The 57671-nt window shown below is 38.7% G+C and carries 53 protein-coding genes (2 of these 53 only partly in view); 36 read left to right on the forward strand and 17 right to left on the reverse strand.

Translation table 11 applies throughout. From position 1 onward, the window contains the following. Positions 1-806, forward strand: the 3' portion of a protein-coding gene (gene glyA, locus R2R35_RS17820) for a serine hydroxymethyltransferase (RefSeq protein ID WP_317731183.1). The gene continues 436 nt to the left of window position 1, outside the view; 806 of the gene's 1242 nt are visible here — the last part of the coding sequence; the start codon falls outside the window, past its left edge; it ends in the stop codon at positions 804-806. A 330-nt stretch (positions 807-1136) separates the two neighbouring features. On the opposite strand, the gene catA is transcribed toward glyA, so the two are convergent. The 4 genes from catA to R2R35_RS17840 form a co-directional block, all read right to left on the reverse strand. Next, entirely contained in the window at positions 1137-1784 is a 648-nt protein-coding gene (gene catA, locus R2R35_RS17825) for a type A chloramphenicol O-acetyltransferase (protein ID WP_317731184.1), read from the reverse strand. 135 nt (positions 1785-1919) lie between these two features. Further along, positions 1920-2348 (reverse strand): GNAT family N-acetyltransferase, encoded by a 429-nt coding sequence (locus R2R35_RS17830; protein WP_317731185.1) that lies wholly within the window; start codon positions 2346-2348, stop codon positions 1920-1922. Between the two features lie 190 nt (positions 2349-2538). Beyond that, complete coding sequence (locus R2R35_RS17835; protein ID WP_317731186.1) at positions 2539-2673, reverse strand: hypothetical protein; 135 nt, start codon at positions 2671-2673, stop codon at positions 2539-2541. Positions 2674-2949: 276 nt separating this feature from the next. Next, positions 2950-3834, reverse strand: a complete 885-nt coding sequence (locus R2R35_RS17840; RefSeq protein WP_317731187.1) for a DegV family protein — start codon at positions 3832-3834, stop codon at positions 2950-2952. A gap of 395 nt (positions 3835-4229) precedes the next feature. Here R2R35_RS17840 and R2R35_RS17845 point away from each other — a divergent pair, with 395 nt between their 5' ends. The 3 genes from R2R35_RS17845 to R2R35_RS17855 all read left to right on the forward strand — a co-directional run bounded on the left by R2R35_RS17845 (position 4230) and on the right by R2R35_RS17855 (position 9351). Further along, entirely contained in the window at positions 4230-5258 is a 1029-nt protein-coding gene (locus R2R35_RS17845; RefSeq protein WP_317731188.1) for a D-alanyl-D-alanine carboxypeptidase family protein, read from the forward strand. Positions 5259-6481: 1223 nt separating this feature from the next. Continuing rightward, complete coding sequence (locus R2R35_RS17850) at positions 6482-8584, forward strand: DNA topoisomerase (RefSeq protein WP_317731189.1); 2103 nt, start codon at positions 6482-6484, stop codon at positions 8582-8584. Positions 8585-8679: 95 nt separating this feature from the next. Beyond that, entirely contained in the window at positions 8680-9351 is a 672-nt protein-coding gene (locus tag R2R35_RS17855; protein ID WP_317731190.1) for an acyltransferase, read from the forward strand. A gap of 208 nt (positions 9352-9559) precedes the next feature. Here the strand turns inward: R2R35_RS17855 and R2R35_RS17860 are convergent, their stop codons facing one another. The 4 genes from R2R35_RS17860 to R2R35_RS17875 all read right to left on the reverse strand — a co-directional run bounded on the left by R2R35_RS17860 (position 9560) and on the right by R2R35_RS17875 (position 12163). Next, complete coding sequence (locus tag R2R35_RS17860; RefSeq protein ID WP_317731191.1) at positions 9560-10057, reverse strand: GAF domain-containing protein; 498 nt, start codon at positions 10055-10057, stop codon at positions 9560-9562. A gap of 453 nt (positions 10058-10510) precedes the next feature. Further along, positions 10511-10855 (reverse strand): hypothetical protein, encoded by a 345-nt coding sequence (locus R2R35_RS17865; RefSeq protein ID WP_317731192.1) that lies wholly within the window; start codon positions 10853-10855, stop codon positions 10511-10513. Beyond that, entirely contained in the window at positions 10813-11520 is a 708-nt protein-coding gene (locus tag R2R35_RS17870) for a YjbE family putative metal transport protein (protein WP_317731193.1), read from the reverse strand. The genes R2R35_RS17865 and R2R35_RS17870 overlap by 43 nt, the downstream gene beginning before the upstream one ends. Positions 11521-11746: 226 nt before the next feature. Then, on the reverse strand, positions 11747-12163 hold the full coding sequence (locus R2R35_RS17875) for a Fur family transcriptional regulator (protein WP_317731194.1): 417 nt from the start codon (positions 12161-12163) through the stop codon (positions 11747-11749). 582 nt (positions 12164-12745) lie between these two features. Here R2R35_RS17875 and R2R35_RS17880 point away from each other — a divergent pair. The 9 genes from R2R35_RS17880 (at position 12746) to R2R35_RS17925 (ending at position 22325) form a co-directional block, all read left to right on the forward strand. Then, the gene (locus tag R2R35_RS17880; protein WP_317731195.1) at positions 12746-13729 is read left to right on the forward strand and encodes a GTP-binding protein; all 984 of its coding nucleotides are present in this window, start codon (positions 12746-12748) and stop codon (positions 13727-13729) included. Positions 13730-13798: 69 nt separating this feature from the next. Beyond that, a complete protein-coding gene (locus tag R2R35_RS17885) occupies positions 13799-15367 on the forward strand; it encodes a permease (RefSeq protein ID WP_317731196.1) in 1569 nt (522 codons plus the stop codon). Positions 15368-15426: 59 nt separating this feature from the next. Next, positions 15427-16299 (forward strand): TIGR03943 family putative permease subunit, encoded by an 873-nt coding sequence (locus R2R35_RS17890; RefSeq protein ID WP_317731197.1) that lies wholly within the window; start codon positions 15427-15429, stop codon positions 16297-16299. Between the two features lie 766 nt (positions 16300-17065). Beyond that, positions 17066-17365, forward strand: a complete 300-nt coding sequence (locus R2R35_RS17900; RefSeq protein WP_317731198.1) for a WXG100 family type VII secretion target — start codon at positions 17066-17068, stop codon at positions 17363-17365. 151 nt (positions 17366-17516) lie between these two features. Beyond that, the gene (locus R2R35_RS17905) at positions 17517-17843 is read left to right on the forward strand and encodes a hypothetical protein (RefSeq protein ID WP_317731199.1); all 327 of its coding nucleotides are present in this window, start codon (positions 17517-17519) and stop codon (positions 17841-17843) included. After that, complete coding sequence (locus tag R2R35_RS17910; protein ID WP_317731200.1) at positions 17837-19444, forward strand: pre-toxin TG domain-containing protein; 1608 nt, start codon at positions 17837-17839, stop codon at positions 19442-19444. The genes R2R35_RS17905 and R2R35_RS17910 overlap by 7 nt, the downstream gene beginning before the upstream one ends. A 13-nt stretch (positions 19445-19457) precedes the next feature. Then, positions 19458-19952 (forward strand): hypothetical protein, encoded by a 495-nt coding sequence (locus R2R35_RS17915; RefSeq protein WP_317731201.1) that lies wholly within the window; start codon positions 19458-19460, stop codon positions 19950-19952. A gap of 220 nt (positions 19953-20172) precedes the next feature. Then, positions 20173-21078 carry a rolling circle replication-associated protein gene (locus R2R35_RS17920; protein WP_317731202.1) on the forward strand — a complete coding sequence of 302 codons (906 nt, stop codon included), beginning with the start codon at positions 20173-20175 and terminating at the stop codon, positions 21076-21078. Between the two features lie 878 nt (positions 21079-21956). Then, the gene (locus R2R35_RS17925; RefSeq protein ID WP_317731203.1) at positions 21957-22325 is read left to right on the forward strand and encodes a hypothetical protein; all 369 of its coding nucleotides are present in this window, start codon (positions 21957-21959) and stop codon (positions 22323-22325) included. A gap of 384 nt (positions 22326-22709) precedes the next feature. On the opposite strand, the gene R2R35_RS17930 is transcribed toward R2R35_RS17925, so the two are convergent. Beyond that, complete coding sequence (locus tag R2R35_RS17930) at positions 22710-23033, reverse strand: internalin N-terminal domain-containing protein (RefSeq protein WP_317731204.1); 324 nt, start codon at positions 23031-23033, stop codon at positions 22710-22712. 100 nt (positions 23034-23133) lie between these two features. On the opposite strand from R2R35_RS17930, the gene R2R35_RS17935 reads away from it, so the two are divergent. The 5 genes from R2R35_RS17935 to R2R35_RS17955 all read left to right on the forward strand — a co-directional run bounded on the left by R2R35_RS17935 (position 23134) and on the right by R2R35_RS17955 (position 27180). Continuing rightward, complete coding sequence (locus R2R35_RS17935) at positions 23134-24378, forward strand: IS110 family transposase (protein WP_317731205.1); 1245 nt, start codon at positions 23134-23136, stop codon at positions 24376-24378. A gap of 348 nt (positions 24379-24726) precedes the next feature. Continuing rightward, a complete protein-coding gene (locus R2R35_RS17940) occupies positions 24727-24909 on the forward strand; it encodes a hypothetical protein (RefSeq protein WP_317731206.1) in 183 nt (60 codons plus the stop codon). Between the two features lie 3 nt (positions 24910-24912). Then, positions 24913-25452: a hypothetical protein gene (locus R2R35_RS17945; RefSeq protein WP_317731207.1), complete on the forward strand. Its 540-nt coding sequence runs from the start codon at positions 24913-24915 to the stop codon at positions 25450-25452. Next, positions 25415-25621 carry a hypothetical protein gene (locus R2R35_RS17950; RefSeq protein ID WP_317731208.1) on the forward strand — a complete coding sequence of 69 codons (207 nt, stop codon included), beginning with the start codon at positions 25415-25417 and terminating at the stop codon, positions 25619-25621. Before R2R35_RS17945 ends, R2R35_RS17950 begins: the two co-directional genes overlap by 38 nt. Before the next feature lie 1010 nt (positions 25622-26631). Beyond that, positions 26632-27180, forward strand: a complete 549-nt coding sequence (locus R2R35_RS17955; RefSeq protein ID WP_317731209.1) for an IS110 family transposase — start codon at positions 26632-26634, stop codon at positions 27178-27180. On the opposite strand, the gene R2R35_RS17960 is transcribed toward R2R35_RS17955, so the two are convergent. Further along, positions 27172-27456, reverse strand: coding sequence for a hypothetical protein (locus R2R35_RS17960; protein WP_317731210.1), 285 nt, complete (start codon positions 27454-27456; stop codon positions 27172-27174). The two genes, R2R35_RS17955 and R2R35_RS17960, sit on opposite strands and share 9 nt — an antisense overlap. A gap of 149 nt (positions 27457-27605) precedes the next feature. Between R2R35_RS17960 and R2R35_RS17965 the strand changes: the two genes are divergently transcribed. The 8 genes from R2R35_RS17965 to R2R35_RS18000 all read left to right on the forward strand — a co-directional run bounded on the left by R2R35_RS17965 (position 27606) and on the right by R2R35_RS18000 (position 34164). Then, positions 27606-28754: a S41 family peptidase gene (locus R2R35_RS17965; RefSeq protein ID WP_317731211.1), complete on the forward strand. Its 1149-nt coding sequence runs from the start codon at positions 27606-27608 to the stop codon at positions 28752-28754. A 299-nt stretch (positions 28755-29053) separates the two neighbouring features. After that, positions 29054-29203: a 50S ribosomal protein L33 gene (rpmG, locus tag R2R35_RS17970; RefSeq protein WP_317731212.1), complete on the forward strand. Its 150-nt coding sequence runs from the start codon at positions 29054-29056 to the stop codon at positions 29201-29203. 62 nt (positions 29204-29265) lie between these two features. Next, positions 29266-30204: a metal ABC transporter substrate-binding protein gene (locus R2R35_RS17975; protein WP_442872299.1), complete on the forward strand. Its 939-nt coding sequence runs from the start codon at positions 29266-29268 to the stop codon at positions 30202-30204. Between the two features lie 240 nt (positions 30205-30444). Beyond that, positions 30445-31128, forward strand: coding sequence for a metal ABC transporter ATP-binding protein (locus tag R2R35_RS17980; protein WP_317731214.1), 684 nt, complete (start codon positions 30445-30447; stop codon positions 31126-31128). Continuing rightward, the gene (locus tag R2R35_RS17985) at positions 31125-31940 is read left to right on the forward strand and encodes a metal ABC transporter permease (protein ID WP_317731215.1); all 816 of its coding nucleotides are present in this window, start codon (positions 31125-31127) and stop codon (positions 31938-31940) included. The genes R2R35_RS17980 and R2R35_RS17985 overlap by 4 nt, the downstream gene beginning before the upstream one ends. A 502-nt stretch (positions 31941-32442) precedes the next feature. After that, the gene (locus R2R35_RS17990; protein WP_317731216.1) at positions 32443-33237 is read left to right on the forward strand and encodes a GNAT family N-acetyltransferase; all 795 of its coding nucleotides are present in this window, start codon (positions 32443-32445) and stop codon (positions 33235-33237) included. A 71-nt stretch (positions 33238-33308) separates the two neighbouring features. Next, positions 33309-33635, forward strand: coding sequence for a glutaredoxin (locus R2R35_RS17995; protein WP_317731217.1), 327 nt, complete (start codon positions 33309-33311; stop codon positions 33633-33635). 262 nt (positions 33636-33897) lie between these two features. Next, positions 33898-34164, forward strand: coding sequence for a CD3324 family protein (locus tag R2R35_RS18000; RefSeq protein ID WP_317731218.1), 267 nt, complete (start codon positions 33898-33900; stop codon positions 34162-34164). Between the two features lie 94 nt (positions 34165-34258). On the opposite strand, the gene R2R35_RS18005 is transcribed toward R2R35_RS18000, so the two are convergent. The 3 genes from R2R35_RS18005 to R2R35_RS18015 all read right to left on the reverse strand — a co-directional run bounded on the left by R2R35_RS18005 (position 34259) and on the right by R2R35_RS18015 (position 36771). Beyond that, complete coding sequence (locus tag R2R35_RS18005; RefSeq protein ID WP_317731219.1) at positions 34259-35101, reverse strand: GyrI-like domain-containing protein; 843 nt, start codon at positions 35099-35101, stop codon at positions 34259-34261. Positions 35102-35116: 15 nt separating this feature from the next. Next, complete coding sequence (locus R2R35_RS18010; RefSeq protein WP_317731220.1) at positions 35117-35629, reverse strand: GyrI-like domain-containing protein; 513 nt, start codon at positions 35627-35629, stop codon at positions 35117-35119. Between the two features lie 596 nt (positions 35630-36225). Next, the gene (locus R2R35_RS18015; protein WP_317731221.1) at positions 36226-36771 is read right to left on the reverse strand and encodes a GNAT family N-acetyltransferase; all 546 of its coding nucleotides are present in this window, start codon (positions 36769-36771) and stop codon (positions 36226-36228) included. Between the two features lie 385 nt (positions 36772-37156). On the opposite strand from R2R35_RS18015, the gene R2R35_RS18020 reads away from it, so the two are divergent. The 6 genes from R2R35_RS18020 (at position 37157) to R2R35_RS18045 (ending at position 42879) form a co-directional block, all read left to right on the forward strand. After that, positions 37157-38005: a transglutaminase-like domain-containing protein gene (locus tag R2R35_RS18020; RefSeq protein ID WP_317731222.1), complete on the forward strand. Its 849-nt coding sequence runs from the start codon at positions 37157-37159 to the stop codon at positions 38003-38005. A gap of 140 nt (positions 38006-38145) precedes the next feature. Next, positions 38146-38817: a flavin reductase family protein gene (locus tag R2R35_RS18025; protein ID WP_317731223.1), complete on the forward strand. Its 672-nt coding sequence runs from the start codon at positions 38146-38148 to the stop codon at positions 38815-38817. 291 nt (positions 38818-39108) lie between these two features. After that, positions 39109-39936 (forward strand): choloylglycine hydrolase, encoded by an 828-nt coding sequence (locus R2R35_RS18030; RefSeq protein WP_317731224.1) that lies wholly within the window; start codon positions 39109-39111, stop codon positions 39934-39936. A 137-nt stretch (positions 39937-40073) separates the two neighbouring features. Next, positions 40074-40538, forward strand: coding sequence for a GNAT family N-acetyltransferase (locus R2R35_RS18035; RefSeq protein ID WP_317731225.1), 465 nt, complete (start codon positions 40074-40076; stop codon positions 40536-40538). 281 nt (positions 40539-40819) lie between these two features. After that, positions 40820-40987 (forward strand): DUF255 domain-containing protein, encoded by a 168-nt coding sequence (locus R2R35_RS24595; RefSeq protein WP_317731226.1) that lies wholly within the window; start codon positions 40820-40822, stop codon positions 40985-40987. A gap of 38 nt (positions 40988-41025) precedes the next feature. Next, positions 41026-42879 carry a thioredoxin domain-containing protein gene (locus R2R35_RS18045; RefSeq protein WP_317731227.1) on the forward strand — a complete coding sequence of 618 codons (1854 nt, stop codon included), beginning with the start codon at positions 41026-41028 and terminating at the stop codon, positions 42877-42879. 232 nt (positions 42880-43111) lie between these two features. On the opposite strand, the gene R2R35_RS18050 is transcribed toward R2R35_RS18045, so the two are convergent. From R2R35_RS18050 to R2R35_RS18055, 3 genes are all read right to left on the reverse strand, one after another. Further along, positions 43112-43885 (reverse strand): hypothetical protein, encoded by a 774-nt coding sequence (locus tag R2R35_RS18050; RefSeq protein ID WP_317731228.1) that lies wholly within the window; start codon positions 43883-43885, stop codon positions 43112-43114. Positions 43886-44006: 121 nt separating this feature from the next. Continuing rightward, complete coding sequence (locus R2R35_RS24750; protein ID WP_442872252.1) at positions 44007-44210, reverse strand: DUF6783 domain-containing protein; 204 nt, start codon at positions 44208-44210, stop codon at positions 44007-44009. A gap of 1 nt (position 44211) precedes the next feature. Continuing rightward, positions 44212-45951: a methyl-accepting chemotaxis protein gene (locus R2R35_RS18055; RefSeq protein ID WP_317731229.1), complete on the reverse strand. Its 1740-nt coding sequence runs from the start codon at positions 45949-45951 to the stop codon at positions 44212-44214. A gap of 585 nt (positions 45952-46536) precedes the next feature. Here R2R35_RS18055 and R2R35_RS18060 point away from each other — a divergent pair. From R2R35_RS18060 to R2R35_RS18070, 3 genes are all read left to right on the forward strand, one after another. Beyond that, a complete protein-coding gene (locus tag R2R35_RS18060) occupies positions 46537-52494 on the forward strand; it encodes a rhamnogalacturonan lyase family protein (RefSeq protein ID WP_317731230.1) in 5958 nt (1985 codons plus the stop codon). A 6-nt stretch (positions 52495-52500) separates the two neighbouring features. After that, positions 52501-54258: an Ig-like domain-containing protein gene (locus R2R35_RS18065; RefSeq protein ID WP_331670296.1), complete on the forward strand. Its 1758-nt coding sequence runs from the start codon at positions 52501-52503 to the stop codon at positions 54256-54258. Positions 54259-54429: 171 nt separating this feature from the next. Next, positions 54430-55224 carry a class I SAM-dependent methyltransferase gene (locus R2R35_RS18070; protein ID WP_317731232.1) on the forward strand — a complete coding sequence of 265 codons (795 nt, stop codon included), beginning with the start codon at positions 54430-54432 and terminating at the stop codon, positions 55222-55224. Between the two features lie 37 nt (positions 55225-55261). Here the strand turns inward: R2R35_RS18070 and R2R35_RS18075 are convergent, their stop codons facing one another. Next, positions 55262-56116 (reverse strand): helix-turn-helix domain-containing protein, encoded by an 855-nt coding sequence (locus R2R35_RS18075; protein WP_317731233.1) that lies wholly within the window; start codon positions 56114-56116, stop codon positions 55262-55264. A gap of 504 nt (positions 56117-56620) precedes the next feature. Here R2R35_RS18075 and R2R35_RS18080 point away from each other — a divergent pair. Beyond that, a protein-coding gene (locus R2R35_RS18080) for an ABC transporter substrate-binding protein (protein ID WP_317731234.1) crosses the window boundary here: on the forward strand, positions 56621-57671 show its 5' portion. 284 nt of this gene lie beyond the right edge of the window; the window shows 1051 of its 1335 coding nt (coding positions 1-1051); the start codon lies at positions 56621-56623; its stop codon lies off the right edge, out of view.

Raw genomic sequence — 57671 nt, forward strand, 5'->3', positions numbered from 1 at the left:
TAAATGATGAAGGCTTCATAGATTACGAAGAGTTGGAGAAAATCGCTCTTTCCGTTAAGCCGAAACTAATCGTGGCCGGAGCCAGTGCTTATGCCAGAAAGATTGATTTCAGGCGTTTCAGGGAAATTGCAGATGCTGCAGGAGCTCTCCTGATGGTAGATATGGCCCACATTGCAGGTCTGGTAGCAGCAGGACTTCATGAATCCCCCATTCCTTATGCTCATGTTACAACCACTACCACCCACAAGACTCTCAGAGGTCCCAGAGGCGGTATGATTCTCTCAAGTATTGAATTTGCAGAGGAATATAAACTTAATAAATCAGTATTTCCCGGAATTCAGGGAGGTCCTTTGATGCATGTAATTGCAGCGAAAGCAGTTTGCTTTAAAGAAGCTCTTGACCCTGCCTTTAAATCCTATGCTGCAAATATCATTGAAAATGCACAAGCTCTCTCAAAAGGTCTGACAGACAGAGGTTTTCAAATTGTATCCGGCGGAACGGACAACCATCTCATGTTAGTGGATCTTCAGAATAAGGGAGTTACCGGTAAGGAAGCTGAAAAGCTTTTAGATGCTGCGAATATTACCTGCAATAAAAATACCATTCCCAATGATCCTGCCTCACCTTTTGTAACCAGCGGTATCCGTCTTGGAACACCGGCTGTTACTACAAGAGGTATGATTGCGGCAGATATGGAGGTTATTGCAGAAGCCATCAGCTTATTGATTGCAGATGTAGATAAGAATAAAGTGCAGGCTATGGAACTTGTAAAGACGCTGACTGACAGATATCCGCTGTATAAATAGGATTATTTTATAGGGCAGTATGTCGGGGAATTGGTGGGAATTGGCTGCTTTATATTAGTTGAAGGTCGGGTTTTGGCAAGAGGGACGGCAAATTGTACAAGCCAGAAAAAACTCATGTTTCGATTACAAGGTATAAGAAGTCCTAATTCTCTGGATATTTTATGCTTGACATATTAGAAAACAGATAACTCGCTGCGCTCAAACAATCTGCTTTCTAATATAGCATAAAACATCCAGAGAAAAGGACTTCTAATACCTTTCCATAGGCACATTCGTTCTTTCTGGCTTGTACAATTAGCCTGAAATCTTTTACTTAAGCTGAAGGAGCTTTTATAACCATTCTTCCGAATTTGCTGCCATATAGCGAAGGGCCTCTACAAACTTGCCAACATGAAAACCATCACAAACTGCATGGTGACATTGTATTGCAAGGGGCATGAGGGTTTTCCCGTGCTCGTTTCTATATCTGCCAATAGTGAAAATGGGCAGGAGATAGGCTTCACCCGAAAAGACATTCAGATTGAAGGCAGTAAAATCCAGCCAAGGGACACTGGAAATGTTAAAAACAGCCGGGGGAATATTTTTCTGAGGAAAAAGTACACCAGTCGTATACTGAGCCATGTCATCCAGGCATGCTTCATAAAACTTATGAAAGCTCTTATTATATTGGGTCCACACAGCAGAAAATGTCTCTGTTTTCGTATTTAGAACCGTATACATTGGATTAACTATGTCCCAATACCCTAAATGATTTTGCTCATTTATTGTCATTCTGAACTCAGAAAATTGATTAGCTACTGTTGACAGCATATATATTTGTGCCGGATAACTTTTTAATTCCCTTGCTTTTAATCTGGTTAGCAAGTCAGAAACATCAATATCAATTGTGAGACTATAGGAACAACGAACGTTGTTGATGTAATGCTCATAATGTTCCTTTCTTACCCATTGTTTCATATCTATTTCAATAAATTTCATCTTATTTGCCTCCTAAAATTATAATATAAGTTTAGAAGGCAGCATTGCTTGTTTTCACCATATTGATTCACCACCTTATGTTATTCTAATTTCCAGTTGTAAAAATACGGCAGTATAAAACTGCCAAAATAAATTTTAACGTTCCCATATCATGAAGTATTCTTTTTCACCAGTGTTTTCGTCAATCTTCTCACTCTGAATTTTAAAATTACCGCTCTGGTAGAATTTCAATGCTCGTATATTCTTTTGATATACGCTCAGGGATAATTGGTTTTTAATCGTTTTAACAAAGTCTAGCAATTGTTTGCCGATACCACAAGATTGTGCATCCCTGCAAACAAATATTCCTGCGATATAACTATCGCTCATTCCAATAAAACCTTGTATTTTACCAGTGTTTTCATCTTCATAAACATATACTTCCGATTGTGGAAACATTTCTTTCACTGTTTCTAAATTATCTTCCCAGTATTTTTTTTCAATGAAGTTGTGAGCACTAATATTGGTATTCAACCAAATTTCTGCAATTCTATCTGTATCTGTTTCCTGTAATAATCGAATCAAAACGAATCTCCTTGTATATATTCTTAATTTATTTATTATAGCAGATAGCAGACAATAAAGAAACACCAGTATATTTATTATATTCCGAACAGGCTGGAATCTAGCCGCACCGAAATGCATCGTTGGACAGGGTATCCCAGAGAACGATAAAAGAACAGGCGAAGCTTATCTTTATTATAAAAATATTTCGTTAAAATTCCTCAAATGATGGATTTAAAACATAATCTGGGAATGTTGTTTCAATGGTAAATTCAGTTACTGGAACATTGTAATCAACTTCTTCAATACTAACATTATCAACCCAGGCTTGTCCTCCTCCCTGCAATAGCATACTTTTGGGATTATTATTAACAGGTATCGAGCCAGGTAATGAATTAATAAAGGATATAGATTGAATTTATATGAATACCAATCACTTGTTTATACCTGTAGAATGAAATTAACCTGGTAAATAGATTGAATCTATGTGCCAGGTTAAAGCATAATACCCCAAAATGTCAGCGTTTTATCTAACATTTTGGGGTATCCTTTAAAACGATAATGTTTGTATTTGGTTCTGAGCTTGCGACGGAAAATGATAACCTCTTTATTTGCGGTGTATCTATCTGTCAAATTTTCTTACAAAACAGACACCCACTGCTCCGGGACCGGTATAGGTTCCAATGGTAACACCTATCTGAAACATAGGGTATGTAATCTTTCTGCCTATGAGATTCTCCAGTTGAGATTGTACAGCTTTGGTATCTTCCGCAGTTGTGGCATTGGCCAGGCAGAAATCGTAATCTTCATAGTGAGCATTATTCTCGTTAAAATATTCCTCTGTCATATTAAGTATTCGGTCCAGAGATTTCTTGCGGCCTCTTACATTGGAATAAGGAATCAGTTCCGCATCCCTTAATTGAATCATAGGTTTGATGTTTAACATAGTACCTGCCAGCGAAGCTGCTTTTCCAATTCGTCCGCCTTTCGCAAGATATTCAAGGGTATCCACAGTAAACATGATCCTTGCGGAGGATTTAATCTCTTCCAGACGTTTCACTGTATCAGTTAATGAATAGCCCGCTTCTTTCAGATATGCTGCCTGCATTAAAAGGATTCCCTGACCGCCGGTAGCCTGAATGGAATCCACCACCTGTATATCAGCCTCCGGATACTTCTCAAGGGTAAGCTCTCTGGCATTAACGGCTGACTGATAAGAACCGCTGAACTTCTGAGTCAGGCAAAGACAGAGTATATCATTTCCGTTTAAAATTTCTTTTTCAAAGGCATGGCAGTAATCCATAACAGAAGGAAGAGAAGTTTTAGGAAAGATTTTATCACGGGACAGCCTTTGGTAGAATTCTTCGTTGCTGATTTCCACATTTTCTTTAAAATAACGTTCTAAATCAAAAGTCACATAAAATGGAATTAATGTTATATGATGCAGATTCAGCAGTTCTATGGGAGTATCACAGGAAGAATCGCTGAATATATGATAGCTGGCCATATATTTCTCCTTAAAAGTAATTAATAGAATTATTATAACGAAAGTCAGGTGAAAAGTACAGTGTAAGAATATTAATAATTTTACCGCATTTGGAGAATATAAGAGTAGTGTATTGTTTGACACTTATTTTCATCAATAAATCAAGCTTTACACAAATGCATTAATAGAGTTGTTTGTTACATGCAGTGGTTACTAAATAAGCAGAAGATTATAATTAAAATTTTTCATTAAGTATAATATATGACTGGATAAGGAAAATGAACTTCAGCTTATAGGAACAAAACAAGAGCAATAACAGGATTAAATGCGAATAAATGAAAATCGAATTCGTTCGCATCCTGGATTATGGAAAAACCACATCTTATAACAGGTGCGGTATGCAATGGGAGTTTGTGATGAAAAAAACAACAAACATTATTATAACTTTAGTATGCCTTACTCTTATGGTTCATAATCTCAGTAATGCTATACCATTTATTAGCAACAGCTACTTCGGGGTGCAGGCAGCATATGCAAAAGCAGAGGACGGACTTCCGTTAATATATGACAGCACTTCCGTAGATTACATGTCATATATTCCGGAATTGGAATGCAGCAGTGAGGTACAGGAAGCACTGGCTATCAGTAATCCAGATATCACAATAGATGCTGAGGCAGCTATATTAATTGATGCAAACAGCGGAGCTATCCTATATCATAAAAATGCTACAACCCCAATCTTTCCGGCTAGTACGGCAAAGGTTCTGACAGCGCTGGTTGCTCTTGAATGGTGTAAGCAAAGTGAAATGGTCAAGGTAGGAAAAGAAGTCAGCATGATACCCTATGATTCTTCCAGAGCAGGATTAAGATCTGGTGACAAGTTAAAGGTCTACAATCTGTTGGAAGCCATGCTGATCCCTTCCGGTAATGATGCTGCTTATGCCATTGCAGTATATGTAGGAAGGAAAGCACTGAAAGATAAAACCGCAGGTGAAATGAAAGCAATCAAGAAATTTACGGAACTTATGAATGAAAAAGCAGAGAAGCTCGGAGCTTACAACTCCTGTTTCATTTCGCCGGATGGATATGATGCCATCGGACAGTATTCAACCGCATATGACATGGCGCTAATCGGACTACAGGCACTAAAAAGTAAGACGATAATGAAGATTACAAAAGAAAGAACCTCAACGATTACCATGCAAAACGGAAGAACCTTGTCCTTATGGAATACCAATGCACTCATTAATAAAGACAGCATGTGGTATGATTCTCATGTTATCGGGCTTAAGACAGGTACCACCAGTATAGCAGGACGGTGTCTTATTTCAGCTGCCGGAGAAGGTAACGCAAAGGTATTATCAGTAGTCATGCATTCCTCCAGTGCCGGAAGGTGGCAGGATTCCCTGAAGCTTCTGGAATACGGAAGAAAGAAAATCAGTTAAACGGCCGGATGGTGGTGTATAATAAGGGACTGCAGCAATGGAGTATTGCGGCTGGTCCCTTATTATATATAGTGGTAAAAGGGAGTTGGTTTCAGTGGGACGGCAATTTACACACAAAACAGAAAGTCCATTGCTTCAATTCCAAGGTATAAGAAGTCCTAATTCTCTGAAGCTTTTGTGCTTGGCATAAGGTAAAACAGATAACTCGCTGCGCTCAGACAATCTGTTTTACCTTATAGCACAAAAGCTTCAGAGAAAAGGACTTCTTATACCTTTCCATAGGCGCATTGGTCTTTCTTTTTGTGTAAATTGCCTGCTAATTGAAAGAAGAGTGATTTTTCTATATGCTGAGAGCTATAGCACTGATGATTCTGCTATCGTGCTTCCGTATTTGATAAAACTATAATATAATAAAAATAGTAACTTTTTTGGGATTTATGCTCTTATAAAAAAGAGATTATGGGAACCATAGACCAAATTAATTTTATGTTGTCTGATGATGGAGAATATTTCTTTCATTATAATATATTACCCATGTCAGAATTGCTTATGGCACAAGTTTTCTCAGTTACCCTGTTTTGAAGCAGCTTAATCTTTAGCGCACTAAAATACTATTACCTAATAAATTTTTACAGGTATATTCACTTATATATATCAATATTTATTTATTGATATTGGGGTCAAAAGTCATTTTATATATAACCGAGAGTGAACTGGACTAATAAAGTATTTCAAGAAGCTCTACCACAACCTCTTTTGATTAAATTCAAATTTATCTGTTCGGATACGTGGCCTAAATGATGTCTTTCCCTATACCCAGATGGGTTTGCCTTCCCTTTAGCAATTTTCTGTTGAAGAGTACCTAATAACACTTAAATAGCAGCAGCTGTGACTAGGTAAAATAATACCACTGTCTTAGTTCTCAGTTGTACATAACGATACCTGTCCAGCGAGTTTGGAATTATTTTACCTGCCAGGAACAGGTGCTGCTATTTTAGTGGAATTTGGTACTCTGAACAAGAAAAGGGCTAAAGGGAAGGCAAACTCCTCGTCCGCTCCCAAAGACCAACCAGCTCGCCATATGCACCCCTTCTCCCCATTTTTCCTTTCCATCAAGTTGCAAATATGTTATGATAAAGGGACGGAATTTCATTTCCAAAACCAATTGCCGCATTTCAAAGGTATAGCGGCAGTTACTGATACCGATAGAAAGTTGGAGCAATATGTCTAAGAATTTATATATTTCAGAGAAACCCAGTGTAGCCCAGGAATTCGCCAAAGCCCTGAAGGAAGACTTTAAAAAGAGAGACGGCTATATGGAATCGGATAAATCGCTGGTAACCTGGTGTGTGGGTCACCTGGTTACAATGAGTTATCCCGAAAGCTATGACGCTTCACTGAAACGCTGGAGTCTGGAGACACTGCCCTTTATGCCAAAAGCTTACCGCTATGAGGTCATACCGGCTGTGGCAAAACAGTTCGCCGTAGTAAAAGGGCTGTTAAACCGTCAGGATGTTGACTGTATCTATGTCTGTACTGACTCCGGACGTGAAGGAGAATACATATACCGATTGGTAGACCAGCTGGCAGAAGTTCCGGTAAATAAAGAAAAACGAAGAGTGTGGATTGATTCTCAGACAGAGGATGAGATCTTAAGGGGAATCCGAGAAGCGAAGCCTCTTAGTGCTTATAATAACCTGTCAGCTTCTGCTTATTTAAGGGCCAAAGAGGATTATCTGATGGGGATTAATTTCTCCAGAGTCCTGACTTTAAAATATGGGCAGAGTGTATCTAATTATTTGCAGGGGGAAAAACGTGCGGCTATTTCGGTGGGCAGGGTTATGACCTGTGTTCTCGGCATGGTCGTAAGAAGAGAAAGAGAGATCAGGGAATTTGTTAAAACACCTTTTTACAGGGTTTTGATTACTCTTGAAACCTCAGGAAAGACCTTTGACGGTGAATTTCGTGCAGTAGAAGGTTCTAAATATTTTAACTCCTCCTTATTATATAAAGAGAACGGTTTCAGAGAAAAAGAAAGTGCCGTTAAGCTGATTGAAGAACTGCTTGATAGAACACCTGCCTTAGAGGAACGTCAGGAGAATAATAAATCGATTTTTACAGATACCATATCGGAAGAAGAAACAGTAAATGCGGAAATAACCTCCATTGAGAAAAAGAAAGAGAATAAAAATGCACCGCTGCTCTATAATCTGGCAGAGCTTCAGAATGATTGCGCCAGGATGTTTAAGATCAGTCCGGATGAAACCCTTAAGATTACCCAGGAGCTGTATGAAAAGAAGCTGGTTACTTATCCAAGAACCGATGCCAGAGTTCTGTCTACAGCAGTTGCAAAGGAAATCCATAAGAATATTGGTGGCCTTAGAAATTATGCTATGGTAAGGGAATATGCAGCCGAGATTCTTGAAAAAGGAAGCTTTAAAAATATTGCAAAAACCAGATATGTAAATGATAAACAGATTACGGACCATTATGCCATCATCCCCACAGGCCAGGGCTATCAGGCACTGAATTCCCTGAACCCTACTGCCGGAAAGGTCTATGAGATAATTGCCAGAAGATTCTTAAGTATCTTTTTTCCGCCTGCGGTTTATCAGAAGATAAGCCTTACCACCAAACAGAAACAGGAAAGCTTCTTTTCAAGCTTTAAGGTCTTACTGGAGGAAGGGTATCTTAAGGTGGCGGCCAATTCCTTTGATAAGAGAAAAGAGCAGCAGGCCGACGCTAGTCAAGGGAAGAATGAGAAAGAGGACAGTGAAGATTCGGATTATGGTGCTGACTTCATGGAGGCAGTAAAAAATCTTAAGAAAGGTATGCTTCTGCCGGTAAAAGCCATGACCATAAGAGAGGGTGAAACCGCACCGCCCAAAAGATATAATTCCGGTTCTATGATTCTTGCAATGGAAAATGCAGGTCAGTTAATAGAAGATGAAGAATTAAGAGCCCAGATCAAAGGCAGTGGCATCGGTACCAGTGCAACCAGAGCGGAAATCCTTAATAAGCTTGTTAAAATTGATTATCTTGCATTGAATAAAAAGACGCAGATCATAACACCCAGTCTTTTAGGAGAAATGATTTATGATGTTGTAAATTCCTCCATAAAATCTCTCCTTAATGCAGAGCTTACTGCCAGCTGGGAGAAGGGTCTAACGATGGTTTCCGGGGGAGAGATTTCCGAAGAAGAATATATGGGTAAATTAGAAGGATTTGTAGCCCGAATGACCAATGGAGTAAAAGGGTTATCGAACCAGTATGGCCTGAAACAATACTTTGATGAGGTATCCGTTTTTTATAAAAGCAAAAAATAAAAATAAGATAACCAGGTCTTTGAAATCCGAGTGTATTTTATAAAATGTGACTGAGCGTCTAAGTCCCCAAGCGATGAGAAAGGAATGGAATTAATATGTGGGAAGAACTTACCATTGAAAAGAACTATGATTTAACACAGACAATTGCAGCTGATATCTTTGCAGGAGCTACCTATCCCTGGGAAGTACTGTCTGCTATCGGCAGTTTTATCAAGAAGCTGGGAGAACAGCTGGATAGTGATGTATATAAAAGAATCGGTGAAGATGTGTGGATTGCAAAATCTGCTTCAGTAGCACCTACAGCCTATATCGGAGGACCAGCTATTATCGGAAAAGAGGCTGAAATCAGACATGGTGCTTATATCAGAGGTAATGCAATCGTAGGTGAAGGTGCGGTGGTCGGGAATTCCACTGAACTTAAGAATGTAATCCTTTTTAACAAGGTACAGGTGCCGCATTATAATTATGTGGGAGATTCTGTTCTGGGATATAAAGCTCATATGGGGGCAGGAGCAATTACCTCTAATGTTAAATCTGATAAGACACTGGTTACCATCAGCAAGCAGGGCGAAAAACTTGAGACAGGTCTTAAGAAAATGGGAGCGATGCTTGGTGACAATGTTGAGATTGGCTGCAACAGTGTTCTTAACCCAGGTACGGTAATCGGCAAGGGGTCCCATGTGTATCCTTTGTCCATGGTCAGAGGTTTTGTTCCGGCAGGAGCTATTTATAAAAAGCAAGGTGAAGTGGCTAAGCTAAATGAATAAATTAGATGTGTCAAGACATTGTCCTTTCTGATTGCACCACACTGAAGCATACTACGGTAAGATTTTGGATATTCAGCACCAGAAAACCGCAAAATTAAGTTTTGCGGTTTCTTGCTGTCTGCCTCCAAAACGCAACCTCCAGCCTGGAAAATATAGTTATAAACCTCATACTAAGAATGATAATGAATGAGTTTTGAATGCTCTATAGTTAATTATTTTTCCAGTCAAGGAGAGTTTCCAGTGTGTTTACAAAAACTGAAAGCCCCTCTTTGTCCTGTTCATCAAAACGTCCCAGCGATGGACTGTCAATATCAAGTACACCTACTATGCTGCCTTTATAATGAAGCGGTATTACGATTTCTGAACGGGAAGCACTGTCACAGGCAATATGTCCGGGAAATTCATGAACGTCGTAAATCAGCTGAGTTTCATCCTTTAGAACGGCTGTTCCGCATACACCTCGGCCAATTGCTATATGTACGCAGGCCGTCTTTCCCTGAAAAGGACCAAGAAGTAGTTCGCCCCTTTTCATCAGGTAGAACCCTGACCAGTTAATGTCTGTTAACGCAGCCATTAAAAGGGCTGATGCATTGGCAAGACCAGGTATTACATCCGGTTCATTATCAAGCAGAGCTTTTAACTGTGCGTTCACAAGCTCATATAATTCTTTTTTATCCTTTGGATAGTCGTTGGTTAATTCAACCATAAAACCCTCATTTCTGAATAAACACAGACGGTTTATTCTGCTATTTTTATAAGTTATCTTTTGATGTGCAAGCTTTTTGATGTGTAAGCTTTTTGGTGCGCAAGCTTTTTGATGTGTAAGCTTTTTGATGTGTAAGCTTTTTGGTGCGCAAGCTTTTTGATGTGTAAGCTTTTGATGTACAAGCTTTATAAGCTTAATAAGAAACAAGCTTATAAGCATGAGCTTTTGTTGTGTTAGTTTCTGCTGTGTTCAGTAGCTTTAAGGTGCATTTGCTGCTTGCATTTTCTGTAATAAAGAAGATTTGATACAGTCAATAGTTTTCAATACACCTTAATGAATAATATTTGCAGTACTTTGTTTGGTTATAAATAAAGTTTTATATGTATTAAAATAATAAATTGGGATAACTTAATAAAGTATATCCCAATTTACTACATGTTTCAACTGGTTGATTTAACGAAAACTATTACCTTCTGTAAGGTTGGATACATACTGTTTCATTTCTGATTTGGAACGGACACTGTGGGTTCCGTCAATAACCTGTTGTTTGCCTGTATTATCAAGTGAAGCAAAATAATTCATGGCATTCAGATTCTGTGCCAGAGCCATTCCAAGACCTAGAGGTATTTCGGGTCCATCTGTATAGTTTAGTTCCATAGTAATTACCATGCCTTTCTGACAGCCTGCAATTATCGGCAGTTTTCCAAACTTGATTTGCATAGGTACTTTATTAGTATCTCGAGAATCAGAAAGATTTATGCCGTATGTTTCATTCCGGTAGCTTTCATTTTCTTCCATTTATAAAATCCATAAATTACAATAGTTAATGAGGCTAACATGGACAGAATATTTGTTAATAGGCCGGGAATCAGAGTAAGGAGCAGAGGATATGAGAAAATCATTTCCAGAGACGTATGAATTAAGACAGCACCGCACAGGTACAGGATTATCAGGTAGCGTTTCATCAGATTCATAAATAGCCGGCAGCTTAGCAATAATATTGGAAGACTAAGCAGTAAACCCAATGAAATAATTCGTATATTTCCGTCTGCAGCTCCTGCGATGGCTAGTATGTTGTCAAAGCTTAAAGAAAGGCTTATAAAAGTAATTTTAAGAATTGCTTTTGAAAGTTTCAGATCCTGATTCAGCGTATATTCGCCTTCCTCTTTCTTTAGGTCTTCTTTTTCAGGTTTAAGCATGTCATAGGTGATCTTCATAAGCAGAAAACCTCCAAAAGGCTGAATGGGCAGCCATTTGACTTCCATTATAACACTGATCAAAGAGGTAAAGAGGATTGAGAATAGCAAGGATAATGTAAAGCCGGATAAATAAGCCTTCTTACGGTTATCACTGTTTAATTTCTCAGAGACAAAGGCTATAACACTAATATTATCAAAGCTTAAAATAATATTAAGCAGTGCTATGTGCAGAATATCTAACATCGTGACGATGAAAGCAGACATAAATAGAGCCTCCCTTTCGCTAATTTTTTCAAGTCCTTTTATAGTATTCAGGAAAGAGGAGTAGGTTACAAAAGATATTTTATTGCTTGTTAGAAGACATAAATTAAGACTGTACCGCGGCTTTGTTGTATCATACAAACACAGAGACAACAAAAGTTCTCGTTACAGTCTTTTATTTCATAAATCAAATTTTATTGTAATGAAATGCCGCATGGCATTATAAATTCTAAAGTACAGGTTTCTCCTGGCAATCAGGACATATACCGTATATTTCAAGGTTGTGTCCGGTTATGGTGTAACCTGTATTAACGGAAAGGTTATTTTCAATAGGCTCAAGAGGGCAGATATCGATATTAACCTTTTTATTGCATTTGGTACAGATAAGGGAATGCCTGTGGGTATGGTTGTTAATTTCAAAATAGGTCTTGCCGTCTTGATACAGAGTCTTGATTACGATGTCTTTTTCGGCTAGTGTATTCAAAGCTCTGTAAATGGTGGAGATATTTATCTTCAGATCCTTTGAGGCTAATTCTGCAATTTCCTCCACAGTCAGAGCAGTTTGCGCAGATTCCAGCACAGAAAGGATAAGGTTTCTTTTCTTTGTCTGCTTTAAATCGGCGGATTTTAGTATATTGCTGTTCACAATGCACCTCTCCTTTTATCTTTGTTTAATTTGTTTCATTAATAGGTTGTGTAAATTCGTACTTTTAGTAAAATCATAGTTTACTACGTTGAAAATGTCAAGCATTATCAGGAAATAGGGGGAATAGTAGTGAGGTAATGGAGAGGCTGTGGCTACATTGTTTCAGTTTTATTTGATAATTCAATTAATTTTGATAACGCTGCTTCATTCTTTTGATTAGCAATACACTGATTATAGCATTGTTTACCTTTAATTTCTCCATCTGAAATGTTTGTATTTTATCAATTAAGTGGTTTATTGTCCTTATTTTATTGACAAGGGAATATAATGATTGTATAGTTAAAGCGAATGTGTTGCATTTGCGTTTGTGACTGGAACTAGATTTACTTTTTCTTTGTATATGCTTCTCTTGTGTATATTAGCAATCCTATAACAATGTATATGTATTACAAAGGAATAATGATTATTGAATTCTATGTTTTTTATATGTCTGGAAAAATTTATATACATAATAAAAGTGAAATAACTTGATAGTACAAAAAAGTGGTACAGGATGATTAAGTTCAGAGTAAAGGAGTTTGTATGCCGGTTAAAATTGATATTTTCTCAGGGTTTTTAGGAGCAGGTAAGACTACCTTGATTAAGAAGCTTTTGGAGGAAGCCTTAACAGGGGAGAAGATTGCTCTGATAGAGAATGAGTTTGGAGCTGTTGGTATTGATGGAAGAATCATGCGAGATTATGATCTGCAGATTACGGAGTTAAATGCAGGCTGTATTTGCTGCAGTATTGCCGGTGATTTTACCGGAGGGCTTAAGGAAGTACTAACCCGTTATAAACCTGACAGGATCCTTATTGAGCCCTCCGGTGTCAGTAAGCTGTCAGATGTGATCAAAGGCTGTTCACCGTTTTTTAAGGAGGGAACAGCGGTGCTTAATATTTGTCTGACGGTTATTGATGTTACGAAATATAAAATGTATGTTAAGAACTTTTCGGAATTCTATAAAGATCAGCTTACCAGTGCAGGAACGATTATTTTCAGCAGAACAGCAAAGGCTGACAGGGAGAAGATTGATGCTATTACTGCTGAGATCAGGAAGGCAAATAAATTAGCCGGTATTATTACAACGGACTGGGAACGCCTTGAGGGTAAGGCAATCCTAATGCTTGCAGAAGAGGGCAGCAGTGCTATTTTTGAAAGAGAACCTCAGAAGTCCAGAGCCGTAAAAGGTTTAAGTTCTCCCAGAATCTCTAGTGCCAATGCCGGATATATTATATCCGGCCATAATGCAGAGGATGTTTTTTCTGTCTGGGGCCATGAGACTTCACAAATCTTTAAAAAGAATAAGCTCTCGGAGATGTTATATAGACTTGACCGTCTGGGTATGGAGATTGTACGTGCCAAAGGAATTGTTGAGACGGAGGATGAAAAGTGGGTGCAATTTGACTATGTTCCAGGTGAAGTAACTATCAATGACAGTGATCCCGATTATATAGGAAGATTCAATGTAATTGGTAGTAAATTGGATCAAGAGAAACTAAGCCGATTATTTAATGTAACTAATTAAGAGAATTATCCCGCGGGAGGTTTATCAGTATATCTCCTGAAGGGAAATTGGGAAAGAGGATTTTAGTTTATGGCAATTGATATTGATGTGGTTTCCGGCTTCCTGGAAAGCGGTAAGACCACCTTCATTAATGAATTGATTACCGGTAACACCTTTGAAGAGTATGAGAATATCGGGTTACTAGTCTGTGAAGAGGGTGAAATTGAATACGATGAGAAACTCCTGAAAGAGAAAAATATTAGTCTGATAGTCATAGAAGAACCCTCCAGGTTAACAGGGGATTATCTGCTTGAACTTACCAGTAAGAAAAATTTGGATTACATCATCATAGAATATAATGGAACCTGGAATATTCAGACACTTCTGGATATGAAGTTAAAAGGTGGCTTGAAGCTTAGAAATGTACTTTTTATCAGTGAAGCAGATAAATTCAACAGCTATTATCACAATATGGCAGGGTTATTGCAGCCCCATATGATGAACAGTGATTATGTGGTAATAAATCGTCATGATTCCTTAAGTAAGGAGGAGCGAAAGAACATCCAAAATAATGTGAAGAGAGTCAATAAAGGTACCGGTACGGTTTTTCTTAACAACATTCAGGAGGATGCCCGCTTGCTTCGTATCTTTACGCCTTTTGAGAATTATAAGAAGACCGTAACACCTGGTATGCTGCTTCTTATGGTGGTTCTTGGTATTCTCTGTTTTCTGCCCACAGCTTCTCTCTCAGTGGTTTATGATAATATACAAAAAGTGTCACTATCCTTTCTAAGTATTTTAATTCAGGCGATTCCTTTTATATTGTTAGGTGCTTTCCTGTCCTCCTTTTTACAGTTAGTTATACCAACTGGTTGGATAATCAGACAGATCTCCGGCAATACTGTAAAATCTTTTGGCGTAGCGGCACTGGCAGGTTTTTTCTTTCCTGTCTGCGATTGCGGACTGGCGCCGCTTATAACAGGACTGCTTAAGAAAGGGACACCGCTGCCTCAGGTAATAACCTTCTGGCTGGCTTCTGCTGCAGTTAATCCGGTGGTTTTATTATCTGTTATGTATGCATTTCCAGAGAATAAGCTCATAATACTGATACGAATCCTTGCTGGTGTATTTGTTGCCCTGGTTATAGGAATTATTCTAAAACTCCTTGATATTAAGAATAGTGATGTTGTTAAGACTGATAGCAGTCTAACCGGTATGGGAATCGATATGATTTATGACAGCAACAACAGGGGGTTAAGAAAAGCCTCTGCGGTGCTAAAGGGAGCACAGATTGAATTCTTTCGAGTATTTCAATACGTAATCATAGGTGCCTTGGTATCTTCCGTCAGCCTTACCTTTGTACCTCAGGTAATCAAGTCTCTGATCAGCGGAAACATATTGATACAGTTTGTAATTATGTTCATAGCTGCTGCTTTTATGTCTACCTGCTCCACTACAAATGCGTTTATCGGAAGAAGTTTTTATGGGCAGTTCACCCTTCCGGCAGTATTGTCCTTTATGACCTTAGGGCCAATGCTGGATTTTAAGAATATCATTATTCTGTCGGAAGCTCTGACAAAGAAATTTTTAGTACAGCTATGTCTGCTAATGGCAGTAGTAGGCTTTCTAGCCTATTCCTTGATAAATATTATTCTGTAAGAAACATTTGGTATATTTATGGAATTTGAGGGTGCAGCTTAGCACAGTCAGGAGGTTGAATGAAAGGCAATAGAAATATTGATAATATCTGCAAAATTGTGATTCTCTTGTCACTTACCGGATTGCTTCTTTACGAACTGATCTCAGGTAAGATATATTATTATGTCCATCCCAGGTATTTGCCGGGATTATGGTTATCAGTGGTAGTGTTGTTGGTTTTTGCCATCAGTCTTTTATGGGAGAAAAAGAAGGGACGCCATAATTCCTCTGTCTCACAGTATGGATTATACGCAGTTCCCATAGTACTGGCATTACTCTTTCCTGTTATACAGGGGGGAAACGGTAATATTGCCATTGCGCAGAGCAGTATTGGACGAGATTCAAATAATAGCATAGATGCCGGACAAGAGCTGTCAGAAGAAAAGGACATCAGTTCAGATACGGATGTGACCCTGACAGATCCAAATGATACAGAAGAAGGTACCGACAGTTTTGGAAATACAGAAATACCAGAACCTGTGGAACCAGAAGATAAATCACAAAAATATGCGGTTAAGTCCGAAAATGGAGCAATTCTTATAAGTAATGAAGAATACGCTGCCTGGTATTATGATCTTTACGATTATCTGGACGACTTTAAAGGTAAGCGGTATCAGTTTACAGCACAGGTGTTTCCTTTGGAAGGACTTAAGGCGAATCAGTTCCTGGCAGGCAGATATATTATGACCTGTTGTGCGGTGGATTTAACCGGATATGGTCTGATAAGCGAAAGTGACCTTGCCGATGGTCTTAAGGAAAATGAATGGCTGACGGTTACCGGTACCATTGGGGAATATGAATATAATGGTATGAAGGTGCCTTATCTTACTGATATAGAGATGGAAAAAGCCGCTGCACCGAAGGAAGAGTATGTATATTACTACTATTATTGATTAAGTTATTAAGAGCCTATACCCTTTATTATACTGGGTCTAGGCTCTTAGTCTATTTGTTTTGATTCTGGTTTGATGCTAAGGTGTTTAAGTTCTCTGCTACCTCACCGTGTTTACTAGGGTATAGGCAAGAGTAAGTATTAAGTGTTGTTTCAACTTTCTCATGTCCAAGCCGTTCGGCTATCAGCAGCGGAGAAAAGCCCATTTCAATTAGAAATGATGCGTGAGAGTATCTCAACTCCTGTATCTTGCTTGGAGTGATAGCAACTGCACTACTTCCCTCACTGATTTCTTTCTATAGAAACTCTCAGCTTTAAGATATTCAATACTATTGGCCTTTTTGCAGGAGGGGCTGTCAATCTGAAAAAATTTACTACAAAATTCATTAATATGTAAGTATAGTATGTAGTTTTTTGATAGGTAAGAGCATAGCCCAAACCAATAATTTTATTCAAACTTTCATTTTCATTGAAGTTTTTTAGTACTAAAAAGCACGGTTTCAGTAAACGAAGTTTTTATAGAAAGTATATAAATATTTCAGAAACCTCTAAAAAGATATTAAAAACAAAAATAAATGTCATATTGTTTCTGTAAGTAAAAAACATAAATGAAATAAAAATGAAATAAAAGCTTAAACAAAGTTATGATATATAAAACGCAGATAACAAATATCGTGACTTAGAGTAATGTGAATGAGATATTAATTCTCCTAAAAATAAGGAGAAATAACATAAAATCAATCATGCAAATTGAAAGGGGATAAAAAATGGCAGGAACCATTAGAATTACACCGGAAGAACTAAGAGAAGCAGCGAATTTTATCAAACAGAAACAGGATGAAATGACAGCAGATGCAAATGCATTGAATGCAAAAATCAATGAAATTGCAGCGAATTGGGAAGGTGCTGCTCAATCTGCATTTATCAGCGGCTTTACTTATGACTTATGGCCGGTTCTGGACAAGACGATGCCTCAGATACTTACTGGAATTCAAACGCAGTTAACGGAAACTGCAACTACGTTAGAGGAGACAGATAAGGCAATCGCTGACAGGCTGAAATTATAAGAATATAGTTGTAAAGAGGCTGTAGCAGGAAGGGGATGGCAACAAAAATCCTTTCCTACTGCAGCTTTTTTCAAAATTTACAATAAGACTGTATATGCTTGGACAAAGCAAAATGAAATAGAGTGGATAATAACTAAATAGGAGGTATAAGATGTATTACTGGGATTCGGTTGGTGATTTTTTTTATGCAGCGGAAACTGAACGAAAAAGAGAGGAATGCAGACAGGGATGCAGACAGGGATGCAGAGAGGAATACAGTAAATTACTCAAATATCTAAATAAGAAGATTCCCAAAGAGGAAGAACTCTATAACAAATTAAAAACAGGCTGTGATATGGTGTTTAAGATAATGAAAGGGATCGAAAAGAAGGAAATCCTGGTTGGGGAGTTCGTTAAAATGTATGATAATAAATTTAGTATCTGCCAGATGGATAATACAAATTTATTGGCATTGGAGCGGGGGGTGGCAAAATGGTAAGACAACTGGGAAGAGAAATAATTGACAAATACACCTGGCTGGAGAGAGCAAATATTACCATGGGTTATTCCACGAACCTCCTCTTTGATTTCGTTGATCTGGATGATCTGTGCAAGGATATCGAAGGCGAACTGGACTCCCAATCCCTGGGAGCAGGCTTTTCTTCCCAAGGGCAGCGGATCGATGAGTTCGTGGAACATAGAAGTGCGTTGTTAAACTATACCAGTGATGTCTTATATGATATTGATGAATATCTGGAAAATCCACTTTATAAAGGGTTTAATAATGCCGTGGATCTGATGGCTGCCATTGATATGAGAGATGCAAAAACAGATAATACAATAGGGCTACAGGAACATACAAGTATGTATGTAGGTGCTGGAATGTATGATGAGGTTGGGGGAGATATGCTCTCTCTTAATCTGGAGGATTTTATAGGCAGCCGTAATAAGAATAAAAGTCTCACTAATTATCAGAAAGTAGATGATTTTGCGGATTTATTTGCAAAAGACTATGAAAATATGGTAAATAATGATAAAATAGACCCAAGTAAAAAGACTTTGCAGGAGTATCTGGACAGCCTGGTATTAAAAGAATTCGCCCATAAAAAGGACTCCCCCTTCTGGATGGAACTATTAGAATCGTTAAGCGAGATTACTGTCGTTATTCCCATGATTGAGGCAGCAACGGGTAAAACCCTTATAACAGGAGATTATCTGACGGGTGATGAACAAGCTTTTAAGGTAGTATCAGGGGTAGTAAGCCTGGCGACCTTAGGATATGGAGCGTATGGAGCGATAGTCACGAAAGGCGGGGGAGCAGCTTTCGGTAAAATTTTTGCTGCGGATATACTGGCTGAGGCAGTGTCAGGGTCAACCGTAATTGTTTGTGATAAGGCAGGAGTGCCTTCTACTGTGACGGTCGCTTTGGCGATTTTTTTAGGATCTACTACAGGAGTCATTGCGGATAAAGCATTGCTTAAAAATATACCATCGCTTAAAAACGGAATTGAGATTGATGATACTGTAAAATACAAAAAATATTGGGATGATGTTGCTAATGGGAAGTATGATATACCTTACGGAATGACATCTGAGGAATATGCTCAGTATTTGAAAGGTCTGGATAAGGTTGATAACGCTATTAAAGGGTCAGATGATGTAATTAAGGGTGGCAGTACATCTGTTCAACATGCTGTTGGAAGTGCTAATCAAGCGCAAAGTGTTTTAGATGGGATTAATCCAAAATATTTTAATACTGAGAGCAGATTTGGTAAAGGATTCTACGTTGGTGGAGATGGTAAAACAATAGTTGCAGAACTAGCAGAACATGGAAATAAAGCAAATTACGCAATTAGTTACGATATGAATTTGTCAGGACAGAAGGTGCTAGATTTAACGAATCCGCAAGTATCATCGCAATGGGATTATATACCCAAACTTACATCTACGGATGCTTGTAAAGAAATAGGCACATTAGCTAGAAACCAAGGATATGATGCAATAATATTTCAATCATATCGAGGTGATGGCATAAATTATGTTATTTATAATAATTTTGATGATATTTTAATTCCTAGAATAGTAACACCAATAGATTAGCGAGGAGACAATTATGGGTGATATAAATATTAGAGTAAGAAAAGAAGTAATAAAATGTAAAAAATGTGGTAATCCAAAGTCTTTTTTCTATTTATCCGATTTTGCATATGGTCAAAGATTGATTTTTCTGAAAGATGCTACTAAATATGCTTTTATTAATTTAATTGAAGATATATATTTTTTGGATTATACAAATATGGTGAAAGAAATATTATCAGAAAATTCAATTGATTTTACAAATGAGACTTTAGATGATATTGTAAATGAAACTTACGGGATTACATGTGATTTAATTGACGAATGCGTAGTTGATTTTTCTCAAACGCAAAAAAAATGTAATGTATGTCACTCAACAGAGTTTGAGAGAAACCTAATTGAACCAGAGTCTTTAATAGAAATAGAAGTACCTGTAATTTCACATAATAGATGGGAAGTTATGAGTCGAGATGAGAGAAAGGAAATAGTTAAAAAAGAATTAATATCTAAAAATAAGATATTATTAATTTAAATTATGGTTATACTTTAGGACTTCCAACTACCTAAATCCCAGTCTCTTAATTCAGTATCATGGCTCTCACGAAGTGACGTAATCCATGATATGAATTAAGAGACTTTAGCGAAAAAATTTGCATTGGGTATACTATCGGATTTTTAGGTGTAGTTCCAATAAGTTCATATAAACGTACTTTTTGTAGCAAAAAAATTTGTTGCGAAAGGTGCGTTTTATTATGCGAATTAAAAAAATGGATTCAAAATCAATTATTCTCCATGAGGAGACCGAAGTAAAATTCAAAACAGCGGGAAACACCCGAGAAGTCCAATTTTCTGCAGGAGTTAACAGAAGATGTCCGATACAGAATATCTCTAAGGACAAATACCTTGATAGAGAAACTGGAGAAATCAAAGAGAGAAAGAAATCTGAGAACCGTTACCAGTCTCCTAAAAGCGTCAGAAAGAGTATTAACAAACTGATGGATTTGATACGGTGTAATGCCACAGAGACAAGCTATTGTAAATGGCTTACTCTGACTTATGCGGATGCAAAGACAAATCATGAAAAAGTATATGAAGATGGAAAAATATTTCTGAGGAGATTGCAACGATATTTGAATAACCAGACTGATTTATCAGATGGTCAAAAGACGTTTAAACGTATTACAGTAGCAGAGCCACAGGGCGAGAAGCATGATAATTCATGGCATCTGCATATCCTGTTGATATTTGAAGATGTAGCACCGTTTATAATAAATGATACAATAACAGAGTTATGGGGGCATGGGATAACAGATACACATAAAGTTTATGATGCAGATGGTCTTGCCTTGTATTTCAAAGTTTATCTTAGTGATGTTGAATATACTGAGGGTGATGAAAATTATGATGTAGTAAAAAAAGCTGTGAACAGAGAGTCAAAGCAGTTTATCAAAGGTGGCAGACTTAAATATTATCCCACAGGAATGCCACTTTTCTCAGCCAGTAGAGGCATGAGCCGACCAATGGTAGAGAAAATAAGCCATAAAGAAGCAATGGAACGTGTCAGTGATTTTACATTGGTGTACCAAGAAACATTTTTGATTGGTGATGAGTGTAAAGTAGGAAATATTATTGATAAAAGATATTATAAGAAGCAATGACAAACCAGAAGCGGCAGATATTTGAAAGAAAATCTGTCATTTTGACTTATACTAAATTGATTTCATCCATACTGATATGGTATCAGAACATGAAATAAAATTAAGTGCTTTTTCAGTCAAAGGGGTACTAATCTCTTGCAGAGGCTCCTTTTTCAAATAGGAACTTTAAGTTCCATTCAATCAATCTAAGTCACAAAAGTTGCCATAAAAAAGTGGCATTTTAGGGAATAAAAAATTTCTGGCATCTATATTTCTGAAAATTCCTTGATAAACCGTGCAATTCTGTAAGTTAGAAAACGAATATCAAAGTGTCATCGGGAAAGCCACATTTACCTCTTTTTTTGCAATATAGGAACTTGTCACAATTTTATGGATTTGTATCTGCTTCTTAAGGACTCTCATATTTTATTAATCTGTATGTAGCAAGTGATATGAATTTTCATTGTATTTATAACGGATTGGAGAGTGATTGATATGGTTTATGGCATTATTTCTGAGAAAGATAATGAGACTACAAGAACGGTGTTTCGAAGTAAGAAGATAACAGATGGTCAGATTTATTCCGTTAGCCAGTTGGGGGTATTCATTCCTTGCCTTTGGTTGGTTTGCCCACACGATTGCACATGTTGCCCTACGTTGACTTCTATCGCCCTTGGTGCAAACTACTGCCAGTCCGATTCAAAAATTGCACGTTGGGCGAATTACGGCTCAGCTTGTAAGTTCCTATTCGTACTGGTTTAGGAACTAGGCGGAACACGGGGCAATGTATCTTGGGGGTATTGGTTTTATGGAACTTTACTGGTGTAGTGATTGGAACTTGGCAGGATTTTAAGGGTTTCACAGCTTATTGAATTATAAGAGAAGGAGTGGATTTTGATATGAATAAGCGAACAAGAGCGATTGATACAGATACCTATAAACTAATTATTGCTACCATGAAAACTGGTTTTGAGTATGATGGTGTTGTCTATAAGCCAAATGAAAGAATTGTTACTGTACTGGTATTGGAATATAACCTTGGCTTGCGTGTAGGTGATATTCTAAATCTGACGATGGAGTCCTTCGTGAAAGATGGTAGTCGGTATCGTTTGGATATCCATGAACAGAAAACGGGTAAGTATCGGAATTTTACCGTACCTGTGGATATTTACAGCTATATTAGGGATTATGCTTATGAGAATGGGATTCATCTCAGAGCCAGAATGTTCCCTATCACAGAACGGGCGGTATTGAAGCATTTAAAGTAGTATGTGAGTATCTTGGATTAACTGGTGTCGGCAGTCATTCATTTCGTAAGGCATTCGCCACCAATGTATATGTGAACAATCATTATAATATCGAACTGGTCAGAACTCTGCTCTAGCATTCCAGTGTGCTTGTGACACAGAGGTATATCGGAATCGGTTCTAAGGAATTAGAAGATGCCATTCAGAAAAATATCTGCCTTGGGTAGAAAAGTGAAAATTTCAAAGGCAATGAGCATAATCCGCATGGTACTTGGCATTTCGCCAGTATGGTGCGGATTTTTCTATGTAAATTAGTAAGATGGCTCGAAAAAAGTTCGTAGTTTTTAGAAAAAGTGCTTGACAGAGGCGTAGCGGTCTTTAGAATACCTGAAACTATTTCTCCTACTATGTTCTTTGGCTGAGAATGAAGAATTTGATTTTCTCTTGTGATTTTTCTGTATGAGATGGTGGCAGTTTTGGCGGTCTTGCAAAAAGTGTGATTTGTATAATAGGGGTAGGCGGTGTAATACCTGTCGCTTCTACAGAATTAACTTGAAATGCGACGGCACAGAGAGTTAATATCACACACAACTTCAAAAGCAGTTCGTAAGTCTTTTGAAGTCTCTGCAGTTCTTGCAGGAGCAGACATTCTCCATGAAAGTCGGCGGTATCCGTGGATGTTATCCAAAGATATTTTGAGTCCGACCAGAAATGGATAGACTTAGCCACCCTTGTCCACCCAGTTGCAAAAGCGTAATTCTGGGACAGAGACTTATCAGTTGAGGTTGTCAGTGTTTCGACCAAACATAGAGAGAATGGAGAGTTTATTATGATTAAGGAAAAGTATATTTATGTGGGTATTGATTTACATAAGGAGACCCACACAGCGGTTATTTTAGACTGTTTTAATAACAAACTGGGTGAGATTACATTCGCCAATACACCAGCAGAATTTCCGAGATTGGTGAGGAAAGTGAAGAAGTATTGTAACGATGGAAAAGAACCAGTCTATGGTCTTGAGAATGCCTATGGTTATGGTCGAGCACTTGCGGTATGGCTGATTGATAAAAAGTATATCGTGAAAGACGTGAATACTTCCATCTCCAACCGACAGGCAAAGCACCGAGGTGCCATGTATCGAAAGAGTGACAGTGATGATGCACAGGCGATAGCCCTTGCAACCATTACCATGCTTGATACACTTCCAGATGCGTGCCCGAATGATGCGTATTGGTCACTTGGTCAGTTAGTAAATCGCAGGGATAATATCATGCGTCATAGGATTCGATTAACCAATCAGCTTCATGAACAGCTATGTATTGCTTATCCCAGCTATAAGGTGTTCTTTACGGATATCAGCAGACCTACTGCTCTACATTTCTGGTCGAGGTACCCATCACAGAAGTATCTAAAGGGCAAAGGGGTAGAGGACTTGAGAGAGGAATTAGTTCCTGTCAGCCACAACCGATGTTCCACTAAGACCTGTGAAAAGATTTTAGATACAATAAAGAATGACAAAGTGAAAGGAAATGAGCATCAAGATGCCAGAGATGTGGTAACCAAAGGAATTGTCAGTGATTTGCAGCATTATGAAAAGCAGTTACAGGAAGTGGATACGGAGTTAGAAAAGCTGTATCATTCCCTTGGTTGTACCTTAACCACAATTCCAGGGATAAATATCACGACAGCAGTGAAAATGCTTGCAGAGATTGGCGATATCAACCGCTTTTCCAATGCATCGAAACTTGCACAGTTTGCAGGTATCGCACCGCTGAAACTGTCATCGGCAGGAAAAGGTACGGATAAGGCATCCAAACAGGGAAACCGAAGATTACAGGCAACAATATACTTTTTGGCGTTACAGATGATACAGGTATCAGCAAAGGGAACACCGAGAAATCCAGCATTCCGTGCTTATTATGAAAGAAGACTAGCAGAGGGAAAGAATGGTCAGCAGGTCTTAATTTGCATATCGAGACGGTTGATAAATATCATCTATGGAATGTTAAAGAGCGTTACAGAATATCGAATGCCAGAGGTAAAAGAGAGCGATATGAATTCCGATAAAATGTAAGTAGGAAAAATATAGAATATGTGATAAAATTTTAAGCAGATAAAGACCTGCTTGGAAAAATGCGACTTTTTCAAAGGAGTAGGAAATCGGCTTAGATAATTTTAAGTATAAAGAGTCCAAGTCAAGGGTGGCAAAGAGACTGTTACATATAGAAGAGTTCAGGGAGGTCAAGGAACACAGTCAAGCCAACAGAGAGTTGTAATAGATAACGATGGTAATGTTTATATTAATAAACCAGATAAAAATTTAAATATAAGTATTGATGATGGTGAACATTCACAACATTTTTTAAACAATAGACCAGGTGCAGATATATATGAATTTGAGGTTCCTAAATGGTTTGATGATATGGTACAAGAAAATACGATTCCTCAAGCAGGATATAAAAATAATCCATTAAATCAAGGTGGAGCTGCTCCAAAATTAACAGACCCAACAACACCAGGTAAAAGTATTGAGTTCCCATCACCATGGGTAGATTGGATGGAAGAGTATGCAACAAATGGTAGGATAATCAAAGGAGGACAATAACTTATGGAAAGATTGATCCCTGATAGCAATGAAAATATTATTGTGGGAGTATTCTATAATGGAATTTTTAGTTGGTTTGTAACCGATAAAGAACTTTGGTTCCTAAATTACAGAAAAAGAATTGATGCATTTAAAGAAAAAGGATTTGATGTAGAAGAATATATTGACGAGGTCAGAAAAGACATATTGATTTTGAATTCTGATAATGCTAAAATATTTTTAAGAAGAATTAAAAAATATGAAATTGAAGCAAAGGAATTAAGAGAACTTTTGGAAAAAAGCAGAGAATCAGATGTTGATTCGTGGTACTATGATTTTCGTCCTAGTTTGTATGTAAATTTTGATTCCCATAAATTATTTTCTCTTTATTCAGAACCAGCTTCATACGAAGAATATGCACCCCAAAATTGGGAAGCAAGGTATATTGATTTTTTGGATACTATCCCTTATGAAGAGAAATATTGGTTAAATAGAGACTGTGAAGATTTATTATCAAGGAGTAAGTATGAAGAAAACCATATCAATAATGTCAGAAGAATTTGAAAATGAAAAAACAGGAGAAAAGGTTGAGGGTGTTACTATAATGGTGGATGGAGTATTCAAAGAATTTTTGGATATAATTAAACATCAAAAGCCTCAATATGAGAATAATGTTAGTCTTATTCAAGATGCACTAATGAAAGGACTAGAGTCCATCAAAAATAGTGTTTAACAATTGATTTTCTAGCTTCAACAGACAACTCAAAACGGAGATATCGATAGGTTAATACACCTTGGAATATCTCCGTTTTTCACCTATTATGTCAAGGCCGTGAGCTTGTTTATCAAATAAGGGGTATCTGATTGGATAAATATAAGTTGAAAGATTCCAAGTCAGGGTGGCTTAAAGACTGAGGGGGTGGGGAAGATTATTAGTAATATTTCCCTGAGATGGAAGCAAAGATCTTAGAGGGACAAAGAATTGGTACAGGTAATAAGGTAATAGGTGGACATTCTCCAAATGCTCTTAATAATAATAGCCCCATCTTTACTGTAGAAGAAGTAAAAATAAATGCGGATGGCACAAAGGTGGTTAAGTACTATGAGCAATTTCCTGATGGTAATGTTTCTAGGCTAAAGACAAGCACTATCTTATATGCGACATTTTTCTGAAAAGCAACTGGAAGACAAACAGGAGGCAATCGCAATCCAAACAGTTATCAGGTGCAACGGGAAAATCCTATATTTTTCAGATTTGCCCAACAAGGCTTTTTATCGCCTGATTGGCATATATGTTTTACCATCGGCTTTAAAGGTCACACAGGGGCAATTATTTGCGACACAGGGCAAAACGAAAGTGTTTTATTGATTCTGTTTCTCCAGAAACTTATCGAGATTACCTACCCTATGGTTCATGGTGAACCATGAATTTACAGGAAACTGGTTCTATGGTAAAATGGAGCTGCCGGGGGTTACAGGGGGGGAAACACTATTTCTGTAGCTCCCTTTTCTGTTCTTTTTCTGACGTTCCATCTATCAAAAATAAATCCAGAAATGACTTGCAATCCATTCCATACAGAGTTAACATCAACAATCAATAAAAGAAATAACTTGTCCTATCACCCATTGGTTTGTTGTAGATTGGCTGTCGCCCCCTTGCGGACTCGTGAAGAGTTAACGCTGTCATCTGAGGTTGCCGGTACGGGAACCGATTGGTTGGAAACAAGATCTGGAGGGAGAGAATTGCAGAAAAGAGAAAATCTGCTTTATGTGGGGATTGATCTGCATAAGGAAAGTCATACCGCAGTGATGGTGAACTGCTGGAATGAGAAGTTAGAGGTAGTCGTCATTGAAAACAAGCCCAGTGAATTTAAAAAGCTGGCAGAAAAGGTAAACAGAAAATCCAATCACCTTGGGCTTGAACCCATTTACGGATTGGAGAATGCATACGGCTACGGCAGAAGTTTAGCTGTCTGGCTGATTGAAAAAGGTTACATTGTAAAAGACATTAATCCTGCCATGGCATATGACCAGAGAAAAAGTGCACCTATGCTCCGTAAAAATGATGAGCATGATGCGTATTGTGTGGCAACGGTTCTGATTAACCAATTGCCCAACGAGGTGTTTAATTGCCTGAATGGCATAACATGTTCCACCATCGGTTTTAAAGGTCACACAGGGCTAACTGGGAATGGGACCTCCATTCTGCCTTATTATTGGTTTAAAGATAACTACTTACCCCCATGGTTCATGGTGAACCATAGGATTTACAGGAATCTGGTTCTATGGTAAAATGATGCTGCCGGGGGTTACAGGGGGTGAAAACACTTCTTCTGTAACTCCCTTTTCTGTTTCTTTTCTGCCGTTCCTTTCTGAAACTAAATCCAGAAATGACTTGCAATCCATTCCATACAGAGTTAACATCAACAACCAATAAAAGAAATAACTTGTCCTTCCACCCATTGGTTTGTTGTAGATAGGCTGCCGCCCCCTTGCGGTCTCGCAAAGAGTTAACGCTGTCATCTGAGGTTGTCGGTACGGGAACCGGTTGGTTTCTTCTTTTTTCAAATATTTGAAGAAACATTCACAGCAGGCATTGTCGAAGGATATGTTCCCTATTACTTATTAGTCTCATAATAGCAGCGTATCAACTTTATTTATTGACGTATTGTTTGATATAATAAGAAACAAAATATCTGAAGTCTGGAGGAGAACCATTGACAAATACGGAATATATAATGGACTTGCAGTATTTATACTTAGCACTTAAAACACACCCGTTACTAATAAATAATGAACAGAAGAAAAAATGTTTTGAACAGTTATTCGAAGGTAAGCAGGATATCCACTATAATTATAATAGTTTTGTTGACGTTGCGACTGAACTGACAAGCTTTTTTAATGATGGACATACTAATATTGAACTACCATATACGAATCGAGATCGCTGCTTATATATCAAATGTGATTGGGATGAAATAAATAAGAATGATTTAATAATTACAGAGCAATTCGATAATATAGGAATATATTCAAAGATTATTTGCATTGAGGGTAAGACTATAAGTAATATTATTAATTTGCTTGGTACTAGAATACCTCATGAAAATAAATATTTGGTAAAAAGCAGAATGGTAAAGTATCCTTATCTAAACTATCATATGTTCAGTGAAATGAATATGATAGCTTTGTTCGGAAAAAAGAGATGTTATGAAATAATTTTTAGTAATGATAATAATACAATTAAAAAGAATGTTCCCTTAACTTTTTACAATGGTTTTTTAGATTTTTCCAATGATGAAGATTTTCTTTCATATGAAATCCAGGATACAACTATGGTTTTACATTTAAACGCATGTATCTATAATGAAAAATATATAGAAACCCTTAATCAGCTGGCTTATATATGTAAAGAAAAAAAATTAACTTCATTTATATTAGATCTTAGTAAAAATATGGGAGGAAGTTCTGCTGTTATAGATGCATTTATTAAGTTCACCAATGTAGATTATTTTAGAAGATATGAAATGATTGATTTTTCTTCAGGTGAAATAAAGTCTGTCACAAATAGACATGTCTTTGTAAAAAATAATAAAGAAAAGATAGCCTTTCCAGTTGAAATTTATTGCAGAGTTTCTCATAATACGTTTAGTAGTGCACGGACATTTGCAGTAACTTTAAAGGATAATGGAATAGCAAAAATAATTGGATTGCCCACTGGTGGAAAACCTAATTCATTTGGCATGCCTCAAAAATATAAAATGCCTATAAGCAATATCACATTTAGAATATCAAGATGTTATTTTTTAAGACCTGATTCAACAATGGATAATGCAGTTACCTTAATGCCGGATACTGTGCTATAAGCAAACACCGGAATTACTGTGCAGAATTCACCATATAGGTATTGTGTAAAATTATTAGCTATCAACTGATGTTGATAGCTAATAATTTTTTCGCACAAATGAAGGAGTATTACATGGTTAAAAGTAATTTGCATAGTGTAAGCTGGTAGAAAAACAATGGATAAAATAAAGGGTTTTGTGAAGAATTGAATCATATGATAAAAATTTCTCAGAAAGAGATATTGACAAATGCAGATTATATGGTATTATAAATTCAATAAACGCAAATGCAAATAGTTCGCTTTTGGAAAGGATAGTATATGAGAGTAAGAATTGTACTGGAATGCACGGAATGCCATGACCGTAATTATGTAACCACAAAGAACAAGCAAAAGCACCCGGAAAGGATGGAAGTCATGAAATACTGTCCCCGTTTGCATAAATATACCCTGCATAGGGAGACAAAATAATTGATTGACTTTACAGGAGGGCTACAATGAAGAGAAGCATTCATATTTTAACTGCAGTATTAATGGTTGCTGTTTTGGCTTCCGGCTGCAGCAATAAGAACATAGACAAGGAGACAGAGGGTAAAGTGACAACCAAAGAGGATAAGCTCAAGGTTGTGGCGAGTTTTTATCCCATGTATGATTTTGCCATGAAAATTGGCGGCGACAAAGTAACCGTAACTGATATGGTTCCTGCGGGAATTGAACCTCACGATTGGGAACCGGCAGCTTCTGATATAGTGAAACTTGAGGAAGCAGATGTCTTTGTCTATAATGGAGCGGGTATGGAACACTGGGTTGATACAGTACTTGACAGTCTCGGTAATAGAGAACTTGTTACAGTAGAGGCAGCTTCTGGAATTACACTGATGGAAGGACACGGTCACGAAGACGGTGAAGAAGAACACAGTGAAGAGGAAGGAGAACATGGTAAGGAAGAGGACATGGATCCTCACGTATGGCTGAATCCGTTAAATGCCAAGGTTGAAATGGAGAATATCAAAAATGCGTTTATAGAAGCCGATCCTGATAACAAAGATTATTATATCAAAAACTATGAAACCTATGCAGCAAAACTTGATGAACTGGATCAAAAATTCAAGGAAACCTTGACAGGTTTTGAAAATAAGGATATTATAGTAGCACATGAGGCCTTTGGATATCTTTGCAGTGCATATGGGCTGAATCAGGTAGGTATTGAAGGTTTATCTCCGGATTCAGAGCCTGACCCCGCTAAGATGGAAGAGGTGATACAGTTCGCGAAAGAGAATGAGGTTAAGATTATTTTCTTTGAAGAACTTGTAAGTCCCAAGGTGGCAGAAACCATCGCCAAGGAAATCGGTGCCACGACGGATGTACTGAATCCTTTGGAAGGTCTGTCAGAAGAGGATCTTAAGAACGGATCGGATTATTTTACCGTAATGGAACAGAATCTTGCAAGCCTGGTTAAAGCTTTGCAGTAAAAGATAGAAACTTAAGGAGTAGGAGCAGTTGCGTGCAACAGCTCCCATTCTTTTTGAGATTAAATGTAATTATTTGTGTTTAACAAACTCGTTAAGAGTATATATGGCTTGAATTACTTCTTTTATCTCCTTTCAGGGCATAGGATTCCAGTACCTCAAGCAAAAGATATAATATTATATACTTACAAATTAAGAAGGCAGAAATACCAGAAATCAAGGGTATTTGCAGCAGAGGTCAAGATGCAGGCAATAGATATTCAAAATGTAGAATTTGCATATGGCAGGGATTTGATCATAAAAGAGGCTTCAACCGTTATCGAGCAGGGAGATTATGCCCTTTTAACGGGGGAAAACGGTACGGGAAAAAGTACCTTACTGAAGCTTCTTCTTTCGGAATTAAAGCCTTTAAGGGGAAAGATACAGATTATGGGTCAGGACAGTGAAAAATATATCCGTAGCGGCAAGCTGGGATATGTATCTCAAAATGGTACTTATGCCAATCAGAATTTTCCCGCAACAGTGGAAGAAGTCGTAATGGCTAATCTCTACAGACAGATTGGCAGATTCCGCTTTCCAGGCAAGGCACATAAACAGCAGGTCCGGACAGCGCTTCAAAAGCTACAGATGGAGTGCTTTGGAAAGTCAATGATCGGAGAGCTATCCGGAGGGCAGCAGCAAAGAGTTATGTTAGCCAGAGCACTGGTGGTCAATCCGGAGATACTGATTCTGGATGAACCCACAACGGGAATTGATATGAAATCTATGAAACAGCTGTACCAGATACTTCAGGAACTGAATCAGGAGGGTCTTACCATTCTAATGGTAACACATGGCTCCTTAAGCGAATGCAGCGGAGTTAACCGAATTCTAAAATTAGAGGACGGCAGGTTGGCGGAGCTGGATACAAAAGAGGTGAGACCGTGAGCATTTTACAATATTCCTTTATGCAAAGAGCTTTTCTGGTAGGTGTATTATTGGCCATTATTGCACCCTGTATCGGAATGACAATCGTACTTCAGAGAAAATCCATGATAGGGGATGCTCTATCCCATACCTCTCTGGCAGGTGTAGCAATAGGTATACTGCTTGGTATCAATCCTATACTTGGGGCAACCGGTGCCTGCATCGTTGCTGCCTTAAGTATTGAAGTCATACAGAAAAAGATACCAAGATATTCAGAAATGGCAATTGCCATTATAATGTCAACAGGTATTGGACTTGCCGGTGTGTTGTCCGGCTTTACCAAAAGCAGCGGTAATTTTAACAGCTTCCTTTTCGGCAGTATTGTAGCCATTAGCGATCTGGAGCTTAGAATGGTAGTGTTTGTAAGTATATCTGTACTGGCAGCCTTTCTATTACTGTATAAGGAACTTTTCTTTATCGGGTTTGATCAGCGAACGGCAAGAATTGCAGGAGTACCGGTTAAGATGGTGAATTTTATATTTACTCTTCTGACGGCACTGACCATATCCATTGCATCCAGAACCGTCGGTGCGTTGGTGGTGTCTTCTTTGCTTGTTATACCGGTAGCCTGCGGAATGCAGGTTGGCAGGAGCTATAAACTGACACTGATTTTCTCAGTAATATTTGCAGTATTTTTTACGGTAACCGGGCTTACCTTGTCCTACTACTGGAAATTAAAACCCGGCGGAACCATTGTACTTACCGGAGTCGCAAGCTTTTTGATTATTGTTCTCTTAAAAGCCGTAATCAGAACCTTTCGAAAAACAGAATAATCGAAAGACAGAATAATCGAAAGACAGAATAATCGAAAGACAGAATAATCAAAAGACAGAATAATCGAAAGACAGAATAATCAAAAGACAGAATAATCGAAAAACAGAATAATCGAAAGACAGAATAATCATAAAACAGAATAATCATAAAACAGAATAATCGAGATACAAACTATAAACTATAATACGCCGTAAGTTAAGTGTAATGACTGACTTATGGCGTTTTTTGAGCATGAGAGAAAGAATATAACAGATTCTTTTACTATTATGGGATTAAAGAAAATGATTGAAGGTGTGTAACATAATATTGCTATTATATATAATCATAAATAATTATCAAAAATGGTTATAAGAGTTTTTAAACTTTTATTATACTCCTTAACTGATATAATAAAAACAGAGTGAGGATTTGCTGGTTTGAATGTAAAATCCGATAAGAGCAGCAGGAACACCCTTTCAGCTCATGTTCTAATAAGTTAAGAAAAAAAGGGGAGGCATAACCATGAAAGAAGAAGCATTTATTAAAGTAAAAGAAGCATTAGGTAACTATCTGTACCATTCACTTACGTATACGGAATTTGAAGACATTGCAGATTATGAGCTGCTGACCGAAACCGAAGGATTGATATTGATCAGCGGGTTTAACCGTGAGGCTGATAGCAGGCATTATCACTGGGCAGCATTATCTCCAGAGAAAGTGATAGAAGCAACCAAAGAGGACCATAACTTCTATCTGGAATTTATACCGGAGGAATGGGTTGATACTTTTACGCAGGCAGGATACATAGTCAGAGATAAATTCAGGGATTATACAAAGCCAGATTTATCGGATATAACCAATGAGCATTCCCATGCAGAGTTTCTTAAGGTAGATGAGAGCCATAAGGCCGCTGAAGTAACCATGTCCTGCAAGGGACAGAGCAGAGGCTTTACGGGGCAGACACAGGAATGGATCGTAGAATGGCTTACGAAGACGGAGGACATTGTACACAAAGCAGTTGTGCTTGACAGAAACGAGGAAAAGGAAATCATCGGCGTATGTTTTACAGGAGTCTACGGAGTCAACAGCCAGAAAGGACCGGTCGCCTGGATCAGAGAAATAGCAGTGAATCCTCGTTACCAGAACAAAGGAATAGGGCGAAGGCTCATAAGGCAGGCTTTATCCTACTGTAAGTCCCACGGTGCGGTAAGAGCTTTCCTGGCAGCAGATGAATGTAATGTCAATGCAATCTATTTGTATAAAAGTCTTGGATTTCAGCCTGCTGCGGATACGCAGATTGACATAATGAGGGAGTAGGGTTACAATAGAAGCAGTAACAGATTGAACATGGTTTTATGTCGTTGTAGGCGGCAGAATGTGAGGTAACTATGAAAGTCACCATATACGGAACTGAAATCTGTCCTGATTGTGTAAAAGCAAAAAAGGATTTAACAGCACTCCCTGATATTGAGCTGGAATATAAGAATATAACCGGAGATACCGCTACGCTTAAGGAATTTCTGGCGTATCGTGATAAGGATGATTTGTTTAAAGAAGTGAAAGAAGCCGGAAGAATCGGCATACCCTTTTTTGTATTGGAAAATGGTGAAAAGACCTTTGACATCGGTAACTATATAGAATTGCCTGTCGTAATAGAAGAAGCAGTAACACCTGCTGCTGATTTCTGTTCTATTGATAAGAAAGGCCAATGCTAATAAGAAAGGCCAATGCTAATAAGAAAGGCCAATGCTAATAATAAAGCTATATAGTAACCTGGGGACAACTTAATCGAAGAGGAGTAATAAAATGTTAGAATATCTCTTGTATATAAAAAAATCAAACCAATCACCAAAAATGCTCTATGCAGCACAAGACATGTCAGTGCAGCGATTCCTTGCATAGAGCCATAAACGAATCGCAGATATGAATATGAAATGTGCTGCTCACTGATAAGAACAATCAGAAGGAGCGAAAGCCATGTCATATATAAACGGAAAAGAAATCCTACCAGATCATGTATTAGAAGAAATACAGAAATACTTTGAAGGTGGACTGATCTATATTCCCTTGCCGAAGGAGAGCCGCTGCAAATGGGGCAGCAGGACTACCATAAGAAAAGAACTGCAGATAAGAAATGAAGAAATAAGACAAAAAAAGGCGGAAGGTTCTTCCATTCAGGAACTAATGGAGGAATATCATCTTTCTTATGATACCATTAAAAGAATTATCTATCATAAAAACTGACAGAAGGCTGTTGTTTCATATCCTGATAACTGGTTGCAGTAGCAACCTTTTTGGATAGAAACACCAGCCTTTTGTAATTGTGTTAATGAGCTTATTATTTCAATGGTACATAAATATCCAACTTATAATTGTCTGTAGATTGTAAACTGTATATCTCCAAGGTATCAGCTTCTGCCAGCTGTCTGCCTGTTAAAGGAAGCCATACCCCGTATATTTTATCATAAGTCTCTTTTAGTCTATCCATTGTTCCGGAATGAGTAAACACTGCATATTTTGTACAGGGAATTATTTTGGCATTCATACCCGTAGGAATGTTGTCAGTACTTAAAACCTCTTTGCAAGCCATATAGGAGAATTCGCTATCATCCGTTATATCCGGCATGTATTCGCATAAACCGATTAATTTATCAGAATTTAAGGAGATTTCTATTAAATCACTCCTACGATGAAACTCTCTCCAGAGCTGACTGATCTCCTTTGAGCCAGGATGTACGGTTCTTGTAATACCGATTAACTGAAATTGCTTTTTAAGAATAATAGTGGGTTCTATGGACAGTCCATTTAAGCTCATAAATAGCTGCTGGGCATTCAGTTTATCATAAAGGGTAATGGATTCCCGGCTCTTGCGGTATTTGCCGGGTGTAATACCAAACAACCTGAGAAAGGCTCTGGTAAACACCTCCTGGGATTGAAAATCGTACTCCATAGCAATATCAATTATCCGGGTATTGGACATACGCAGTGCAACTGCGGCTTCGCTTAGCCTGCGGTTACGAATATAGTCCTTTAGCGAGATACCGCTAAAGGACTGGATTATGCGATAAAAATGCGTAAGAGAATAACCGGATTCACTGATAGCTCTGTTGATATCAAGTTCTTCCTTCAAGTTAGCTTCGATATAATCAATGGTTTTTTGAATACTATTAATATAATCCATGAATGTTTCCTTACGTTATTTTTTTCTGATAGGCAACCAGAATTCTACATAGTCATTATGGGTATTACTGTCAGGGGCAGGAGGATAAAGCTCCATTTCAGGTGCATTTGCGTGGATAAATTCAGAAGCCGGCAGCCATTCCATAAAAGCATACATTTCAGCAGCAATTAGTGCTTCAGGAAGACTTCCTCTATTTTCAAAGACTGCCCAATCACTAGCAGCTACGGTATATAGTTCCAGGTCTGGATTATGAGAGAGGATTTTAGCAGGGGCATCTGCTTCAGCAGCTATGTAGAAATAGAAGCTTCGCAGGGAAGGCTCTTTTTCCACACAGGAAATTCCAACGACAGCACTGTTTAATATTGGATTATGCTTTTGATGATACAACTCCTTTAATCTGTTTACCAGTCCGTTTTCTCTGGAATTTTTCCAAAATTCACCGAAGATTTCATTCTCCTGACCGGAAATCCATATTTTTTTTCCTATTACTTGAAAAGCTGGTTTTTGTTCGATTCTTACCTTTATCATTATATCAGTTCCCTTCTATGCTATGAAAGAGCAGCAATAAAATAAGTTCAACTTTTGGGTTTTCAATGAAGTACGACTTATGTTAGCGCTGTATAAGTTACAGATCACTATATAACATGAAGGAGTAATATTTTTGATGTTTCTTACCGAAATAAAATTAACAAAATAGAGTAACTGGAATTCTTAATATATATGAATTGAATTGGAAATTTACAGGAATATAATACGGAAACCTACAGAGTTTTATTTCATGGAAAACACACTAAAAAATATATATACCATAATAGAACCAAAGACAAATATCAACATATACCAGGTTATATACACGGGAGTAAATACGGTAAGACGCGATAGGTACTGGCATATAAATAGAATAGATACTAAAATAAACACGAAAACATATAGAAATATCCTCTCAGAAATCCTGACAGATTAATTGAGAGGATATTTATTTAAATTGCTGAATTCTGCTAAAAACGCTGGTTTATATAGGAAGTTTAAAGCTTAAGTTTTTATCTTATCCGGTCATTAGGTTCTAAGGGGTATTCCTAATTGGTTCTAAGGGGTAGCCAGAACTCGCGGGTATAATCATCTGATTATTTCTTACCGGGACCATATACAGACTTCCATTCAGAGGACAGCAATTCCATGCATATTTGATGATTATCATCTGAGAATCTGCGGAAGCTGCATTCTTTAAAACCAAACCTTCTTACAGCAGCCTGAGAGGCATAATTTTCAGGATGTGTAAGGATATAGATGCAATCAACGCCAAGCTGTGTAAAACAGATAGAAAGGAGCACCGGTAAAGCCTCGGACATATAACCCTGTTTCCAATAGTCCTTCCAGATATCATAACCAATCTCAACCTGTTTCAATTCTTTATCCCAGTAATGATAACCGCAGGTTCCGATAAAGGCCTTGCTTGATTTATCAAACATACCATACCTCAGATTATCTTTTCCCTCCGGATTCTGGTAATGTTCAATTATTTCTTTTGCCTCTTCCCTATTGCAGGGTGGTTCACTAAAGTATCTGCACATATCCGCATCAGAAAATTGCCTGTAGACAACTTCTATATCATATATATCTAATAGACGAAAATTCATTCGTTTTGTCTCAAAGAGTTTTGATAAATTCATAACTAACTCCTCCTGCTAAGAGAGAAGTAAATTAACCTTGGTAAATTGGCTAATATAATTTAATACGTTCTCACCTCAATAATATTTATAAACATAACATCAACTCCTTTCTTCATTATTTTACCGATTTTTATATTATCATATATAATACCCGGTGTCAAAAACAGCATTTTTAATTATAATCGGTGCTCTTTCCATAACATCACTTTACTATACTTTTATCTCCCTTCTCCTGCAAAATGCATAGAAGCCTGTAAAATGTACAATTCTTACAATTTGTGTATAACTGATCTTTAAGTGTTAATTACTTGATTTTTCCATATATAGTTCTTATAATATTTACATATTTAATTTTCATTGAAATTATCTTAAGGAGTGAAATAAAATGAGTAACGAATATTTATTGCTCACAGGTGCATTAAGGGTATTTGACAATTTTTCACAATCAAGCTGTGATAAGTATAGAATTGAGCATGATGCTAAAAATCCTGGTTTTGAATTATTACGCAAAAACTATCCTGTTTTGGAAATTGCAGGTGGAGGCGATTGTTTTTCAAAAGCTAAAAATTTGATGAAATGGGTACACGAAAATGTACCTCATTGCGGCGGTGGTGGAGAGGTTGATATCGCAAAAGACTCTGTTTCTATATTAAGCTACTCCTTTGGCAAGGGGCGGCTACCCGGCATATTTTGCTATCATATAGCGATTGTATTTACGGAGTGTTGTCTCGCTTCGGGGTTAATAGCACGGACTATCCATTGTAAGCCATATAGCCCAAATGATGTTGATACGCATGTTGTTTCTATGGTCTATATTAACGAAATGAATAAATGGGTGCTTTTTGACCCCAATAACAATGCCTATTTTACTGATAAAAATGGTATTGCACTTTCACCTTTAGAGGCCAGACACTTATTGGGAAGAGATGAAATATGCGTTTGCGGAAATCCAGAAGATGAGCCTGACTGGTACAAGCAGTATATGGCAAAAAATCTATTTTACTTTAAATTTTGGTCTATCAATACCTTTGGAACAGACCTGGTGGAGAATCAGAAGGTTTATTTTCTGGCACCTTTGGGGTTTGACACGAAAGATCGTGAAATAGCATATTGTGACTATGCTATTAAAATTAGCCCCGATGAGTATACAAAAGATTGGGAGGATTATCTGGATATAGTAAGAGAGCAACCTATTATAACTGTTTCAGAAGAGCAATTTTTGCGGATAACATAGATATTCTGATATACATAATACACTTTGCTACTTTGATTATTTCATAGTAGCTTTCTTTTTGCACATCAAACAATATTTACAACAAGACACCCTGTTGTCGTGGTTGCTGTGTTATGATTGAAATAAAAGGAGGATTCATTATGAAAAAAGAAATTTCTATTATTGAAAGACCAGAGAAATTTACGGAGCAATACCTGGCAGCCTACGGCAATATGTCATGGTATGATTTTGTGACAGCCATGCCTTCCATGGTATTCGTCGTTACAGGTTGGAAGTCGAACGGTAAGGAAAACGCCTGTCTGCAATCTTGGTCAAGTTTTGCGGGAAGCGGAGCAGAAAATTTTATCTGTATCATGGGAAAAGTCGATAAAGGCGGGCATATGTATCAATCATTGAAAGAAACGAAGGTATGTGTGTTAAATTTTCCTTCAAACGACATTTATGACCGATGCATTAAAACCATTGGTAATAATCAGTTTGAAACAGATGAAATCACCGCTTCCGGCTTAACGGTGGAGAAGGCTAAAAAGGTCAACGCACCGCGAATCAAAGAGTGTTTTTTGAATATTGAATGTGAATTTTTATGGGAACATGAGCTTTTTGTAGGAAGCCAGGAAGTAGCGGTCGCATTAAAAGCCGTCAACATTTGTATGGATAGCGATCGCTACGACCAAAGCAAAATCGGTAGATATGGAAAGAGCGGTTTCTTGTTTCAAGTTGATCAGCCTACCAATCCAGAAACGGGAGAAACAACACCTTTCGGTCCTGGAATATTGGAGCAAGGTAATTCAATTCCCTGGATTGTAAAATAAGCCTTTTCTACATATTGTAAGAAAATTAACGCTGCCTTCTAATAATAACAACACCGATTAATTTTTGAAATGAAAAAGCACTGAATAACAAAATGCGGCATTAAGCATAAGCTTAAGTGGCGCATTTTTGATTCTGAAAAATGTTGTAGGTTGAACCATCGAGATATATGGTGATATCATACGGATGGAAGTTTAAGAAAGTGGTGAAGCCAATGATAAAATAGCAAAATGATTCTCTAAATACTCAAAGCATATTATATGACAGAATTATATTTTAAAGGGAGATTCTAAATGTGCACAAGTTTTGCAGTATACAATCAAGAAAAAGCTATTTATGGTATGAATTTCGATACTGAAGAAATTGATTTAAAACTAAAAGTCAATCGTTATAATGATATGAACTTATTTTACTTATCAGGCTTAGTAGATAACCAATACAGGGATATCGCCGGGATTAATAGTGAGGGTCTTTTTATCTGTACGCAAGCAGTAGAGTATAGTCCAGGTTTTAAATCAAGTTGTAACGAAAATGATTGGTTTGCTTTTGACACTTTTGATGAGGCGCTAAAGAAAACAAGAAAAACATCTGAATTTTTTGAAATTCTTAATAAAAGAGTAATCTCGTATCCTAGAAATCCATTATTTCCAGATTTAGGGCTGCATACTATTATCGCTGATAAAACTGGTAATGCATTTATTCTGGAAGAAGGAAATGATACCAACATCGTAAGCCCTATTCATAATGATTTTATTATTATGACTAATTTCCCAAATGGGAATTTTAAGGAAGCAAATTATAATAAAGTATATGGGATAGGTGCAGATAGATATATTTGTGCTCATGAATATATATATAATAATATTCATAGCTTTGGAATAAAGGAAGCCTTTGAAGTTTTAAGTAAAACTAGTCAGGAGGATACTCTCTGTTCAATAGTATATGAACCATTAAAAAATGAGATTTATATTAGTTTTAAAAAAGATTTGAGCAAGAAATGGAAGATTTCTATTAACGAAAAAACAATCCAATCATTGGATGGATTTTTAAGCAATAATAAAATTCAGTTTACAAAGGATGAAATATTAGTGAAGGATCTTATTCGCTTATATAACAATTAATATGCAAGAGCTATTGTATTTATATAAAATTATTTTATAATAGTTATAGCAGAGTATACCATAATCATACAGTTGGACATTATTGGGTCTTAAATGCTTAATTTATATAATATACAGCTTAGAGAAAGGATGAGGCTATGGATATCAGAATCGAAAAAGGAAGTTTAAAATATCTTAGCGATTGTGAATGTGCACTCTTGAACTCCGAATTAGGAAGAAAGTATTTTGAACATGAGGGAAGTGGAAAAAAAGCTATAATAGAAGGATTGGAACAAGAGAATTTATACGTTGCAATAAGTAACAATGAATGTGTAGGTTTTGTGTTTTACATACCCAAAGGTATTTTTCATAGTTTCCCTTTATTACATTTAATTTCGGTAAAAGATGAGTACAGAGGCAAGGGAATCGGTAATAATCTGATGAGTTTCTTAGAAAGTTTAGCTTTTGAAAATGCTAATAAAATATTTTTGGTTGTTGCGGACTTTAATCCAGATGCAAAACATTTTTACGAAAAATTGGGCTATCAACAAGTTGGCGAGATACCAAACCTTTATAGAAAAGGGATAAATGAATATTTAATGATGAAAGAAAAAGAAGTGTAATTTAGTTTGTATCAAATAAGCATAACACCATACGCTCAACACATTAATCATACCTATACCTAATAAATATACCATACATAATTACAGTCCGTCACACCATTAATGTGAACGGGCTGTAATCATTCTTCGAGATTTATAGCATTAACACCGGGTTGTACTTTGGCATGCCCGACCGTGTAATATAGCAGTACTCTCGCTTGTTGAAATATGTCAAGCTGTATCCTTTGTTACTTCATTGGGTATAATAAACAAATCTAAAATATAGAAAGGAGTTGATGTCCATGCAAACTACAACAGATAGAGTACCTAATCGCTTGATTAATGAGAAAAGTCCGTATCTCTTGCAACATGCTTACAATCCTGTGGATTGGTTCCCTTGGTGTGATGAAGCTTTTGAAAAAGCTAAGAGAGAAGACAAACCTATATTCTTGTCGATTGGGTACTCCTGACGTGAGTGCAGTAATCTACTTGCCATTGGTGCCATGTAATGGCACATGAGTCCTTTGAAGATAAGGATGTTGCTGAATATCTCAATGCGAATTTTGTAGCAATAAAAGTTGACAGAGAAGAACGACCGGATATTGATAATGTATATATGACAGCTTGCGTAAGTCTTACAGGAGAAGGCGGGTGGCCACTAAGTATCTTTATGTCTCCGGATCAGAAGCCTTTTTATGCCGGAACTTATTTTCCGAAGTATTCCAGGTATAATATGCCTGGGTTTACGGAGCTGTTGAGAGCAGTCAGAAAAGCATGGGACAACTCAAGAGAAGAACTGTTAAAATCCGGTGATGAGATTATGCAGGCCATGCAGCAGAAAGAGCATAAAAAATCGGAAGTTGACTTAAGAGAACTGACAGACTCCGGTGCAGCAGCTTTTAAGAAGTATTTTGATAAAAACAATGGCGGTTTTGGCAGAGCGCCTAAGTTCCCCACACCCCACAATCTGATGTTTCTGCTTAAATATTACTATTATTATAAAGAGAAAGAAGTACTTACTATAGTAGAAAAGTCACTGGATGCAATGTATCGGGGCGGAATATTTGATCATATCGGATATGGTTTCTCCAGATATTCTACGGACTCAGTCTTTTTGGTGCCTCATTTTGAAAAAATGCTGTATGACAATGCCCTGCTGACCATTTCCTATCTGGAATGCCTGCAGCTGAGTGGAAAAAAACATTACGGTGAAATAGCAGAAAGAATTCTGCTATATGTGGAACGGGAGCTTAGAAGCAGCGAAGGTGGTTACTTTTGTGCCCAGGACGCAGACAGTGAAGGTGTGGAAGGAAAATATTATACTTTTGTACCGGAGGAAACTATACAGTTACTGGGTAAGGAGGATGGAACGTATTTCAATGAATACTTTGATATAACAGAGAAAGGTAATTTTGAAGGAAAGAATATTCCGAATAGGATACCTGCACTAGAACTCGGTAACATTGAGACCATTCTGGAGGAAAGAATTGATGCTCTTACTCCACAGATTTATAACTATCGTTTCGGAAGGACAAAACTACACAAGGATGATAAGATTCTCACCTCCTGGAACGGTTTGATGATAACAGCCTGCGCCAAAGCCTACAGGATATTAAGAAAAGAGAAATATCTTTCCATGGCTGAAAAAGGGGTTGTATTTATCGAGAAGCATCTATCTGAGAAAGGGCGTTTAAAGGTACGTTACAGAGATGGCAGCAGCAAGGGAGAAGGACATCTTGAGGATTATGCATTTTATATTCTTGCATTGCTAACTCTTTATGAAGCTTCCTTTGACATTCAATATCTTAAGCTGGCAGTCAGTTATGCAAAGACTATGCTTGCTTTCTTCTTTGATGAAAAGGAAGGTGGATTTTATTTAAGTGCAAAAGACAGTGAAAGTCTTATCTATCGGCCAAAAGTAGTAGATGATAATGCTATACCCTCCGGAAATTCTGCGGCAGTGTTTGTATTAAAAAAGCTTGGGGATATGACTGGAGATACGGAATTTATATATTCAGCTGAGCTACAGATAAAGTATCTTTCCGGCGCTATTGATCATCCCCTGTCTCACAGTTACACACTCTCAGCAATGCTTGATTTCATACAGCCTGGCAAAGAGTTGGTGTGTGTTACGAAGGATGGAGAAACAGCAGCATTAGAGAAGTTCTTAAATCGTTATTACCTTCCCGGTTTAAGTGTTGTGGTAAAGAGCACAGAGAATGCAGAGCAGCTTGGTGAGGTCATTCCTTTTACAAAAGATTATCCGGTAGAAGACAGGACAGCATATTATCTATGTCAGAACAGAAGCTGTCAAAGGCCGGTTTATGATATTTCTGCGCTGAAGGAACTTATGGAATTATAAAACGAAGGGGCAGTTCAAGCAGGGGTATTACCCAAATACCTGTTTCGTTATCCGGCATTTGGTTTCCAGGAACAAAAGTAGAGAATAAAAGCTGCTATTTCAAAGTATCACTTCAGCAAATCTAATGTGAGGAGAAGCTTTTACTAGCAGCTTTTGTTAAAACATTTATTGAGTTATACGTTAATACAATAGGATGTCATTATGAAATCGACATTCATAAAATTCTCACATCTTACTGAAATATAGATATTCCGATATTTTCTTTTATCCAATAATAAAATTTGAGATTAAACTTCTCTGATATTTCTACAGGATAGTTATCAATGATATAATCCAGTATCTTTATGAGAGAATTCATGATTTTATCGATACTCTCTTTATTCATTCCGGAAGCAGCGCCGCAAAGCCACTCAAACTGTTCGGCAGGAATGATTTCATTAATTTTCTTAAGCCCTAAATAGGCATAATCCTTATCATAAAGATAACGGAGTAAAATTGCACTGCTGCTGATGGTACTGGACATAATATGCTGTGCCCAAGGGTAGTTTCCACGCCTGTAAGCAGCATCACCCTCTATAAAGTAATACATGGCTTCGTTAAAGTATTCAACCAGCTCTTCCACCGCGGTGATACGAAATTCCGGTTCATAGGAACTGAATTTATCCGAAGGATCGTAAATGATTTTTATTTTGTCACTATGAGGAAGAGTATCTGCCGTAACGGTATATAAATCAAAATGGAGACCGTTGTTAAAGATTGCAACAATCTGTTCTGCGACAAAATTCACATGGCTGGCATATAGAATCGGCAGATAGCTCTCCAGATATTCCATTCTATTCGCTAAAAAGGTCTGCAGGTGTTCCTCTTTTACAACCGCATACATATCTACGTCGGAGAACGCATCATCATCGTCCCGTCCAATAGAGCCTTTTACCAGAATTGCTTCACATAGTCCATCTGCTATCATAGCTTTGCTGATTACTTCAATTGCTTCATAGGTTCTCATAATTACCTCTTTCCGGATTATCCAATTTTGTAATGTTTCCTGTTTCTACGGATGCTGCTGAATTACTGTAGGCTGTGTTTGAAGCTTTTTTGTAGGACCGGAGGTTACACTGTATGGGAGGTTAAGTACTGCACTTGGATTGGATAACGATTGTCTGACATTGCTTAGGGTGTGTCTGAAAACTGCTTGTGCCGGGCTGGATGTTCCACTTTGTGGGAGACAAGGCGTGATTTTGGGTGCGTAGTGGTGCTACGTTCCCAAAATTGCAACGCAGAATACCGCAAAGTGGGGCATTCAGAATGGTGCAATGAGTTTTCAGACACACCCTAGGTTACCACAATAAATTTATCTACATTTTCAAATAATAATGCGGCCTGTGTATTGAGATCTTCGCTGAAGGCAGAACATTCTTCTGCCGCGGCAACATTGTTCTGAACGATAGCAGAAATCTGGTTGATGCCTTGGGTTATTTGCATAATCTCGTTGTTCTGTTTTCTGCTCTGACCGTCTATTTCTTTCATGATATCTCGAAAACGGTCGATCATGGTGTTGATATCATTTAAGGAGGAGGCGGTTTCAAGTGTGGTCTTTGAACCTTCTTCTACTGCTGCAATGGAGGTATGGATAAGTTTTTCTGTCTCGTTTACAGCATCTGCAGACTGCATTGCTAATAGACGCATTTCCTCGGCTACAACAGCGAACCCTTTACCCTCTGTACCTAAACGGGCTGATTCAATGGAGGCATTCAGTGCCAGAAGATTGGTTCTGGCAGCGATTGCACCTACCGCTTTGTTAATGGAGCTGATTTTTCCAGAGGCAAGTTCGATATTTTCCATGGCAGCCCGTAAGTTCTGCATTCGGTCATTCCCTTCTTCCGCCTTATCAAGGATTTTTTCTATGTATTCCGCAGCTTTATCCACACTTATGGTATTTTTTTCAACATGAGAAGAGATTTCTTCCAGAGAAGCTGACAGCTCTTCAATAACTCCGGCCTGGTCACTGGCTCCTTCCGCCAGTGTCTTTGACATATCGGAAACCTGTACGGAACCGCTCTTTACCTGGCTGGAGGCCTGATTGATGGAGAGTAGTGCTTCGTTTAGGAAGGCAGTAATGTCATTGATAGAGTTCTTTATAGGTATAAAATCGCCCTGATAATTTCCTGCGGTCTGAATTCTTAAATCACCGGAGGAAATTTTTGAGAGATTCCTGGTGATGTCTTCCACAATAGAGTGCATCTGTGCAATCAGGCTGTTTTCAGCAGCAGCCAGAATTCCGGTCTCATCTTTTGTTGTAATATTCTCGGTTCCGGCGGAATGGACATCACCTTCGGACAATTGATGAAGTCGTTTGGTCACCAGTGTCAGGGGCTGTATGATGCCTGCTATAACTTTGCTGGTCTTTCTTGTACCGACAATAACACAGGCAATACTGATAAGAATCAGCAAAACACTGGAAACAGCCTGCTGGCCTCGGAGCTTAATTACTTCTAGGTTGATATCATCGTAATAGTTCCCGGTGCTGATATACCAGCCGTAAGGTTCAAACTTCCCGGTATAGGCTCTTTTCTTAAAAATGCCGTCTTTTTCCGGTTTGGTGAAGTAATATTCTGTATAAGCGGTTCCATTGTCCCCTGCTTTGATTAGATTTTGTATGTAATAAGTGCCTTTTTTGTCTACTGCATCAAATCTCATGGTACCTTCGTATTCAGGATTCATATGAATGACACATAATCCATCAGCCATATCTGCCCAAAAATAACCATTGCCATTATTATAACGACTGTCCCTGACTAACTGTTCGGCTGTAGCCAAGGCGTCTGCCTCCGTTATCTCACCGTTCTCATAACGTGCATAATTAACGGAAAGGGTGCTGATAAGATTATCAACGGCGGTTTTAATTTCCACATCAAAGCCCTGTTCCTTCTCCTTTATTGCTGTGTCGTAGGATATCTGTAATGCAATTCCGGCGGTTATGAACAATGCAACAACAGTTACAATTAATATATTCTGAACTCCCTTTAGCAGCTTGTCCTTTAACATCATGTCTTTGGTGTCTGTCTTTTTCATTTGTAAGCCTCCATTTTCATTTCTGTCATTCGTTATAATCGGTTAATCTGGACAAGCCCGGCGATAGAGCCAGCTAAGTCTGGAAACTCAAAAGATAACTGTAAGCAAAGATTTATATATTTCATCCAGAGCAATATCTGGGGATGAAGTTAAAAAAATTCGTGTATAAGTATCGATAGCTCAATATATTATAGTAATCTTATTCACAAATTACAAGTAAAAATCGTAAATGAGATTTGTAAATAGTATTCCGTGAAGTATATTTCATCCATTTTATAACTTAAAATGGATGCTTCCTGTATCGGGTATAATTTTGAACGGAAATGTATAAAAAAAATATCAGAATATCAAAAAAATAACAAAAACAAACAAGCTTAAAATAGATTTGGAACTAAAAATATATAAAAATGCACGATTCAAAGTTGAAAGTGAACAGTATTTTGTAAAAAGTGAATGGAAAATATTACATATCGGATTTAATATAGGACTTGTAAATTTTAGAAAGGAACTTTTTGGGGTTTGTTATGGAGGGCAGAAAAAAGCTTATGCTGCCCATCTGTAAGAATTATGATTGGAGGTAAAGGGATGAAAAAGCGAAAACGCAGAGTGCTTGCCATACTATTGGCTGTAACCATGACTGCAGGAAATGTAGCCGGTACCAGTTTGCCGGCAGCTGCACAGGAAATCAGTGGGAGTGGGAACACGTCCGGCTATATGCATTATGCAGAGGAACAATTAATTGCCGAATACAACTTTGGCACAGATATAACAAAGGATAGTGTGTATACACCCGATACAGGAGTTGGTTTTCAGGATGTGGCATATCCAAATGAAGCAGCGGGCTGGATTGGCGGGGTATATAACCCAAGAGTTCCGGTGTATACTGAAGCAGTCGGTTATGTAAATACCGTGTCAGGAGGAGCAATCAGTGCAGATGTACTGGAAATATCGGGGAAGGTGTGGACAGAAACAGAAAGCAGCGGTTATGGTGTATACACCTATGAAAATACCTCTGAATTCTGTATGGATCTTGCGAATGCCGATTACAATGTAGGCATCACTCTGGTAAATCCAACAGATAAAGCCTATACCGCATATCTGGAGGCAGAGAATATTACTAAAACCTCCGGTATTACGGTAGTTCCGGGAGGATCGGTAACATCAACCATAACTGCGGTGCTGGTGGACGGACAGCTGAATCTGAAATTCCTGGCAGCCAGCAGTGCCACCCAGGAAGCTTCAGCAGTTCCTGGTAAGGTATATGTAAGTAAGGTATCTGTAATCAGGCAGGCAACCAATGGAACAGCTGCGAAACCGACGATATTTATTGCCTCGGATTCAACTGTGCAGACTTATGATGCGTATTATTATCCGCAGACCGGCTGGGGACAGGTACTGCACAATTTCTTTGGCAGCTTTGTAGGCGAATATGAAACCGTTGACTGTAATTACAGCCAGGCCCAGACCTATGAAACTGAAAACGTCATAATTGAAAACAGGGCAATCGGCGGCAGGAGCTCCAAGTCCTTTATAGACGAAGGGAAACTGGATGACCTCCTGGAGGACGTAAAACCGGGTGATTACGTCCTGGTGCAATGGGGACATAATGATGCCACAACTTCCAGGCCAAATCGTTATGTGTCACCGGCAGAGTTCCCGGAAGCTTTACAGTATTACATAGATGGGGCCAGACAGAGAGGAGCTACCCCTGTACTAGTAACTCCGGTAGCCAGGTACAGCCCCAAGGCTGACGGAACCTTTAACAGTGACTTTGAAAGCTACAGGCAGGCAATGTTAACCTTGGGCACAGCCCAGAGTGTTCCGGTACTGGACTTAACAGGTGCTTCCCTGGCCTTGTGCGAAAGTATTGGAGTGGAGGGCAGCAAGTCTTTATTCCTGCATCTGGCAGCCGGTGATTATGAGGGTGCTTATGCCGGTGGTGTTTCAGATTCTACCCATCTCCAGTATTATGGCGCATATAAGTTTGCCCAATGTGTGGCAAAGCTGATTGGAAGCTACACTACCGATGCACAGCTCGATGCATTAAAGGGAGCAGTAGAGCTTAATGCTCCCACCACCCTTCCGGCAGCAGTTACCGGAACGACGGTTACTACGGTAGGTGCAACCAGTGTAAGTTTTAAATGGAACGGTGCAGAAGGTGCGGAGCTGTACTATATCTACCGAAAGGAACTTACGGAAGGTGAGACCATAGACAATGTGGATTTTTCAACGGCACAAAAGTATTCTGTAAGTTCTACGGTTAAATATACAGATAAAAACTGCGTGGGCGGAAGAACCTATGTGTACGCTGTCAGAGCCTTTAATGAGTTCGGGTTAGGTGAGTTCTCAGAGAAATTCGCCGTAACCACCAAATCTGCACAGTATAGATATGATTTTGACAATGTGGCCTCTGACCCGGTACTCGCGGGCTGGAATCAGGTAACCTGCACCCAGCTCTATTCTGAGACACTGGGATACGGCTGGATTACTGCACCCAATTATGGCCGGAACCGCGCAAATAACGGAAATGCCGATTCCAACGCCATGACAGATGATTTCTGTTTGGGAGCGGGTGAATTTGCGGTAAAATTACCGAACGGTGATTATGAACTGAAAATATATGCAGGTGATCTGTTGCCTACAGCTACTGGTACCATTAAATCCTCCTACACAGCAGAAGGAGAATCTATTGGAACAATTTCTGCAAAGCTATCAATCGGAACCTTGAGTGCTGTGGTCAGGATTACGGATGGGATGTTAAATTTAGGAGTAGGCGGTTCCAATTATATCAACGGTATGGAAATTACACCTTTACTATTGGCACCGGCCAATGTATCCTATTCAGAACTTGAATTTACCGAGCGGAATGCTACCTTTCTCATAAGCTTTGGTGAAGTAAGCGAAGCTGTTTCCTATAAGGTATATCAGAAAGCTTTCACGGACTTAAACTTTACTGTTGTTAAGTCTATTGCGGCAGCCGACAGGGAATCTCTGGACGCAAGGGCAATGGTGGCCAACATCGGTGAGACCAGACAGTATTATGTAACGGCTGTAACAGCTGATGGTACAGAATCGGCAGCCAGCTCTGTCTTAACCATTGAAATGACAGACCCTAATTCACCACCTCCGGCTAAACCGGTTAATCTGACCTGTGTTTCAGCAGCGGAAGGGAATATCGTAATTTCCTGGGAAGCAGTAAATGGTGCTATTTCCTATAACATCTACCGCTCTGACAAAGCAGAAGGAGCCAAAGGCTTTAACGGCTTTCAGAAAATAGGAGAAGCAGCGGCACCTTCCTATACGGATACTGACAGTGATCTGGATACCAATATTCATTATTACTACAAAGTGGAAGCGGTAGGAAAAGGCGGTGTAGGGGAGAAATCCGATGTCTTGCAGACTCCCATAACAGATTCCCTTATCAGACAGAAAGCAGAGGTACTCACTGACAGAGGGCTGGTGGCAGTGAATCTGTCAGGGGATAAGGGTGGTGAAATCAATGTAACCACAAAGGATACAGAAGGGAAGGAATTGACCTCAGGGGTGTATTTAAGCTGGAGGCTCTTAGAGAGTGATACAGAGAATACTACCTTTACAGTCTATAAGAACAATGAGATATTAATCTCCGGTCTGCCTGTGACAAATTGTGTGGATGCCTCAGGTACTTCCGATGATGTATATAAAGTAACAGGAAGTTCCGATGGTACATCAGGTATAGAAGCGATAGCAACGGCTGTCTGGGACAATTATTTCATAGAAATGCAGCTTGATAAACCAGAAGACCAGATAATGCCCGACGGAACAAGCTGCACCTATACAGCCAACGATATGTCCGTAGGAGATTTGGATAAAGACGGCGCTTATGAACTTATAGTCAAATGGTATCCTTCCAATGCCAGGGATAACTCCGGAGCTGGTTATACCGGCACTACCATATTGGATGCTTACGATATCAATCCTGCTACAGGGGAAGCCCTTCTAATGTGGAGAATTGACCTGGGAGTTAATATTCGTTCCGGTGCCCACTATACCCAGTATCAGGTATGGGATTTTGATGGTGACGGCAGTGCAGAGCTGATTTGCAAAACTGCGGACGGCAGCACCTCTTACCAGAACATGAACAATGTCCTTACTGAAACCGGATATGTAGGAGCTGTAAATGCTTCCGCATTACCTACCTCTTCTGTCAGCAGCTCCAATGATTATAGGAATACCTCCGGTTATATCTTAAACGGACCGGAATATCTGACAATCTTTGACGGTGAAACCGGACGGATTATTGATACCACGGAATATGTACCTGTAAGAGGAGATGTTTCCTCCTGGGGAGATGCTTACGGCAATCGTGTAGACCGATTCTTATCAGCAGTTGCTTATCTGGATGGTGAGAGGCCCAGTGCTGTGTTCTGCCGTGGATACTATAGCAGATCCTGCCTGACCGCTTATGATTTTGTGGATACCAATAACGACGGAATCGGTGATAAGCTTCAGATACGATGGAAATTTGACACCAACGATTATCCGGTAAATATTTATGGTGAAACAGAAGCCCAGGGTAATCACGGACTTTCTGTAAATGACCTGGATAATGACGGGAAAGATGAGCTTGTATATGGTGCCCTGATCGTAGACCATAACGGAAGCTTGAAATATGCTACCGGTTTAGGTCATGGAGATGCCATGCATGTATCAGACTGGATTCCTTCTAATCCTGGACTTGAAATCTTCTCTGTTCATGAGCATTCCAATGCCAAATACCAGGTAGAGATACATGATGCGGAAACCGGTGAAGTGTTATGGGGCTATTTTACCGGTGTAGATACCGGGCGTGGTGTAGCAGCAGATGTGGATCCCCGCTATGAAGGGGCGGAAATGTGGGCAAATCCTGCCTGGGATGGTACGGACGGAGGACTTTATTCTTCCTTGTCAACCCTGGAGAATTTCGTTAAGATATCCAACAGTACTCCGGATGTGAACTTCTCCCTTTTCTGGGACGGAGATTTGTTAAGCGAAATGCAGAACCATAGCTTTAACAACAGTGCTTATGTACCCATCAGTACGAACCTTACTAAATGGAATTATACAGACAGCATATCGGAAAAACTCTTTGAAAGTACGGAGGTTTATACCAGCAACGGTACGAAAGGTAATCTGGGACTGGTAGCAGATATTCTGGGTGACTGGAGAGAAGAAATCATAGCCAGAACCTCTGCGGATAACAGTAAGATCAGAATATATACTTCAACCATCTATACGGATTATGTTATTCCCTGTCTTATGGAAAATGATGCTTACCGCATGGGTATCGCCTGGCAGAATGTAGGCTATAACCAGCCAGCCAATCTGGACTATTTATTGACAGAAGGAGTGCAGACTGCAAAGCTGAGCTTAAAGGAAGCTGGTATCCATTCTGTAGAATTTAACTTTACGCCAGCTTCCGATAGTATCTATGGTTATGAGACAGAAGGCTATCAGATACTGCGAAGAACAGGACAGCAGGGGGCTTTTGAACTCCTTGGTACGGTGGATGAAGATACTCTTACCTATAAGGATCTTACGGCGGCTTCCGATACTGCTTATCAGTATTGCGTAGCAGCAGTAATAAAAGGAAAGGCCTCTTATCTGTCATTACCCCTGGAGGTTAAGACTGCAGTGGATTTGACTTCAATAGTTGACTTTGAACTTGAGGACATCGTAGAAGATACCCCTGTGCCCACAGGCGGAATGGCGGCACTATTGCCGGCGGCTATAAAGGTAATAGACTCAAATGACAAAGAGACAGAAGCCGGCGTTACCTGGGATGTTTCAGAGCTGAACCTGAAAGAGCCGGGAACCTATCAGGTAATAGCAACTGTAAACGGTTATACACTTACTATTAAGAAAACCGTAACAGTAGTACCTAATACTATTACAGGATATGAATTTGCGGGATATACAAAGACCAGTGAGACAGAACCTTATTATACCCACTATCTTGTAAAAAATGAAACCTCCCTTGTTCTCCCCGCAAAGGTTACCTTCCGCTTCTTAAACGGTACGACAGAGGAAGCAGCAGTTACCTGGGATACCACAGAAGTTGATAAGTCGCGTACTGGTATTTATAAGGCAGAGGGAACGACGACAGAGCTAAAGACTTCTGACGGAAAGTTCGGTACCGGAACTGTAAAGATGAAGGTGGAGGTTAAAGAGGATTACATTGTAAGCCTTGATGAAATCCAAAGTATCGAAGCGGTAATTAACAGTACGGAAGCCGAATTAAAGGCCCTGCTTCCCGCAGCAGTAAATGCAAATTTCAAATCAGGTGAAAAATCAAGTGTACCTGTTATCTGGAATACAGAGACAGCTGAGGAATTACTTAAGACTGTGGGTAATGTAACAGTTACCGGAACGATTGCGGACTACTCTGGAACAGCTGCTATTACTGTATATGTAGACTATAAGGCATTATGGAGATTTGATTTTGGTATCAGTACCGGTAATGTTGAAAGCGGATGGACCGGAGTTACCGTAAATGCAAAAAGTGCTAAAAAGACAGCAGAGTAGCTGGGAATTGAGTATTCAGAAGCCAAAGGATATGGTTTTAGTAATAGTGCCGCAATAATCGAAGGACGTACGGAGGTGTTTACACAAAAGGGAATACTTCCTGCCAAAGTGTATACGGATTTCGTACTTCCTGATGGGCAGACTTTCCTGGTTGACCTTCCGAATGGAACTTATAAAATTGACTTTTCTTCTGGTTCCACAAACAAAAGCAGTGTGAAGGTAACCGTAGAGAATTCGACCTCTGTGTTTACAGTAAGCAATGCGGCAAATACCTATAATATTGGAACTGTAAGCAATGTAGTTGTGGCCGATGGGCAGCTTTCCATGAATTTTGCTGCGGGTAATACTTCCAGGTTAAACGCAATTATCATCAGGCAGGTATCAGAAGCAGGTTCTACGCCAACGCCGACAGTGACAGCAACACCGACAGTGTCAATAACTCCTACAGTGACAGTAGTACCAACAGTAACGGTAATTCCAACAGTTACTCCAGAACCAACGCCCACAAACACGCCAGCTGTGACACCAACCATTAGTCCAACACCTACAGCTACGGTGGCACCAACCGTTACTGTAACACCGACAGCCACTGCGTCTCCTACGGTAACGCCTGTAACTACAGCAACACCTTCAGCAGAACCCACACCAACGGTTATAGTGATTCCTACAACCCCCCCTGTTCCGGCGACAGAACCGGGAATCCAGGGTTCAGAGAATATAAAAGGTTGGGAGAACATTTCCAAATACCTGAAGCAGGCAGCAGAGGAAGAGCAGCAAGAAAATATCGTAATACAGGCAGGAAGTGATTCCGTACTTCCCAAAGAAGCCCTGTCAGCTATTAAAGGGAAAGATATCAGTGTGGAACTGCAATATAACGGCTATAGCTGGATCATTAACGGAAAGGAAATTACAGGCAAGAACCTGGCAGCGGTGAATCTTAAAATCCTGCTGAACACGGATGCAATACCGGCTCCACTTATTCAGGAAATAGCAGGTGAGAAACCTTATGTTCCTTTACAGCTTGTTCATAACGGCGAATTTGGCTTCCAGGCAGCACTTAAGATTCGGCTGGAGGAAAGCAGTTACGGTAAATTTGCAAGTCTGTATTATTATGAACCGCAGACTAAGACTCTTAAACTTCAATCCATTAACAAAGTTGATGCAAAAGGAAACACCTCTTTTCAGTTTGTCCATGCCTCTGATTATGTGATTATATTGGAGGATAAGCTTTCCCTGGAGAGTGAATTGAAGGAGCTAAAGATGGCAGTTTCATCAGAAACACTGTATTTCGGTGGAAATACCGAAAATACCGCAACGGTTAAGCTGGAAATACCGGAGGCGGTAAAGGCGGCAATCGAGAATGAAGCGGTTACAGAGAGCATAAGTTATAAGTCAAGCAATATAAAAGTAGTCACAGTAGACCCCAAAGGTAAAATAACTGCCAAAGGTAACGGAGCGGCTACCATAACTGTTACTGCTACCATTGGCGGCATAACAAAGACCTTTACCAAAAAAGTAACCGTAAAGCAAGCTCACATTGAGGTAGTGCTGAAAACGAATTCCATGAAGAAAGGTGAAATATTTACCTTTGCTGTAAAAGGTTATGGATATGCCCCAAAGGGCATAACTTATGCCACTGCAAAAAGCTCTATCGTTGAAATCAATAAGACCACCGGCAGAGCCAAAGCGGTAGCAAAGGGTACGGATTATGTGGTTATTACCTACGGAAAACATACACAAAAAATTAAAGTAACAGTTAAATAACAGTTTAGGGCCTCCAACAGGAGGTCCTTTCTCAGGTAGTGCAATTATCCTTTTCATTCATTTATAGTTTGTGTATTAATTTCTTTAAATAATTCTTGAAACGAAACAGGTGGCTTTAAGTGTGGTAATATAATGAAAGCCATACAAATGTTTAACAGGGAGGAAATTAAAATGGATTATACCGTAAATAATAAAGAGGCCTGGGAAGAGGCTTTTAATAAACACAAGGAAGGCTGGGGAGATGATATTAATTCTCGCCTGGCAAACGAGAATCTTCCATTTATAGAAGAAGTACTGGCGGAGGAACTTACCCGATATGACTTTAAGGCTAAGGCAATTGCACAATTCTGTTGCAATAACGGAAGGGAATTGATGGGACTTATGAAGCTGGGGGCCTCTAGTGGTACAGGCTTTGATATTGCAGAAAATATGATTGCCTTTGCCAATAAAAAAGCCGGGGAATTAGAGTTAAACTGTAATTTTATCGCCACAGATATACGAGATATCAAGGAAAGTTATAATAACAGCTTTGACTATATTTTCATTACCATAGGTGCGTTGGCCTGGTTTCGTGATTTAAAGGTGTTTTTTGAAAAAGTGGCTGCCTGCCTGAAACCACAAGGGCTCTTATTCATTCATGAGATGCACCCGGTGACAGGTATGTTTGGGGTATATGGCGAAGAGAACTTCGACGAAAGCATGCCTGAAAAAGTTGTAAACTCCTATTTTAAAGAAGAGCCCTGGATTGAGAATAACGGTATGGGATATATGTGCGGGAAAGATTATGAGTCCAAGACCTTCTACAGCTATTCACATACGCTGTCGGATATCTTGAATGGGATAATACAAAATGGGATGAACATAACCAAACTGAAGGAATTTGATTATGACATCTCTGAATCCTTTCAGGAATTAAGTAACAAGGGGATTCCGCTGTCTTTTCTTTTGGTAAGCCAAAAGAAGTGATTAAAATACCAAGATCAAATAAAGCAGCATACACCCATTAAGAGGTATACATGGTCTTAAATTCCGTGGGGGTGCAGTCCTTCATTAGGCGGAACATACGAATAAAGGCAGAAAGACTTGAAAAACCGCACCGCAGGGACACTTCTGTAATGGTTAATTCATTATCAGCCAATAATTTTTCGGCGGCTTCGATTCGCTTTCTATTCAGGTACTTATAATAGGAGACGTTGGTAAACTGTTTGAACAGGCGGCTGAAATGATATTTGCTGAAGCCTGATAATGCAGCAGCCTTGTCAAGGCTTATATCTTCCCCGCAGTGCTCGCTGATATAGCTGCAGATATACAGAAAACGTTCGGTATATTCCCGTTGCTTATTAAGCCTGCTGTTAAAGCAATTCAGATTAGGGGAATAACTTCTTCCAATACGTACAAAAATCTCAAGGAGCTTGGCATAAATAGAAGCTTCACTGAGTGACATATCATTAAAATATTCTTCGGATATCTCGTAAAGAAGCTCTTTGATTTTATCATGGGCTTCTTTTTTGTCCTCCGGAATAATCAAGAGAGCAGGAGAAATTATAGACAAAGTCGCTTCTAATTCCTTAATTCCGTGAAGAAGAGTAAAATCTGCCTGGAATATAAGCCTTTTTCCTTTCTCAGCCTCCATACTGTGTATGGCTCCCGGAGTGATAATCAGGATATCGTCCTCCCGTAAAGTAAACAGAGTCTTACAGCAGGTGACCCGGTAACTGTTTTCAATGGGCATAATGATCTCCAAAGGAGCATGCCAATGGCTGGGATAGGCTTCGCAGTCATCATTGGCATAAAGCCTTATGGTCGTATTGGTCTTAAAATTAACGGTTTCTTTTATTCCATTCAAAGTTTCTATCATGATTATGACCTCTTCCCTTATTCTATCATTTCGTTTTAGCTTTTAAAGAAGGTATGGAAATTACACTCCACTTTACAAACTTCATGGCTTTCCGCTGGATGATTGGTAACTTAGCAGCACAGTAACACGGTATTTAAATAAATGGACTGGTAACTAAAAAGTTGAGCTTCCTTCAGAGCAGGAGGTAGGTTTCTTAAAAATTGCGATTTTTTTTGAGTCATAATAGAGCATATACCTAGTATATACCTTTGTGCTATAAGAATGAAAGGTTATTTTGTATATTTCTTACAGGAAAAATCAGTTTCGTATAAGCACTATAGATAACCATGTGTAAATAAGGTTTTACAAAGCATTGATATTTATAGCAAGAATTAGGAGTAGTTGAGCAATTATTTGGAAGAAAATGGATAATTGCTTTGCTATACTTTACTCATTGCTTAAAGGTCAGACGGAATAGAGGGTTTACTTATCACAATTAATAATGAGTAGGAGGGTTATGTATTTATGATTAAGAAAAAAGTTCTTGCAGTTCTTCTCACTGCGGTAATGGTCTGCGGTTCCTTAGCAGGCTGCGGAAGTAATAACACTGACGGAGGGGATAAGGCTACAAATGCTTCAAATGGAAAAGTACAGGAGATCAAATGGATGTTCTGGGATGATCTGACGGCAACAGAGGATTTGATTTCCCTGGGGTATGCTGAGGTTATCAACCGGTTCAATGAGGACTACAAGGATAAGTATCATGTTACGGCTGTTACCACAAATCTGGAGGAATATGATACCAAACTGAATGCCTTGATTGCCTCGAAGGACTGTCCGGATGTGTTTATATGTAGTCCGGGTCCAAATCTTACCCAATATGTGGAGGCCGGTGTTGCCGCAGATTTAACGGATATTCTTAAGACCAGTGAAAAGGACTGGTATAGTACTTTCACAGAAGGTATCTTTGAGCGTATGACCTATGACGGAAAGATTTATGCAGTACCCACCAACTTTGCCGCTGCATTGGTATTCTATAATACAGAAATGTTTCAAAAAGCAGGCGTACAGGTACCAGAAAATTATGACCAGTGGATCGAAGCCTGCAAGAAGCTGAAAGAAGCAGGGTATACACCGATTTCCTGTTCTGCCGGAACAGCCTGGTGCCTGTCTATGATCGCCGGTTATCTTTGTGACCGTGAGGGTGGACCTGACAACTTAAAAGGTGTGAATGAAGGAACGCTTGACTGGAATGACAAGACCTTTCTTGATGCAGGGAATAAACTGGTAGAGCTATCCAAGTATTTTCAGGAAACTGCGGCAGGGGATTCCAATGATCAGGCAACAGCTACCTTTTATAACGGAGAAGCTGCCATGCTGGTTCAGGGTTCCTGGGCAATCGGACAGATCAACGGAAATAATCCGGAATTCGAGGATAAGTGTGGTGTATTCAGTTTTCCCGGTATAGAAGGCGGAGCAGATCCTAACCGTATGATCGTTAAGACAGACAACCTTGTAATGAGTGCTACCACTAAGAATCAGGAAGCCTGCCTGGCGTTAATGAAATATTTTACCG

The organism is Anaerocolumna sp. AGMB13020, from assembly GCF_033100115.1.
Taxonomy (GTDB): Bacteria; Bacillota; Clostridia; order Lachnospirales; family Lachnospiraceae; genus Anaerocolumna.

Coding starts and splice junctions, on each gene's coding strand:
- catA (WP_317731184.1), bottom strand. CDS start 1,784: ATGAAATTTATTGAAATAGATATGAAACAATGGGTAAGAAAGGAACAT.
- R2R35_RS17840 (WP_317731187.1), bottom strand. CDS start 3,834: ATGGCCAGCTATCATATATTCAGCGATTCTTCCTGTGATACTCCCATA.
- R2R35_RS17845 (WP_317731188.1), top strand. CDS start 4,230: ATGAAAAAAACAACAAACATTATTATAACTTTAGTATGCCTTACTCTT.
- R2R35_RS17850 (WP_317731189.1), top strand. CDS start 6,482: ATGTCTAAGAATTTATATATTTCAGAGAAACCCAGTGTAGCCCAGGAA.
- R2R35_RS17855 (WP_317731190.1), top strand. CDS start 8,680: ATGTGGGAAGAACTTACCATTGAAAAGAACTATGATTTAACACAGACA.
- R2R35_RS17860 (WP_317731191.1), bottom strand. CDS start 10,057: ATGGTTGAATTAACCAACGACTATCCAAAGGATAAAAAAGAATTATAT.
- R2R35_RS17865 (WP_317731192.1), bottom strand. CDS start 10,855: ATGGAAGAAAATGAAAGCTACCGGAATGAAACATACGGCATAAATCTT.
- R2R35_RS17870 (WP_317731193.1), bottom strand. CDS start 11,520: ATGTCTGCTTTCATCGTCACGATGTTAGATATTCTGCACATAGCACTG.
- R2R35_RS17880 (WP_317731195.1), top strand. CDS start 12,746: ATGCCGGTTAAAATTGATATTTTCTCAGGGTTTTTAGGAGCAGGTAAG.
- R2R35_RS17885 (WP_317731196.1), top strand. CDS start 13,799: ATGGCAATTGATATTGATGTGGTTTCCGGCTTCCTGGAAAGCGGTAAG.
- R2R35_RS17890 (WP_317731197.1), top strand. CDS start 15,427: ATGAAAGGCAATAGAAATATTGATAATATCTGCAAAATTGTGATTCTC.
- R2R35_RS17900 (WP_317731198.1), top strand. CDS start 17,066: ATGGCAGGAACCATTAGAATTACACCGGAAGAACTAAGAGAAGCAGCG.
- R2R35_RS17905 (WP_317731199.1), top strand. CDS start 17,517: ATGTATTACTGGGATTCGGTTGGTGATTTTTTTTATGCAGCGGAAACT.
- R2R35_RS17910 (WP_317731200.1), top strand. CDS start 17,837: ATGGTAAGACAACTGGGAAGAGAAATAATTGACAAATACACCTGGCTG.
- R2R35_RS17915 (WP_317731201.1), top strand. CDS start 19,458: ATGGGTGATATAAATATTAGAGTAAGAAAAGAAGTAATAAAATGTAAA.
- R2R35_RS17920 (WP_317731202.1), top strand. CDS start 20,173: ATGCGAATTAAAAAAATGGATTCAAAATCAATTATTCTCCATGAGGAG.
- R2R35_RS17925 (WP_317731203.1), top strand. CDS start 21,957: ATGAATAAGCGAACAAGAGCGATTGATACAGATACCTATAAACTAATT.
- R2R35_RS17935 (WP_317731205.1), top strand. CDS start 23,134: ATGATTAAGGAAAAGTATATTTATGTGGGTATTGATTTACATAAGGAG.
- R2R35_RS17940 (WP_317731206.1), top strand. CDS start 24,727: ATGGTACAAGAAAATACGATTCCTCAAGCAGGATATAAAAATAATCCA.
- R2R35_RS17945 (WP_317731207.1), top strand. CDS start 24,913: ATGGAAAGATTGATCCCTGATAGCAATGAAAATATTATTGTGGGAGTA.
- R2R35_RS17950 (WP_317731208.1), top strand. CDS start 25,415: ATGAAGAAAACCATATCAATAATGTCAGAAGAATTTGAAAATGAAAAA.
- rpmG (WP_317731212.1), top strand. CDS start 29,054: ATGAGAGTAAGAATTGTACTGGAATGCACGGAATGCCATGACCGTAAT.
- R2R35_RS17975 (WP_442872299.1), top strand. CDS start 29,266: ATGGTTGCTGTTTTGGCTTCCGGCTGCAGCAATAAGAACATAGACAAG.
- R2R35_RS17980 (WP_317731214.1), top strand. CDS start 30,445: ATGCAGGCAATAGATATTCAAAATGTAGAATTTGCATATGGCAGGGAT.
- R2R35_RS17990 (WP_317731216.1), top strand. CDS start 32,443: ATGAAAGAAGAAGCATTTATTAAAGTAAAAGAAGCATTAGGTAACTAT.
- R2R35_RS17995 (WP_317731217.1), top strand. CDS start 33,309: ATGAAAGTCACCATATACGGAACTGAAATCTGTCCTGATTGTGTAAAA.
- R2R35_RS18000 (WP_317731218.1), top strand. CDS start 33,898: ATGTCATATATAAACGGAAAAGAAATCCTACCAGATCATGTATTAGAA.
- R2R35_RS18005 (WP_317731219.1), bottom strand. CDS start 35,101: ATGGATTATATTAATAGTATTCAAAAAACCATTGATTATATCGAAGCT.
- R2R35_RS18010 (WP_317731220.1), bottom strand. CDS start 35,629: ATGATAAAGGTAAGAATCGAACAAAAACCAGCTTTTCAAGTAATAGGA.
- R2R35_RS18015 (WP_317731221.1), bottom strand. CDS start 36,771: ATGAATTTATCAAAACTCTTTGAGACAAAACGAATGAATTTTCGTCTA.
- R2R35_RS18020 (WP_317731222.1), top strand. CDS start 37,157: ATGAGTAACGAATATTTATTGCTCACAGGTGCATTAAGGGTATTTGAC.
- R2R35_RS18025 (WP_317731223.1), top strand. CDS start 38,146: ATGAAAAAAGAAATTTCTATTATTGAAAGACCAGAGAAATTTACGGAG.
- R2R35_RS18030 (WP_317731224.1), top strand. CDS start 39,109: ATGTGCACAAGTTTTGCAGTATACAATCAAGAAAAAGCTATTTATGGT.
- R2R35_RS18035 (WP_317731225.1), top strand. CDS start 40,074: ATGGATATCAGAATCGAAAAAGGAAGTTTAAAATATCTTAGCGATTGT.
- R2R35_RS24595 (WP_317731226.1), top strand. CDS start 40,820: ATGCAAACTACAACAGATAGAGTACCTAATCGCTTGATTAATGAGAAA.
- R2R35_RS18045 (WP_317731227.1), top strand. CDS start 41,026: ATGGCACATGAGTCCTTTGAAGATAAGGATGTTGCTGAATATCTCAAT.
- R2R35_RS18050 (WP_317731228.1), bottom strand. CDS start 43,885: ATGAGAACCTATGAAGCAATTGAAGTAATCAGCAAAGCTATGATAGCA.
- R2R35_RS18055 (WP_317731229.1), bottom strand. CDS start 45,951: ATGAAAAAGACAGACACCAAAGACATGATGTTAAAGGACAAGCTGCTA.
- R2R35_RS18060 (WP_317731230.1), top strand. CDS start 46,537: ATGAAAAAGCGAAAACGCAGAGTGCTTGCCATACTATTGGCTGTAACC.
- R2R35_RS18070 (WP_317731232.1), top strand. CDS start 54,430: ATGGATTATACCGTAAATAATAAAGAGGCCTGGGAAGAGGCTTTTAAT.
- R2R35_RS18075 (WP_317731233.1), bottom strand. CDS start 56,116: ATGATAGAAACTTTGAATGGAATAAAAGAAACCGTTAATTTTAAGACC.